General features: G+C 68.1%; 54 protein-coding genes and 1 pseudogene (2 of these 55 running past the window's edge). 40 read left to right on the plus strand and 15 right to left on the minus strand.

Annotated elements, in window-relative coordinates; genetic code table 11:
• From fusA to DX912_RS10730, 6 genes are all read left to right on the plus strand, one after another.
• Positions 1-1,995, plus strand: partial view of an elongation factor G gene (fusA, locus tag DX912_RS10705; protein ID WP_115842501.1) — the 3' portion only. Its footprint begins 48 nt before the window's first position; 1,995 of the gene's 2,043 nt are visible here — the last part of the coding sequence; its start codon lies off the left edge, out of view; the stop codon is at positions 1,993-1,995.
• A 90-nt stretch (positions 1,996-2,085) separates the two neighbouring features.
• Positions 2,086-3,333: a DUF2272 domain-containing protein gene (locus DX912_RS10710; RefSeq protein WP_181902799.1), complete on the plus strand. Its 1,248-nt coding sequence runs from the start codon at positions 2,086-2,088 to the stop codon at positions 3,331-3,333.
• A gap of 97 nt (positions 3,334-3,430) precedes the next feature.
• On the plus strand, positions 3,431-4,072 hold the full coding sequence (locus tag DX912_RS10715; RefSeq protein ID WP_115842503.1) for a LysE family translocator: 642 nt from the start codon (positions 3,431-3,433) through the stop codon (positions 4,070-4,072).
• 135 nt (positions 4,073-4,207) lie between these two features.
• On the plus strand, positions 4,208-4,774 hold the full coding sequence (locus DX912_RS10720) for a DUF1439 domain-containing protein (protein ID WP_181902800.1): 567 nt from the start codon (positions 4,208-4,210) through the stop codon (positions 4,772-4,774).
• Positions 4,775-4,778: 4 nt separating this feature from the next.
• Positions 4,779-5,462 carry a Cif family virulence factor gene (locus DX912_RS10725; RefSeq protein ID WP_115842505.1) on the plus strand — a complete coding sequence of 228 codons (684 nt, stop codon included), beginning with the start codon at positions 4,779-4,781 and terminating at the stop codon, positions 5,460-5,462.
• A 15-nt stretch (positions 5,463-5,477) separates the two neighbouring features.
• Positions 5,478-5,939, plus strand: a complete 462-nt coding sequence (locus DX912_RS10730) for a PIN domain-containing protein (protein WP_115842506.1) — start codon at positions 5,478-5,480, stop codon at positions 5,937-5,939.
• Positions 5,940-6,143: 204 nt separating this feature from the next.
• On the opposite strand, the gene DX912_RS10735 is transcribed toward DX912_RS10730, so the two are convergent.
• From DX912_RS10735 to DX912_RS10745, 3 genes and pseudogenes are all read right to left on the minus strand, one after another.
• The gene (locus tag DX912_RS10735; protein ID WP_115842507.1) at positions 6,144-8,363 is read right to left on the minus strand and encodes a DUF5916 domain-containing protein; all 2,220 of its coding nucleotides are present in this window, start codon (positions 8,361-8,363) and stop codon (positions 6,144-6,146) included.
• Positions 8,364-8,599: 236 nt separating this feature from the next.
• Positions 8,600-9,409 (minus strand): 3-hydroxybutyrate dehydrogenase, encoded by an 810-nt coding sequence (locus DX912_RS10740; protein ID WP_115842605.1) that lies wholly within the window; start codon positions 9,407-9,409, stop codon positions 8,600-8,602.
• 312 nt (positions 9,410-9,721) lie between these two features.
• A pseudogene (locus tag DX912_RS10745) lies at positions 9,722-10,183 on the minus strand (SET domain-containing protein); the annotation flags it as partial.
• A gap of 233 nt (positions 10,184-10,416) precedes the next feature.
• On the opposite strand from DX912_RS10745, the gene DX912_RS10750 reads away from it, so the two are divergent.
• The 14 genes from DX912_RS10750 (at position 10,417) to DX912_RS10815 (ending at position 24,758) form a co-directional block, all read left to right on the plus strand.
• Positions 10,417-10,863 (plus strand): SUF system Fe-S cluster assembly regulator, encoded by a 447-nt coding sequence (locus DX912_RS10750; protein WP_115842509.1) that lies wholly within the window; start codon positions 10,417-10,419, stop codon positions 10,861-10,863.
• A 15-nt stretch (positions 10,864-10,878) separates the two neighbouring features.
• Complete coding sequence (sufB, locus tag DX912_RS10755; RefSeq protein WP_115842510.1) at positions 10,879-12,342, plus strand: Fe-S cluster assembly protein SufB; 1,464 nt, start codon at positions 10,879-10,881, stop codon at positions 12,340-12,342.
• Positions 12,343-12,386: 44 nt separating this feature from the next.
• Positions 12,387-13,151: a Fe-S cluster assembly ATPase SufC gene (gene sufC, locus DX912_RS10760; protein ID WP_115842511.1), complete on the plus strand. Its 765-nt coding sequence runs from the start codon at positions 12,387-12,389 to the stop codon at positions 13,149-13,151.
• Position 13,152: 1 nt separating this feature from the next.
• Positions 13,153-14,451 carry a Fe-S cluster assembly protein SufD gene (sufD, locus tag DX912_RS10765; protein WP_115842512.1) on the plus strand — a complete coding sequence of 433 codons (1,299 nt, stop codon included), beginning with the start codon at positions 13,153-13,155 and terminating at the stop codon, positions 14,449-14,451.
• 24 nt (positions 14,452-14,475) lie between these two features.
• A complete protein-coding gene (locus DX912_RS10770; protein ID WP_115842513.1) occupies positions 14,476-15,720 on the plus strand; it encodes a cysteine desulfurase in 1,245 nt (414 codons plus the stop codon).
• An 81-nt stretch (positions 15,721-15,801) separates the two neighbouring features.
• Positions 15,802-16,335, plus strand: a complete 534-nt coding sequence (locus DX912_RS10775) for a GNAT family N-acetyltransferase (RefSeq protein ID WP_115842514.1) — start codon at positions 15,802-15,804, stop codon at positions 16,333-16,335.
• Positions 16,332-16,667 (plus strand): non-heme iron oxygenase ferredoxin subunit, encoded by a 336-nt coding sequence (locus DX912_RS10780; protein ID WP_115842515.1) that lies wholly within the window; start codon positions 16,332-16,334, stop codon positions 16,665-16,667. Before DX912_RS10775 ends, DX912_RS10780 begins: the two co-directional genes overlap by 4 nt.
• Before the next feature lie 322 nt (positions 16,668-16,989).
• Entirely contained in the window at positions 16,990-19,293 is a 2,304-nt protein-coding gene (locus tag DX912_RS10785; protein ID WP_115842516.1) for a TonB-dependent receptor, read from the plus strand.
• Between the two features lie 87 nt (positions 19,294-19,380).
• Positions 19,381-20,067 carry a Fe2+-dependent dioxygenase gene (locus DX912_RS10790; RefSeq protein ID WP_115842517.1) on the plus strand — a complete coding sequence of 229 codons (687 nt, stop codon included), beginning with the start codon at positions 19,381-19,383 and terminating at the stop codon, positions 20,065-20,067.
• Between the two features lie 10 nt (positions 20,068-20,077).
• Entirely contained in the window at positions 20,078-20,722 is a 645-nt protein-coding gene (locus DX912_RS10795; protein ID WP_115842518.1) for a PepSY-associated TM helix domain-containing protein, read from the plus strand.
• A gap of 19 nt (positions 20,723-20,741) precedes the next feature.
• Positions 20,742-21,251: a DUF2271 domain-containing protein gene (locus DX912_RS10800; RefSeq protein WP_115842519.1), complete on the plus strand. Its 510-nt coding sequence runs from the start codon at positions 20,742-20,744 to the stop codon at positions 21,249-21,251.
• A 46-nt stretch (positions 21,252-21,297) separates the two neighbouring features.
• On the plus strand, positions 21,298-22,107 hold the full coding sequence (locus DX912_RS10805; RefSeq protein WP_115842520.1) for a DUF4198 domain-containing protein: 810 nt from the start codon (positions 21,298-21,300) through the stop codon (positions 22,105-22,107).
• Between the two features lie 24 nt (positions 22,108-22,131).
• Positions 22,132-23,118 (plus strand): FAD:protein FMN transferase, encoded by a 987-nt coding sequence (locus tag DX912_RS10810; protein ID WP_115842521.1) that lies wholly within the window; start codon positions 22,132-22,134, stop codon positions 23,116-23,118.
• Complete coding sequence (locus DX912_RS10815) at positions 23,115-24,758, plus strand: flavodoxin domain-containing protein (protein WP_115842522.1); 1,644 nt, start codon at positions 23,115-23,117, stop codon at positions 24,756-24,758. The genes DX912_RS10810 and DX912_RS10815 overlap by 4 nt, the downstream gene beginning before the upstream one ends.
• A 10-nt stretch (positions 24,759-24,768) precedes the next feature.
• Here the strand turns inward: DX912_RS10815 and DX912_RS10820 are convergent, their stop codons facing one another.
• Positions 24,769-25,392: a HutD/Ves family protein gene (locus tag DX912_RS10820; RefSeq protein ID WP_115842523.1), complete on the minus strand. Its 624-nt coding sequence runs from the start codon at positions 25,390-25,392 to the stop codon at positions 24,769-24,771.
• A 169-nt stretch (positions 25,393-25,561) separates the two neighbouring features.
• Positions 25,562-25,948 carry a ComEA family DNA-binding protein gene (locus DX912_RS10825; RefSeq protein ID WP_115842606.1) on the minus strand — a complete coding sequence of 129 codons (387 nt, stop codon included), beginning with the start codon at positions 25,946-25,948 and terminating at the stop codon, positions 25,562-25,564.
• Between the two features lie 283 nt (positions 25,949-26,231).
• On the opposite strand from DX912_RS10825, the gene DX912_RS10830 reads away from it, so the two are divergent.
• Together DX912_RS10830 and DX912_RS10835 are read left to right on the plus strand one after the other, a co-directional pair.
• Positions 26,232-27,725 carry a M20 family metallopeptidase gene (locus tag DX912_RS10830; protein ID WP_115842524.1) on the plus strand — a complete coding sequence of 498 codons (1,494 nt, stop codon included), beginning with the start codon at positions 26,232-26,234 and terminating at the stop codon, positions 27,723-27,725.
• A 147-nt stretch (positions 27,726-27,872) separates the two neighbouring features.
• Positions 27,873-28,118 (plus strand): GlsB/YeaQ/YmgE family stress response membrane protein, encoded by a 246-nt coding sequence (locus DX912_RS10835; protein ID WP_115842525.1) that lies wholly within the window; start codon positions 27,873-27,875, stop codon positions 28,116-28,118.
• A 76-nt stretch (positions 28,119-28,194) separates the two neighbouring features.
• Here the strand turns inward: DX912_RS10835 and cysN are convergent, their stop codons facing one another.
• Both cysN and cysD read right to left on the minus strand, forming a co-directional pair.
• Positions 28,195-30,078, minus strand: coding sequence for a sulfate adenylyltransferase subunit CysN (gene cysN / locus DX912_RS10840; protein ID WP_115842526.1), 1,884 nt, complete (start codon positions 30,076-30,078; stop codon positions 28,195-28,197).
• Positions 30,078-30,989 carry a sulfate adenylyltransferase subunit CysD gene (gene cysD / locus DX912_RS10845; RefSeq protein WP_115842527.1) on the minus strand — a complete coding sequence of 304 codons (912 nt, stop codon included), beginning with the start codon at positions 30,987-30,989 and terminating at the stop codon, positions 30,078-30,080. Before cysD ends, cysN begins: the two co-directional genes overlap by 1 nt.
• Positions 30,990-31,174: 185 nt before the next feature.
• Here cysD and DX912_RS10850 point away from each other — a divergent pair, with 185 nt between their 5' ends.
• The 4 genes from DX912_RS10850 to DX912_RS10865 all read left to right on the plus strand — a co-directional run bounded on the left by DX912_RS10850 (position 31,175) and on the right by DX912_RS10865 (position 35,902).
• Positions 31,175-32,992, plus strand: a complete 1,818-nt coding sequence (locus DX912_RS10850) for an assimilatory sulfite reductase (NADPH) flavoprotein subunit (RefSeq protein ID WP_115842528.1) — start codon at positions 31,175-31,177, stop codon at positions 32,990-32,992.
• Positions 32,992-34,734, plus strand: a complete 1,743-nt coding sequence (gene cysI, locus DX912_RS10855) for an assimilatory sulfite reductase (NADPH) hemoprotein subunit (protein ID WP_115842529.1) — start codon at positions 32,992-32,994, stop codon at positions 34,732-34,734. The genes DX912_RS10850 and cysI overlap by 1 nt, the downstream gene beginning before the upstream one ends.
• Positions 34,731-35,465 carry a phosphoadenylyl-sulfate reductase gene (locus tag DX912_RS10860; RefSeq protein ID WP_115842530.1) on the plus strand — a complete coding sequence of 245 codons (735 nt, stop codon included), beginning with the start codon at positions 34,731-34,733 and terminating at the stop codon, positions 35,463-35,465. The genes cysI and DX912_RS10860 overlap by 4 nt, the downstream gene beginning before the upstream one ends.
• 74 nt (positions 35,466-35,539) lie before the next feature.
• A complete protein-coding gene (locus DX912_RS10865) occupies positions 35,540-35,902 on the plus strand; it encodes a hypothetical protein (protein ID WP_115842531.1) in 363 nt (120 codons plus the stop codon).
• Positions 35,903-35,943: 41 nt separating this feature from the next.
• Here the strand turns inward: DX912_RS10865 and DX912_RS10870 are convergent, their stop codons facing one another.
• Both DX912_RS10870 and DX912_RS10875 read right to left on the minus strand, forming a co-directional pair.
• Positions 35,944-36,324, minus strand: coding sequence for a tautomerase family protein (locus DX912_RS10870; protein ID WP_115842532.1), 381 nt, complete (start codon positions 36,322-36,324; stop codon positions 35,944-35,946).
• A gap of 49 nt (positions 36,325-36,373) precedes the next feature.
• The gene (locus tag DX912_RS10875; RefSeq protein ID WP_115842533.1) at positions 36,374-37,357 is read right to left on the minus strand and encodes a LysR family transcriptional regulator; all 984 of its coding nucleotides are present in this window, start codon (positions 37,355-37,357) and stop codon (positions 36,374-36,376) included.
• Positions 37,358-37,666: 309 nt separating this feature from the next.
• Between DX912_RS10875 and cysG the strand changes: the two genes are divergently transcribed.
• The 4 genes from cysG to murU all read left to right on the plus strand — a co-directional run bounded on the left by cysG (position 37,667) and on the right by murU (position 42,050).
• Complete coding sequence (gene cysG / locus DX912_RS10880; RefSeq protein WP_115842534.1) at positions 37,667-39,121, plus strand: siroheme synthase CysG; 1,455 nt, start codon at positions 37,667-37,669, stop codon at positions 39,119-39,121.
• 40 nt (positions 39,122-39,161) lie between these two features.
• A complete protein-coding gene (gene cysK, locus DX912_RS10885; RefSeq protein ID WP_115842535.1) occupies positions 39,162-40,139 on the plus strand; it encodes a cysteine synthase A in 978 nt (325 codons plus the stop codon).
• Positions 40,140-40,290: 151 nt separating this feature from the next.
• Positions 40,291-41,331, plus strand: coding sequence for an aminoglycoside phosphotransferase family protein (locus DX912_RS10890; RefSeq protein WP_115842536.1), 1,041 nt, complete (start codon positions 40,291-40,293; stop codon positions 41,329-41,331).
• A 17-nt stretch (positions 41,332-41,348) separates the two neighbouring features.
• Positions 41,349-42,050 (plus strand): N-acetylmuramate alpha-1-phosphate uridylyltransferase MurU, encoded by a 702-nt coding sequence (gene murU, locus DX912_RS10895; RefSeq protein ID WP_115842607.1) that lies wholly within the window; start codon positions 41,349-41,351, stop codon positions 42,048-42,050.
• Between the two features lie 243 nt (positions 42,051-42,293).
• Here murU and hda read toward each other — a convergent pair whose 3' ends face one another.
• From hda to DX912_RS10910, 3 genes are read right to left on the minus strand one after another with little or no spacing between them, the layout of a single operon-like run.
• Complete coding sequence (gene hda / locus DX912_RS10900; RefSeq protein ID WP_115842537.1) at positions 42,294-43,010, minus strand: DnaA regulatory inactivator Hda; 717 nt, start codon at positions 43,008-43,010, stop codon at positions 42,294-42,296.
• Positions 43,011-43,032: 22 nt separating this feature from the next.
• The gene (locus tag DX912_RS10905) at positions 43,033-44,196 is read right to left on the minus strand and encodes an AI-2E family transporter (RefSeq protein WP_115842538.1); all 1,164 of its coding nucleotides are present in this window, start codon (positions 44,194-44,196) and stop codon (positions 43,033-43,035) included.
• Between the two features lie 23 nt (positions 44,197-44,219).
• Positions 44,220-45,335: a DUF2066 domain-containing protein gene (locus DX912_RS10910; RefSeq protein ID WP_115842539.1), complete on the minus strand. Its 1,116-nt coding sequence runs from the start codon at positions 45,333-45,335 to the stop codon at positions 44,220-44,222.
• 120 nt (positions 45,336-45,455) lie between these two features.
• Here DX912_RS10910 and purM point away from each other — a divergent pair, with 120 nt between their 5' ends.
• The 4 genes from purM to DX912_RS10930 are packed head-to-tail and all read left to right on the plus strand — an operon-like array spanning position 45,456 to position 48,708.
• A complete protein-coding gene (gene purM / locus DX912_RS10915; protein WP_181902801.1) occupies positions 45,456-46,514 on the plus strand; it encodes a phosphoribosylformylglycinamidine cyclo-ligase in 1,059 nt (352 codons plus the stop codon).
• Between the two features lie 8 nt (positions 46,515-46,522).
• Positions 46,523-47,215, plus strand: coding sequence for a phosphoribosylglycinamide formyltransferase (purN, locus tag DX912_RS10920; RefSeq protein ID WP_115842540.1), 693 nt, complete (start codon positions 46,523-46,525; stop codon positions 47,213-47,215).
• A 54-nt stretch (positions 47,216-47,269) separates the two neighbouring features.
• Positions 47,270-48,007: a DUF3108 domain-containing protein gene (locus DX912_RS10925; RefSeq protein WP_115842541.1), complete on the plus strand. Its 738-nt coding sequence runs from the start codon at positions 47,270-47,272 to the stop codon at positions 48,005-48,007.
• On the plus strand, positions 48,007-48,708 hold the full coding sequence (locus DX912_RS10930) for a DUF3108 domain-containing protein (protein WP_115842542.1): 702 nt from the start codon (positions 48,007-48,009) through the stop codon (positions 48,706-48,708). The genes DX912_RS10925 and DX912_RS10930 overlap by 1 nt, the downstream gene beginning before the upstream one ends.
• Positions 48,709-48,800: 92 nt before the next feature.
• Here DX912_RS10930 and DX912_RS10935 read toward each other — a convergent pair whose 3' ends face one another.
• The 3 genes from DX912_RS10935 to DX912_RS10945 all read right to left on the minus strand — a co-directional run bounded on the left by DX912_RS10935 (position 48,801) and on the right by DX912_RS10945 (position 50,739).
• Positions 48,801-49,127 carry an EF-hand domain-containing protein gene (locus tag DX912_RS10935; protein ID WP_233433563.1) on the minus strand — a complete coding sequence of 109 codons (327 nt, stop codon included), beginning with the start codon at positions 49,125-49,127 and terminating at the stop codon, positions 48,801-48,803.
• A 6-nt stretch (positions 49,128-49,133) separates the two neighbouring features.
• Entirely contained in the window at positions 49,134-50,411 is a 1,278-nt protein-coding gene (gene murA / locus DX912_RS10940; protein WP_115842543.1) for a UDP-N-acetylglucosamine 1-carboxyvinyltransferase, read from the minus strand.
• A 91-nt stretch (positions 50,412-50,502) separates the two neighbouring features.
• Positions 50,503-50,739 (minus strand): BolA family protein, encoded by a 237-nt coding sequence (locus tag DX912_RS10945; protein ID WP_115842544.1) that lies wholly within the window; start codon positions 50,737-50,739, stop codon positions 50,503-50,505.
• Between the two features lie 201 nt (positions 50,740-50,940).
• Between DX912_RS10945 and DX912_RS10950 the strand changes: the two genes are divergently transcribed.
• From DX912_RS10950 to DX912_RS10975, 6 genes are all read left to right on the plus strand, one after another.
• Complete coding sequence (locus DX912_RS10950; RefSeq protein WP_115842610.1) at positions 50,941-51,972, plus strand: KpsF/GutQ family sugar-phosphate isomerase; 1,032 nt, start codon at positions 50,941-50,943, stop codon at positions 51,970-51,972.
• A 7-nt stretch (positions 51,973-51,979) separates the two neighbouring features.
• Positions 51,980-52,561 (plus strand): KdsC family phosphatase, encoded by a 582-nt coding sequence (locus DX912_RS10955; protein ID WP_115842545.1) that lies wholly within the window; start codon positions 51,980-51,982, stop codon positions 52,559-52,561.
• Positions 52,558-53,142: an LPS export ABC transporter periplasmic protein LptC gene (gene lptC, locus DX912_RS10960; protein WP_115842546.1), complete on the plus strand. Its 585-nt coding sequence runs from the start codon at positions 52,558-52,560 to the stop codon at positions 53,140-53,142. Before DX912_RS10955 ends, lptC begins: the two co-directional genes overlap by 4 nt.
• A complete protein-coding gene (lptA, locus tag DX912_RS10965; protein WP_181902802.1) occupies positions 53,129-53,626 on the plus strand; it encodes a lipopolysaccharide transport periplasmic protein LptA in 498 nt (165 codons plus the stop codon). The genes lptC and lptA overlap by 14 nt, the downstream gene beginning before the upstream one ends.
• The gene (gene lptB / locus DX912_RS10970) at positions 53,626-54,345 is read left to right on the plus strand and encodes an LPS export ABC transporter ATP-binding protein (protein WP_115842548.1); all 720 of its coding nucleotides are present in this window, start codon (positions 53,626-53,628) and stop codon (positions 54,343-54,345) included. Before lptA ends, lptB begins: the two co-directional genes overlap by 1 nt.
• A gap of 83 nt (positions 54,346-54,428) precedes the next feature.
• Positions 54,429-55,841: the 5' portion of an RNA polymerase factor sigma-54 gene (locus tag DX912_RS10975; RefSeq protein WP_115842549.1), read on the plus strand. Its footprint extends 18 nt past the window's final position; the window shows 1,413 of its 1,431 coding nt (coding positions 1-1,413); its start codon is at positions 54,429-54,431; its stop codon lies beyond the right edge, outside the window.

The raw sequence follows: 55,841 nt of genomic DNA on the forward strand, positions 1-55,841 counted from the left end.
CCCGGCGCCGGCAAAACCACGCTCTTCGAAGCCCTGCTGCAGGCCGGCGGCGCACTCCAGACGGCAGGCACGATCGAACGCGGCAGCACGGTGTCCGACTTCGATCCGATCGAGAAGCAACGCGGCCATTCCATCGACGCCAGCATCGCCAGCATCGACCACGCCGGCATGCACGTGAACCTCATCGACACTCCCGGCTACCCGGACTTCCGCGGCCCCGCGCTGTCGGCGCTGGGTGCGGTGGAAACGGTGGCGGTCGTCGTCGATGCCGCCGCCGGCGTGGAATACGGCACGCGCCGCATGATGGAGTACGCCCGCGGCCGCAACCTGTGCCGGGCGATCATCGTCAACAAGATCGACCACGAAGGCGCGTCGCTCGAAGGCGTACTGGCCGACCTGCGCGAGACCTTCGGCCCCGAATGCCTGCCGCTCAACCTGCCCGCAGATGGCGGCAGAAAAGTCGTCGACTGCCTGATCAACCCGCAGGGCGACAGCGACCTCGGGCCCGTGGCCGAATGGCATCAGAAGATCCTCGACCAGATCGTCGAGATCAACGAAACGGTGATGGAGCATTACCTGGACCTCGGCGAGGAAGGCCTGTCCGGAGACGAACTGCACGACGCGTTCGAGCAATGCCTGCGCGAAGGGCATCTGGTGCCGGTGCTGTTCTGCTCGGCCCGCACGGGCGCCGGCATCGGCGAACTGCTGGACGTCGCCGAACGCTGGTTTCCGAACCCCGCCGAAGCCAACGAGCCGCCGTACGAGAAAGGCCCGGAGCGCACGCGTATCCAGGCCGCGCCGGATCCGAAGGCGCACGTCATCGCCGACGTCTTCAAGATCGTCAACGATCCCTTCGTCGGCAAGCTCGGCGTGTTCCGCGTGCACCAAGGCACGGTGAAGAAGGACACGCAGTTGTTCGTCGACGACGGCAAGAAGCCGTTCAAGGTCGGCCATCTGTTCAAGCTGCGTGGCAAGGATCACGTCGAGATCGACCAGGCGATTCCCGGCGACATCGCCGCGGTGGCGAAGGTCGAGGAACTGCACTTCGACGCGGTGCTGCACGACAGCCACGACGAGGACCAGATCCACCTGTCGCCGCTGGATTTCCCGCGCCCGATGTTCGGCCTCGCGGTCGAAGCGGCGAGCAAGGGACAGGAGCAGAAACTGGCGACGGCACTGCACAAGCTGTCCGAGGAAGACCCGTGCTTCGTCGTCGAACACGAAGCCGAAACCAACGAGACCGTGATCCGCGGGCTCTCGGACCTGCACCTGCGCATCAACCTGGAGCGGCTGAAGGAACGCTACGGCGTGGAAGTGACTTCGCGTCCGCCGCGCATCGCCTATCGCGAAACCGTGAGCGGCAAGGCCGAAGGCCACCATCGCCACAAGAAGCAGACCGGCGGCGCGGGCCAGTTCGGCGAGGTATTCCTGCGCATCGAACCGCTGCCACGCGGCACCGGTTTCGAGTTCGTCGACGAGGTGAAGGGCGGCACGATACCCGGCCAGTTCATGCCGGCGGTGGAGAAAGGCGTGCGCCAGGTGCTGCAGAGCGGCGCGCTGGCGGGGTATCCGATCCAGGACGTGCGCGTGATCGTCTACGACGGGAAGCATCACCCGGTGGACAGCAAGGAAGTCGCGTTCGTCGCCGCGGGCAAGAAGGCGTTCCTCGATGCGATCGGCAAGGCGCGGCCGCAGGTGCTCGAACCCATCGTCGAGCTGGAGGTCAACGCGCCCGAGCAGCACATGGGCGATGTCAGCGGCGGCCTGGCGAGCAAGCGCGCGCGCATCAGCGGCACCGACAGCGTGCGCGGCAACGAGATCGTCGTGAAGGCGCAGGTTCCGCTGTCCGAGCTCGAGGGCTATGCGGCCGAACTGAAGTCCGTGACCGCGGGCCGCGGTCGGTATTCGCTGGATTTCAGCCACTACGAACCGGTGCCGTCGAACGTGCAGCAGAAGCTGGTCGAGGCCTACAAGCCCCGGCACGAAGAGGATTGACCCGCCCGCGGGGCCGGCACGCGCGCGACGCGATGCCGGCTTCACGCGCCTGTGGCCACTCTGTGCGCTCCGCTACGGATGAGCGCGCCCATGCGATCGACACGACACACGCTGCCGACCGTCCTGATGGTCGCCTTCGGCATGAGCCTGGCGATGTTCGCGAGCCTTCCGGCGTGGGCGCAGACGGCACGCAGCGCGAGCCGCGCGATCCCCGCCTTCCCACGTCCCTCCGGCTTTCCCGATCCCGCACTGCGCGTGATCTACTCGCGCGCCGACGAAGCGCCGCCGATGATGGTGCGCGTCGGCGAGAACCGCTTCGAGCCGCTGTATCGCCGCACGCCCGACGGCGGCTACGCGCCCGCGCGCGCGGCGGGGTATCGCATCGCCACCAGTTCGTGTCCGTCGATTCACGCGGCCGGCGATTACCGCGCCCGCATGATCGACCTGGCGACCGCCGAGTGGGCGTACTTCGGCATGCCCATCCTCGACATGGCGGTGGAACCGGCGGCGATCGTGCCGCGCGTGCCGCAGCCGTCGGGCGTGGTCGAGATCATCTCGCCCGATCGCAACGCCTCCATCGGCGATCGCGTGCTGCGCCAGGCGCCACGCCTGGGGCTGATGGAGGACGACGAGGCGGTGGCCGGCGCCATCGCCGGCTACTGGGCCGCGACCGGCAACGAGGAAGCGATGCGCGTGCAGAGCATCGTCAACTATGGCTGGCACGAGGCCGGCTGGGCGATGCCGTGGTCGGCGGCGTTCATTTCGTGGCTGGCGTGCGAAGCCGGCCTGTCGACCGACCAGTTCCGCCGCAGCGGCGGCCACATCGACTACGTGCGCGCCGCGGTGCGCGCGCGGGACGGGCAGGATCCGAACCATGCGTTCGTCGCCTACGACCTCACCGAGGCGACGCCGGACGCCGGCGACCTCCTGTGCACCTCGCGCGGGGACAGTTCGTTCGCGTCCATCGCCGACGTCCGCACCGGCAACAGCCCGTCGAACGCGCTGCACTGCGACCTGGTGGTGAAGACCGACGGCAAGAACAACCGGCTCTACGCCATCGGCGGGAACGTCAACCATGCGGTGACGCTGTCGGTGGTCGCCACCGACACGAAGGGGCGACCGCTCACCGACGCTGACGTCATCGGCGCGCACCGCTGGTTCGCGGTGCTCAAGCCGCGCGCGGGCGGCAAGGTCGCACACGACCTCGACGGCACGCCGACGGTGCAGATGCTCTACCGCGATTACGCGCGCTACGCGGGCGCGCGTCGCGGGCAGCCGCCAGTGCCGGTGCAGGCGCGCGGGGCGCGCGCGAAGCCTGCGGATGCGGCATCGCCCTGACGACGCAGGCGTCGCGACGATCCGTTGCGCCGCGCGCATCCCCGCCTGCGACCAGACGCGCGTACCCTGAGCGCCCCACTGACGTCCGCGCGCCGCCATGCACCTGTTCGACACGACGACCCTGCTCGCCTACCTCGCCGCGGCCCTCGTACTGGTGCTGCTGCCCGGGCCCGGCACGGCGTGGATCCTGGCGCAGAGTTTCGCGGGCGGGACGAAGCGCGGAATCCAGGCGGGTCTCGGCCTGGAGACGGCGACGCTGCTGCACGCGCTCGCCGCGGGTCTCGGTCTGTCGGCGCTGCTGGCGACGTCGGCGATGGCGTTCGAGTTCGTCAAATACCTCGGCGCGGCGTATCTGGTATGGCTCGGGATCAAGGCCTGGCGCAGCGGCGACGCCGGCACCGCACCCACCGATGCGGACGCGCCGAAGCCGCGCGCCTCCGGCCGCAGCGTCTACCTGCGCTCGGTCGTGACCGGCGTGCTCAATCCGAAGGTGGCGCTGTTTTTCCTCGCCTTCCTGCCGCAGTTCGTGCATCCCGAACGCGGCTGGGTGTGGCTGCAGTTCTTCGTCCTCGGCGCGCTGCTGGCCGTGATCGGCTTCTGCAACGACCTCTTCCTGAGCTTCGCCGCGGGCCGATTCGGCCGACGCCTCGCCGGCGGCGCCGGACGATGGACGCAGCGCGCGACCGGCACGCTCTTCATCGGCCTCGGCCTGCGCCTGGCGATGCAGCAACGCGGCTGATCGATCGCGCGACGTCCGCTCGTCGGGCCGTCACCCGGCGTGGACGGCGGGACGCTAGCATCGCCGCACGCCGCCGATCGAGTGGTGTTGTTCATGCGGCGCGGGTATCGTCCGGGCATCCCCGTGGAGCTTGAGATGGACCCGCGCCGCACTCTCCGATTTCCTCTCGCCGTCCTCTTCGCCCTCGCCGTCGCGCTGCTGTCCGCCTGCTCGACGGTCGGCGCGCTGCTCGGCGACGACGTGCGATTCACGCCGATGCAGCTGCAGCATTCGCTCGATCGCAATTTCCCGAAGCATTACGACAAGCTAGGCGGCCTGGTCTCACTCACGCTGATGAATCCGCGCCTGTCGATCCCCCAGGACGGCAACCGCCTGCGGCTGGATTTCGATGTGGGCTTGGGCGCATTGGGCAGCGACAGCAGCAAGGCGTCGGGCCGGTTCGCGCTCACCAGCGCGCTGCGTTTCGATCCGTCCACGCGCGGCCTGCACCTGCAGGAGCCGCGCATCGAGAACGTCGACGTACCGGCACTCGGAGGCGCGATGAACTCCAGCGCGCGCGCCATGCTCAATTCCTGGCTCGCCGAGTACGCACGCGAGGAGCCCGTGTATCGCCTCGACAACAGCCTGCTCGACCGCCTGGGTTCACGCCGCATCGGCACCACCGCCATCGAGAATGGCAACGTCGTCGTCCACCTGGATTGATGCAATGACGCAGTTCCGCTTCGCCTTTCTCCTCGCCTGCGCGGCCGCCCTGTCGGCGTGCGGCGGCGACAAGTCGCGCGCGCCCGGCGCGTCCGGCGACGACACCGAAGCGTTGCCCGCCCCGGCCGGCGCGCGCGGCAGCGTGACCGGCATGCCGGACGAGCCCGGCCCCGGCGTGGTCGGACCGCCCAAGCCCGAGGAGACTGTGGCGCTCGATGCCGAAGGCAATCCCGTGTTGCCGGCGGAAGACCCGCTCGCCGCGACGACGGCGCCGGTCGATCCGAACGCCCCGCCGACCGACATCGCGACCAACGAGCCCACCGTGGACGATGCCGTCGCCGTCATCCGCGACTACTACGCCGCAATCAACCGTCGCGATTTCGCGCAGGCGTATGCACTGTGGTCCGACGGTGGACGCTCGAGCAACCAGACGCCGGAGCAGTTCGCCGCCGGTTTCGCCGACACGACCGGCGTGTCGGTCGAGATCATGGCGCCGGGCCGCGTGGATGCCGCCGCGGGTTCGCGCTATGTGGAAGTACCGGTCGCGTTGACCGCGACGCACGCAGACGGTCGCCAGCAGCGCTTCGTCGGCGCGTACACGCTGCGCCGCGCCGTGGTCGATGGCGCCACCGCCGATCAGCGCGCGTGGCGCATCGGCACGGCCGACATCCGCGAAGTGGCGCCGTGACGCGCGCGGCGTGACATGAGCGGGTCATTCGACGATGCGCCGCCGCGCATCGTGCTGGACACCAATGTGTGCCTCGACCTGTTCGTCTTCCGCGACCCGGCGGTGTCCGCGTTGCGCGAGGCACTGGACTGCGGCGCCGTGATCGGTGCCACCAGCCAGGCATGCCGCAGCGAGTGGGAACGCGTGCTGGCGTATCCGGTGTTGCGCCTGGACGACGCCGCGCGTGCGAAGCATCTGGCCGCGTATGACGCCGCGATGCGCGTGTTCGACGACGACACGCATGGGTTCGCGCTGCCGCGCTGCGCGGATCCGGACGATCAGAAGTTCCTCGAACTCGCAGCCGCGTGCGGCGCGCGATGGCTGCTCAGCCGCGACGAGGCGCTGCTGAAGCTGGCGCGTCGGACGAAACGCGAGGGGTGGTTCGAGATTCTGACGGCGGTGCAGTGGGTGGCTGCGCGCGGACCATCAGCGCCCTAGATCGTCGTGGCCCTGCGTCGTCATCGCGGCGAAAGACGGGACCCAGGCGTTTTGACGGAAACCACACACTCGTCATTCCAGCGAAAGCTGGAATCCATCTGCTCTTTGCCTATGGGAGAGAACCAGGATGGATCCCAGCTTTCGCTGGGATGACGATGCTTTAGGTAACCACGCACAGCGTGAACCTCAATCAGAGCAACGGCCTCAAAGCTCGAACCGATAACTCAGCTTCACCAGCAGCTGCTCGTCGTCGCGTAGTTCCAGGCTGTCGCGCAGCAGGTCGCCGGGGCGCTCGGTGAACGGATCCTGCTGGTAGCCACCGCGACCGTAGACCACGTACAGGTACGACAGCGGCGCGATCTCGTAGCGATAACGCACCTGGAAGCCCAGGTTGCGCACGCTGAAATCGTTCACCACGTCGTCCGATGCGATCGACGCACCGCCCGGCTGCACGCGGTACGCCTGCTCCAGGCCCGCGTCCAGGCCGATCGCCTGCATCTTCACGCGCAGTTCCTGCTTGTTCGTGATCGTCCAGTCCAGACCGGCGTCGACCTGCAGCATGCGTTCGTTGAACTCGCCGATCAGGTTGTCTTCCTGCCACACCAGCCAGCTCGGGATGCGCTCGTAGAAGCCGCCCAGGTACACGCTGAACGCGTCGCTGATGAAGTACGTCGGCTGCACGCGCAGGTTGTAGCCGATCTTGTCGTTGCCGGCGAGGCCACCGGAGAACACTTCGGCCTCGGTATCCCACGCCCAGTCGCCCTTGCGCGGCCGTTCGTATTCGAAGTACGCGTTGAAGTTCGACGGCTTGTCGACCACGCCGTTGCCACGCGTGAGCAGGTCGTCCACGCCGGAGGTGTTGATGTTGATCTGCGCGTACTCGTAGCTGCCGTTGCGCAGGTTGCCTTCGCGGCTGATGCGCAGCTGGCGCTGCAGCCGGTCGCCGTGGTCGTTGTCGGTGCCGCTGATGCGCGCGCGCCAGTCCTTCGACGCGTAACGCGATTCCTTCGGAAGATCGGTGAAGCGGCGCATCACCTGCCAGTTGAGGTAGTTGGTGCTGTTGCGCTGCAGATAACCGAAATCGTTGATTTCCAGCTCGTTGCCGAAATGCATCGCGAGCCACTGCTGGCGCCAGCCGTGGTCCATCTCGTAGTTGACCCACATCGTCGCGCCGTTGTCGTCGGTCGTGCGTCCGTGCTCGTCGATCTGGCTGCCGATCACGCGCGTTTCCACGCTCACGCGCGCCGTCGGGCGCCAGTTGTGGTCCACGCCCATCACGGTGGCGGTGCGATCCAGGAACGGACGGTCGACGTAGGTCACCATCGCGCCGAGGTTCTGCTTGGCGAGGTCGCGCACCACGCGCACCGCGCCGAACGTGCGGCCGACCTCGTCCGCCTCGTCGGCGGCGAACACGCCGTACTTCGTCGCGCCGATGCTGCCGTTGAGCTTCACCGCCGCGGTGATGTCGCCCGCGCCGTTGCCGTCGTCGGCCGGCCCGCCCACGCGACGCGTGTACAGCAGCTGGCTGTAGTCCGACGGCGTGGTGAACTCGAAGATGCCCTGGTTCTCGGTGAAGAACGGGCGCTTGTCGCTGATGAAGGTCTCGGTGGCGTCGAAGTTGATGACGAGGTCGTCGCTTTCGACTTGGCCGAAATCCGGGTTGATCGTGCCCGACAGCTGGAACTGCCCGTTCGGCTTCCAGAAGATGTCGGCGCCGGCGTCGAAGTCGCTGTCGCCGCTGATGTTGTCGTACAGGCCCGACACGTACGGGGTGACCGCAAGCAGCGACTGGTCGTACTGCGGCATTTCCACCGGCGCGAAGTCGGACAAAAAGCGCGGCCGCGTGTAGCTCGCGCCCGGCCACGCCGAGCGCTCGCCGGTCGAGCCGATCACGCGGTCCAGGTAGATCTTCACGGTGCGCACGCCGTCCTTGCCCTCGCGCATCGGCGCGATGTACCAGGGAATCAGCATCTCGACCGACCACGACGTCTCGTCCTCGCTGACGGCATGCCGCCAGTTGCCGTCCCAGTCGTCGTTGAACTGGTTTTCGTTGGTGATCACCGCATCGGCGATGCCGTCGGTCGAGGACACCGTGAAGTTGTAGCCGGTGCGCGCGTCGCCGTCGTAATCGATCATCAGGTTGACGCGGTCGACCTGCTCCTCGAAGTCGCGCCGCACCCGCTGGCGCGTGCGCGTGTCCACCGGCTGCTGGTTGCGCATCGCGATGGCGAGGCCTTCGGGCGTCGCAAGGATCCAACCCTCGGTCGGCAGCGTCCCCGGCTCCAGCGACAACGGCTGGACCTTGCGGAAATCGGTGACGTGGCGTGCGCCCTGCCATTCGGCGGGGTCGATGCGGCCATCGATTTCCACGGCGAACACGGGCGTGGAAACGACGGCCAGGATGAGGAGCAGCGGTGCGCGCATGCGTTGGGGTCTTCGCGGTCCATGTGGCCCAGCGCGTGGTTCCGGTTGCGCGTTCGCGCATCCACCGGCGGTCCGTGCTGGAGGGGCGGCTTCGTGCCGGCTCGCGGCGTGATGCCCGGGCGAGGCGCAGACTAAGCGGCGCGGCGAACCCTACGCAGTGGCGTGAGTCATGGCAACCCTTTCGATGCGTCGCGCATCTCGGGTTGTGGAGCGCCGTCACACGACGGCGGCGTCCGCTATTGCATGTGCCAGCCGTGGCTGACCACGAAGCTCTGCCCCGTGAAGGCCGCCGTCGGGAATTCGGCGAGGAAGCGCACGGTGCGCGCGACGTCTTCCACCGTGGTGAAGATGCCGTCGACCGTGTTGCCCAGCATCACGCGGCTGACGACCTCTTCCTCGCTGATGCCCAGTTCCTTCGCCTGTTCGGGAATCTGCTTGTCCACCAGCGGCGTGCGCACGAAGCCCGGGCAGACGACATGGCTGCGAACCCCGTGCTTCGCGCCTTCCTTCGCGAGCGTGCGCGACAGGCCGAGCAGGCCGTGCTTGGCCGTCACGTAGGCGGACTTCAGCGGCGAGGCCAGGTGCGAGTGCACCGAGCCCATGTAGATGACGGTGCCGCCGCGGTGGCTGCCGTCGGTCTTCGTGCCGTACATGTGCGGCAGCACGGCCTTGGTGGTGAGGAAGGCACCGTCGAGGTGGATCGCCAGCATCTTCTTCCAGTCGGCGTAGGCGAACTGGTCGATCGGATTGACGATCTGGATGCCCGCATTCGACACGAGGATGTCCACGCCGCCGAACGCGTCATTCGCGCGCGCAACGCCGGCGTTCACGGCGGCCTCGTCGGTGACGTCCATCGCGACGCCCAGCGCCTTGCCGCCCTGCCCTTCGATCTCCGCTGCGACGGCCTGCGCGCCGGCCTCGTTCAGATCGGCGATGACCACCGCCGCGCCGGCACGGGCGAGTTCGAACGCGATTTCGCGACCGATGCCGCTGGCGGCGCCGGTGACGAGGGCGGTCTGGCCGCCGAGGGCGCGGGACTGGGACATGCGGGGCTCCTGATCGACCGGTGCGCGGGACTGCGCCAAGGGCGCGGACGCAGTGTGTCGATGCGTCGGCGGGCGCGCCATTGTTCGATGGTACGGGAGGTCGGTTCCGGGATTGCGGCGGAGCCGTTCCCGCACGCGGCCCCGGAATGCCCGGGGCGCGTGACAGCTGGATCAGGCGGCCTTGCGCACGCCCTTCTTCGCGCCGGTCTTGCTGGCGCCGGTCTTCTTCGCACCGCGCTTCGTGCCGGTGGCGGCCTTCTTCCCAGCGGTCTTCTTCGACTTCGAAGCGGCCTTCTTCGCCTTCTTCGGCGTCTTGGGCTGCAGCAGCGTGCCGGTGCAGTTGCGCGAGCCGCAGCGGCATTCCCAGATCTTCTTCAGCTCGGGCGTGTGCTTTTCCTCGAGCGTGATGCCGTAGTTGTACGACAGCTCCTGGCCCGGCTTGATGTCGCGGATCGCCTCGATGAACACGCGGTCCTTCGTGCGGTCGTCGCCGTCGGCCTCTTCCAGCACCGCCTCGCAGTTGGGCGAGCAGCTGTGGTTGATCCAGCGCGCCACGCCGCCTTCGTAGTTGGCGTCGATGACGTATTCCTCGTTCAGCGTGAAGAGGAAGGTGTGGCCCGAATCCGGGTCGCCGCTGACGTCGGCGTCGACTTCGTCATGGGTGCGGCGGCGGCCCTTGTACTCCACGATGCGTTCGCCCTTGGCGATCGGGGCGACGGCGAAAACACCGTTGCCATGGATGGCGGAACGACGGGCGACGATCTTGCGCGGCATGCGGAGGTCCGGTTGGGTGAAAGCGGCCATTCTGTACGGATCGGCGCGACATCGCCATCGCGCGCCAATCACGACGCGCCCGTCACGACGAACGCCGCGCGTCCGTCGCGAGGGACCGGACACCGCCGGAGCAGCCGCACGCACGGCAAGCCTGAATCGCCGATCCGGCACGCCCTTGGCCTCGGCCGCGGTAAAACGTACAATTCCGGTACGGATTCAACCTGCAGTCCCCCATGCTCCGCGTCACCAAGCTCACCGACTACGCCACGGTCGTCATGACCGCCCTCGCCCATGGCGACGATGCCGTGCTCAGCGCCTCCGAACTGGCCGAGCGCTCGGGCCTGGAGGCGACGACCGTCGCCAAGGTCCTGAAGCCGCTGGCCCAGGCCGGGCTGGTGGAGGGCTTCCGGGGCGCGAACGGCGGCTATCGGCTCGCCCGGCCGGCCGGCGACATCGGCCTGATCGAGATCGTGGAGGCCATGGAAGGGCCGCTGGCCATGACCGAATGCAGCGTCCACACCGGCAACTGCGGCCTGGAACAGTCCTGCGGCGTACGCGCCAACTGGCGCCGCATCAACGACGTGGTGGTGGAGGCGCTGCGCGCGGTAACGCTCGCGCAGATGCTCGCCCCGCCGCCCAACGAACCACCCCGCAGGTCCATCGACCTGCACCTGGCTTGAGAAGTAGGCAGCCCCATGGCCACCGAAATCCTGGAAAACCACCCGCTCGAGAATCGCGAGATCCATGAGCAGCTCGGCCGCAAGTACGAGGCCGGCTTCGTCACGGACATCGAATCCGACAGCCTCCCGCCCGGCCTCAACGAGGACGTGATCCGCGCGCTCTCGGCCAAGAAGAACGAGCCGGAGTGGATGACCGACTGGCGCCTGGCCGCGTACCGGCACTTCCTCACCATGCCGATGCCGCACTGGGCCAAGCTCAACATCGCGCCGATCGACCTGCAGGCGGTGAGCTACTACTCCGCGCCGAAGGCCAAGTACGCCTCGCTCGACGACGTCCCGCAGGAACTGCTCGACACCTACGAGAAACTCGGCGTGCCGCTGCACGAGCGCGCGAAGCTCGCCGGCGTCGCGGTCGATGCCGTGTTCGACTCGGTGTCCGTCGGCACCACGTTCCGCAAGGAACTGGCCGAGAAGGGCATCATCTTCTGCTCGCTGTCGGAGGCGCTGCACGACCATCCGGAGCTGGTGAAGAAGTACCTCGGCACCGTGGTCCCGACCGGCGACAACTACTTCGCCGCGCTGAACTCGGCGGTGTTCTCCGACGGCAGCTTCGTGTTCATCCCCAAGGGCGTGCGCTGCCCGATGGAACTGAGCACCTACTTCCGCATCAACGCGATGGGCACCGGCCAGTTCGAGCGCACGCTGATCATCGCCGAGGAAGGCAGCTACGTGTCCTACCTGGAAGGCTGCACCGCGCCGATGCGCGACGAGAACCAGCTGCACGCGGCGGTCGTCGAACTGGTCGCGCTGGACGATGCGGAAATCAAGTACTCCACCGTCCAGAACTGGTACCCGGGCGACGAGAACGGCGTGGGCGGCATCTACAACTTCGTGACCAAGCGCGGCGAATGCCGCGGCGCGCGCAGCAAGATCAGCTGGACGCAGGTCGAAACCGGCTCGGCGATCACGTGGAAATACCCGTCGTGCGTGCTGGTCGGCGACGACTCGGTCGGCGAGTTCTATTCGGTCGCGCTCACGCACCATCGCCAGCAGGCCGACACCGGCACCAAGATGGTCCACGTCGGCAAGCGCACCAAGAGCAAGATCGTCAGCAAGGGCATCAGCGCCGGCCGCGGCCAGAACACCTATCGCGGCCTGGTGAAGGTGCTGGGCTCCGCCGAAGGCGCGCGCAACCACACGCAGTGCGACAGCCTGCTGATCGGCAAGAAGTGCGGCGCGCACACGTTTCCTTACATCGAAGTGAAGCATCCCGGCGCGACCGTCGAGCACGAAGCGACCACCTCCAAGATCAGCGACGACCAGCTGTTCTATTGCCGCTCGCGCGGCATCTCCGAGGAAGACGCCGTGTCGATGATCGTCGACGGGTTCTGCAAGAGCGTCTTCCGCGAGCTTCCGATGGAATTCGCGGTGGAAGCCAAGAAGCTGCTGGAAGTGTCGCTGGAAGGCAGCGTCGGCTGACGCACGCTTCGAACCAAAACTCACGAATCACGAATCACGCCCCCATGCTCAAGATCGAAAACCTCCACGTCTCCGTCGCCGGCAAGGAGATCCTCAAGGGCCTCACGCTGGAACTCACGCCCGGCCAGGTGCACGCGGTGATGGGGCCCAACGGCGCCGGCAAGTCCACGCTCGGAAACGTGCTAGCCGGCCGCGAAGGCTACGAGGTCACCGCCGGCACCGTGACGTTCGAAGGCCAGGACCTGCTCGCCCTGGAGCCGGAAGAGCGCGCCGCGACCGGCGTGTTCCTCGCGTTCCAGTACCCGGTCGAGATCCCGGGCGTGAACAACACCTACTTCCTGCGCAGCGCGCTCAACGCGCAGCGCAAGGCACGTGGCGAGAGCGAACTGGATTCGATGCAGTTCCTCAAGCTCGTGCGCGAGAAGCTGGCCGTGCTGCACCTGAAGGACGAACTGCTGCATCGCGGCGTCAACGAAGGCTTCTCCGGCGGCGAGAAGAAGCGCAACGAGATCTTCCAGCTCGCGCTCCTCGAACCGAAGCTGGCGATCCTGGACGAAACCGATTCGGGCCTGGACATCGACGCGCTCAAGGCCGTCGCCGATGGCGTGAACGCGCTGCGTTCGCCGGATCGTGCTTTCCTCGTGATCACGCACTACCAGCGCCTGCTCGACTACATCAAGCCCGATGTCGTGCACGTGCTGGCCGATGGGCGCATCGTCGAGACGGGCGGTCCGGAGCTCGCGCTGGAGCTGGAACAGCACGGCTACGCGTGGGTGAAGGAACGCATCACTCCGGCGGCGAGCGCGTGACATGAGCGCCCTGCTCGATTCCTTCGCCACCGCTTTCGAATCGCTCCCATCCCGCGACGCCGCCGGGCTGGGCGAAACCCGCCGCGCCGCGCTCGATGCCGCGCTGCGCGACGGCATTCCGCACGCGCGCGTGGAAGCGTGGAAGTACACGCCGCTGCGTGCGCTGGAACGCCGCGCGTTCGCCGCGCCTTCGGTCTCGGTCGCGACGTTCGACGATGCCTTGCTGGCGGATATTCCTGCGCCGCGCATCGTTTTCGTCAACGGCCGTCTCGACGCGTCGCACAGCGACCTCTCGGGTCTGGCGTCGGGCGTGACGCTGCAACCGCTTTCGCAAGTGCTGGTCGAAGGCGAGCCGCGTGAGGCCAACTTCCTCGCGCGCCGTTTCGATCGCAGCGATGAGATCTTCGCGCGCCTCAATGCCGCCCTCGCCGACGATGGCGTCGTGCTTCGCGCAGAATCGGGCGCGCAGTCGACTCAGCCGATCCACATCGTCTTCATCGGCGCCCCCGCGCAGGCCGACCAGGCCTGGCACCTGCGCCATCTGATCGAACTTCGCGACAACGCCTCCCTGTTCGTGGTCGAACACCATCTCGCCCAGGGCGCGCACAACCATCTGGCCAATCAGCTGGCGCACGTGCACCTCGGCGCCAATGCCACGCTGCGCCACGCGCGCGTGCAGGACGAGGCGGCCGGCGCGACGCTGATGGCGCGCACCGATGCGGTGCTGGCGAAGGAGGCCGACTATCGCCGACTCGACCTCGAACTCGGCGCCGGCCTGTCGCGTCACGAACTCAACGCCGCGCTCCACGGAAACAACGCGAGCCTGCACGCGAACGGCGTGCTGCTCGCATCGGGCAAGCGTCATATCGACACGCGACTGGGCATCGATCACGTCGGCCGCGACACCGCGTGCGAACTCACGTGGCGCGGCATGGCGGCCGGCCGTTCCAAGGCCGCATTCCACGGCGGCATCCTGATCCGCGAAGGCGCCGATGGCACCAACGCACAGCTGTCGAACAAGAACCTGCTGCTGAGCGAAGGCGCCGAGATCGACACGCAGCCGGTGCTCGAAATCCACGCCGACGAAGTGCAGGCCGCGCACGGCGCGACCGTCGGCCAGCTCGACCAGACGGCGCTGTTCTACCTGCGCAGCCGCGGCCTGTCGTCCGATCAGGCGCGCGCCCTGCTCACCGCGGCGTTCTGCCGCGAAACCCTGTCGGTGTTCGAGCCCGGCGACGCGCTGCGCACGGCGCTCGAAGCCCGCCTGGACGCCGCGCTGGAACGCCTCGGCGCCGCCTGACCGGCGCGCCTGAATGGAGCACGCATGAACCTTCCCGCCACCGACTCGACGAACGCCATCGACTGGGCCCGCGTCCGCGCCGACTTCCCGCTGCTCACGCGGCAGGTGCACGGCAAACCGCTGGTCTATTTCGATTCGGCCAACACCGGGCAGAAACCCGATGCGGTGATCGATGCCGTCGACGACTTCTACCGCCGCCACAACGCCAACGTCAGCCGCGCCGTGCACGCGCTCGGCACCGAGGCGACGGAAGCGTACGAAGGCGCGCGATCGAAGCTGGCGAAGTTCCTCAACGTGCGCGGCGACGAACTGGTGCTGTGCAGCGGCACGACGTTCGCGCTCAACCTCGTCGCGTATTCGTGGGCACTGCCGCAGCTGAAGGCCGGCGACGCGATCGTGCTCACGCGCATGGAGCACCACGCCAACATCGTGCCGTGGCAGCTGGTCGCGCAGCGCACGGGCGCCGTGATCAAGGTCGCCGAGATCGACGAACGCGGCGAGCTCGACCTGGCGCAGCTGCATTCGCTGCTTACGCCCGAGGTGAAGCTGCTTTCGCTCACGCACGTGTCCAACGTGCTGGGCACCGTGAATCCGGTGCGCGAGATCTGCCGCGAAGCACGCAAGCGTGGCATCGTCACCGTCGTCGACGGCTCGCAGGCGGTGCCGCACCGCGCGGTGGACATCGCGTCCATCGGCTGCGATTTCTACGCCTTCACCGGCCACAAGATGTCGGGGCCTACCGGCACCGGCGCGCTGTGGGCGCGTCGCGAGCACCTCGCCGCGATGCCGCCGTTCATCGGCGGCGGCGAGATGATCAAGGAAGTGCGTTTCGAAGGCACCGTCTTCAACGACGCGCCGCACAAGTTCGAAGCGGGCACGCCGAACATCGCGGGCTTCGTCGGCCTCGGCGCGGCCGTCGACTATCTCTCGGGCCTGGGCATGCGCAACATCGAGGCGCGCGAGCAGGAACTGCTGGCGCACTTCAACGAAGCGCTGTCGAAGGTCGAAGGCCTGCGCATCTTCGGACAGGCGCGCGAGAAGGCCGCGGTCGTGAGCTTCCTGGTCGAAGGCGCGCACGCGCACGACCTTGCCACGCTGCTTGATCTGGAAGGCGTCGCGATCCGCTCCGGCCATCACTGCGCGCACCCGCTGATGCAGCACTTCGGCGTGCCGGCGACATGCCGCGCGTCGCTGGCGTTCTACAACACGCACGAAGAAATCGAGGCGTTCGTCGCCGCGCTGCAGAAGGTCCGCCGGCTGCTGGGGTAAACGTCGCGCATCGCGCCGGATGACACCGCCCCGATCACGCTGGAGAATGGCCGCCTGCCCCGCTCTTCACCGACCGATACCATGACCGTTCAGTCCCTGCAGTTCCGCCACGCGACCCACGCCGACATCGACGCGCTGGTCGCACTGATCGAATCGGCCTACCGCGGCGACGTCAGCAAGCAGGGCTGGACGACCGAGGCCGACATGCTCGGCGGCCGCCGCACCGGCGCGGACGACGTGCAGGCCTGTATCGACCGCCCACGCAGCGCGATCCTCATCGCCGAGCGCGAAGGCGGCGAACTGCTCGCCTGCGCGCATGTCGCCGAGGAAGACGGCGCCGGCTACTTCGGCATGTTTTCCGTGAACCCGGCCCTGCAGGGCGGCGGCATCGGCAAGCAGGTCATCGCCGAAGCCGAACGCCTCGCGCGCGAGGAATGGTCGCTGCCGTCCATGCGCATGTCGGTCATCGACATCCGCGACGAACTCATCGCCTTCTACGAACGCCGCGGCTATCGCCGCACCGGCATCAAGAAGCCGTTCCCGTACGGCGACGAGCGTTTCGGCGAGCCCAAGCGCGACGACCTGCGCTTCGAGGTGCTGGAGAAGCCGCTGTGAACGGCGCCGCCGAGCAATGGGTGTTCGTCTGCGCAACCTCGCAACTGCTGCCGGGTGAACGCACGGTGGCGTGGGATGGCGACACGGCCATCCTCGTCGTCAACTACGACGGCGATTACTACGCACTCGAAGACAAGTGCTCGCACGAGGATTTCGAGCTGTCCGCCGGCAACTTCGACGGCGACGAAGCGACGATCGAATGCGTGCTGCACGGCGCGAAGTTCGACGTGCGCGATGGTCGCCCGCTCTGCGCGCCGGCCTACGAACCGGTGCCGAAGTTCCCGGTGAAGGTCGACGACGTCGGCATCTGGACGCGCGACGATCGCGGCTGATACCGCGCGCACCAAAGCACGTTTCTTGTAGCCCGGCTAAGCCAAGCGCACCCGGGGTGAGCGCAGGTTAGCCCGGGCCCTCCGCAGACCTGCTACCGCAGCTCCGGGCGTTGGCCAGCCAGCGCTTCCCAAACCTCCGATCAGTCGATACGCCTGCCCTCGCAGGAACGCCGTCGTGCGCCCGCGCGGACGACGGCCCAGACGCCCGCGCGGCCGCCGCTCGTCCGCCCGCGTTCACTTTTCGTTGCAAATGAGAATTCATCTCATTAACATCTCACGCCGAACCGCGGCCGTGCCGCCCTGCTTTCCCCCGAGGAATCCCATGTCCAACAGGAAGTTCGTCGTCTCGCCGCTCGCCGGCGCCCTTGCGCTCGCCGTCGGGGCGCCCGCGCTGGCCGAACCCGCCGGCGAGCCCGCCAACGCGCGTGACCTGGACAAGATCGAGGTGCACGGCGAGTACGTCGAGAAGCCGTCCTCCATCAAGTACACGCAGCCGCTGCTGGACACGCCGCAAACCATCACCGTCGTCACCAAGGACGTGATGGACCAGCAGAACCTGATCGGCCTGCGCGACGTGCTGAGCACGCTGCCGGGCATCACGTTTGGTGCCGGCGAAGGCGGCGGCGGTTACGGCGACAGCATCACGCTGCGCGGCTTCAACGCCAACAGCGACATCACCACCGACGGCGTGCGCGACAGCGCGCAGTACACGCGCACCGACAACTTCAACCTGGAGTCGGTCGAACTGGTGAACGGCGCCAACTCGGTGTATTCCGGCGCGGGCTCGGTCGGCGGCAACATCAACCTGGTGAGCAAGGTCGCGCGCAGCGGCGATTCCACCGTGGTGACGGCCGGCGCCGGCACCGACAGCTTCGGCCGCATCACCCTCGACAGCAACACCGACCTGGACAACGGTTCGGCGTTCCGCATCAACGCGATGGTCCACCAGAACGACGTGCCGGGCCGCGATTACGAGAACTTCGAGCGCTGGGGCATCGCGCCGTCCGTCGCGTTCGGCCTGGACGGCGATACGCGCTTCACCGCGAGCTATTTCCACCAGAGCGACGACAACCTCCCGCAGTACGGCGTGCCGTATTTCGCCGCCTTCGGCGGTGGCTTGCCGGACGTCGATACCGAAAACTACTACGGCTACCACAACATCGACCGCCAGAAGATCGATGTCGACATGGTCACCGGCGTGTTCGAGCACGACTTCACGCCGAACACCACCCTGCGCAGCCTGGCGCGCTTCCAGCAGGTGGAGCAGCTGAGCGTCGTCGACGCGCCGCAGGGCACGTGGTGCCTGCCGGCCGGCTTCAACCCGGCGACCGGCGCACCGTGCGCGACGCCGAACACGTACCTGCCGAGCGGCCCGCGCGGCTTCAGCCGCGATACGAAGAACACGCTCGCCGTCAGCCAGACCGATGTCGTGTCGCGATTCTCGACCGGCTCGGTGAAGCACTCGCTGGTGACCGGCGTGTCGTTCTCCCGCGAGGAGTTCGACCTCGACACCGGCAACCTGTTCCGCACGCCGACCGGCGCGACGGTACCGCTGCCGCCGATGTCGGTGACCGATCCGTATTCGGTCTATACCGGCCCGATCAACTACATCCGCGGCAGCATCGCCGAAGGTTCGCTCGACAACCAGGCGATCTACGCCTTCGACACGCTCGAATTCAACGATCGCTGGATGCTGAACCTCGGTGCGCGCTACGAGCACAACGAAGGCGACACGGTCACCACGACGTTCAACACCACGGCCGGCAGCCCGCAGCTGGGCCAGCCGACGACGCGCGTGGTCGCCGAAAACTCCGACGACCTGTTCTCGTACCGCGCCGGCCTGATCTTCAAGCCGGCGGCGAACGCGAGCCTGTACCTGTCGTACTCCAACAGCAAGACGCCGTCGAAGGCCTCGGTCAACGGCTCGTGCACCGCGACCAGCACCACCGGCACGGCGAACTGCAATGTCGATCCGGAAACCGCGATCAACATCGAGGCCGGCGCGAAGTGGGACATCAACAGCCAGCTGGCGCTGACCGCGGCGGTGTTCCGCAACGAACGCGAGGAATACAAGGTCGCCGATCCGGGTAATCCGGAAAACCCGAGCGGCGAGCAGCAGCTCGACGGCACGGCGCGCGTGGACGGCATCGCGCTCGGCGCGGCGGGCCACATCACCGATGCATGGTCGATCTTCGCCAACCTCACGTGGCTGGACAGCGAAGTGATCCAGGGCGTATCGGACTACTGCAAGGCGAATCCAAGCACCGCGTGCGGCAACACGCCGGCCAATCCGGATCCGTTGGCGGGATTGCCGATCAGCGGCACGCCGGAGCGTTCGGGCAGCCTGTGGACCACGTACGATCTGAGCCAGTGGACGTTCGGCTACGGCCTGACGTACGTGGGCAACTACGACGTGTACACCGGCAACGGCGCGAACATCGCCGAGGCGAAGGGCTACACCTCGCATCGCGCGATGGTGGCCTTCGACCTCAACGAACGCCTCGCCTTCCAGCTCAACGTCAACAACCTGTTCGACAAGACGTACTACACCCGCATCCGCAACAACGGCTGGGCAACGCCGGGCGAGGCGCGGCAGGTCGTGCTGCAGGCCATCTACCGCTTCTGATCCGCGCCTCGCTATCCCGCTCCAGTGACACCCCATCCAGCCACGCGACGCCCGGTTCGCCGGGCCTGACGAAGCCGAGGATCCGACATGCTGCTCCAGGTCCCGCAAGTCCTCAGCGCCGAACAGGTCGCCCATTGCCGCGACCGCCTGCGGAATGCTGGCTGGGCCGATGGCCGCATCACCGCCGGCCACCAGTCGGCGATGACGAAGGACAACGCGCAGCTGCCGGAGAACGATCCGGTGGCGCGCGAGCTGGGCGGGCTGATCCTCGACGCGCTCGCGCGCAACACGACGTTCTTCTCGGCCGCGCTGCCGCAGCGCATCTATCCACCGCTGTTCAATCGCTACAGCGGCGGGCAGTCGTTCGGCTTCCACGTCGACAACGCGATCCGCTACGACCGCAGCCGCGGCGGCGTGGATCCGGTGCGCACCGACCTGTCGGCGACGCTGTTCCTCAGCGCGCCGGAGGAATACGACGGCGGCGAGCTGATCATCGAGGACACCTACGGCGTGCAGCGCGTGAAGCTGCAGGCGGGCGACCTGGTGCTGTATCCCGGCACGAGCCTGCACAAGGTCACGCCGGTGACGCGCGGCGAACGCGTCGCGTCTTTCTTCTGGATCCAGAGCCTGCTGCGCGAGGATGCGCAGCGCCGGTTGATGTTCGAGCTGGACGTGTCGATCCGCCACCTGACGCAGGACGTGCCGGAGCACCCCGCGCTCGTGCAGCTCACCGGCATCTATCACAACCTGCTGCGTCGCTGGGCCGAACCGTGAGCCGCGCGCCGTGAGTCCGTCATCCGCCACGCCCGACATCGCCGCGCAGCAGCAGCGCCGCGGATTCTGGCTGCGCACGCTGCATTCCTGGCACTGGATCAGCTCGGCCATCTGCCTGGTCGCGATGCTGCTGTTCTCGATCACCGGCATCACGCTGAATCACTCGGCCGCGATCGAAGCCAAACCCGAAACGCTGACGCGCAAGGTCGAAATGCCCGCTTCCGTGCTGCGTGCGCTCGGCACGCGCGAGGACGGCACCGCGCCGCTGCCCGGAACCGTCGGCGACTGGCTCAACGACGTGTTGCCCGTATCGATCGGCACGCAGCCGGCGGAGTGGTCGGCCGACGAGGTCTACCTTTCGTTGCCGCGTCCCGGCGGCGACGCGTGGTTGAGCATCGATCGCGCGAGCGGTGCGGTCGAGTACGAACGCACTACGCGCGGCGTCGTCGCCTACCTCAACGACCTGCACAAGGGCCGCAATGCCGGCGCGGCGTGGCGCTGGTTCATCGACATCTTCGCACTCGCGTGCCTGGTGTTCTGCATCACCGGTTTGTTCCTGCTGCAGATGCACGCGCGACAGCGGCGCATGACCTGGCCGTACGTCGCGCTCGGGCTCGCGCTTCCGCTGCTGATCGCCCTGCTCTTCATCCACTGACCTGACCATGAGGAAACCCATGCGCGTCCAACTGACCATCGCGCTGAGCGGACTGCTCGCACTGCCGGCGTACTCGGCGGAAATCAACGTGAACGTGCAGATCCCGCAGCTCAACGTCGCCGAATACCACCGCCCCTACGTGGCGATCTGGGTCGAAGGCGCAGACCAGAAGGCCCTGGCGAACCTCGCGGTCTGGTACCAGCAGAAGTCGACCTCCGAAGGCCACGGCACCAAGTGGCTGCCGGACCTGCGGCAGTGGTGGCGCCGCAGTGGCCGCACGCTGACGGTGCCGGTCGATGGCGTGACCGGCCCGACGCGGCCGGTCGGCACGCATGCGCTCACCTTCGGCGCGCAGCATCCCGAACTCGGCAAGCTCCCGCCCGGCGACTACACGCTGGTGGTGGAAGCCGCGCGCGAAGTTGGCGGTCGCGAACTGGTCAAGGTCCCCTTCAAGTGGGGCGGCGCGGGCAGCGGCAAGGCGCAGGGCACGAGCGAGCTTGGCCTGGTGAGCGTCACCAGCAAGCCCTGATGTCCGTCGCCACAACAGAACACATCAACGAACGCAGGAGCATGTCGTGAAGAAGACCCTCAAGTTCGCCGCGCTCGCGCTGGCCCTCGCCCTTCCCCTCGGCGCGCAGGCGCACAAGGCCTGGCTGCAGCCGTCGCAGACCGTGCTCGCCGGCAACAATCCGTGGGTGACGGTGGATGCCGCGGTGTCCAACGACCTGTTCTATTTCAACCACGTGCCGTTGAAGACCGACAACCTGACCATCACCGCGCCCGATGGGAGTACCGTCGCTGCGCAGAACACCGCCACGGGCAAGTACCGCACGGTGTTCGACGTCGAACTGAAGCAGGCCGGCACCTACCGCATCGGCGTGGTGAACAACTACGTCACCGGCAGCTGGGAAGAAGACGGCAAGCCCAAGCGCTGGCGCGGCACCGAAGCGACCTTCGCCACCGAAGTGCCGAAGAATGCGAAGAAGCTGCAGGTCGGGCAGTCGGTGAGCCGCGTGGAAACCTTCGTCACCAATGGTTCGCCGAACGAGACGGCGTTGAAGCCGAGCGGCGTCGGCCTGGAACTGGTGCCGGTGACGCATCCCAACGACCTGTTCGCGGGCGAGGAAGCGAAGTTCCGCTTCCAGATCGACGGCAAGCCGGCGGCGAACCTCGACATCGAGATCGTCCGCGGCGGCACGCGCTATCGCAATGCGCAGGACGAGCTGAAGGTGAAGACCAACGCGCAGGGCGAGTTCGCCGTGACGTGGCCGGAAGCGGGCATGTACTGGATCGAAGCCAACGCGCAGGACGACAAGACCACGGTGAAGCAGGCCAAGCAGCGCCGTCTGGGCTACGTCGCCACGCTGGAAGTGCTGCCGCAGTAATCGCGGCGCCGTCCCACCGTGAACATGCACGCGCCCGCAGCGTCCGTCACACGCGCCGTCGATGTCCTCGGCGGCTCGACGATGGGCACGACCTGGTCGGTGAAGCTCGTCTCGCCACGCAACGCCGACCTGCATGCGCTGCATTCGGGCGTCCAGTCGCGGCTGGACGACGTGGTGTCGCAGATGAGCAACTGGGAAGCGGCGTCGGACCTCAGCCGTTACAACGCGGCCGATGCCGGTTCTTGGCACGCATTGCGCGAGGAGTTTTTCGCCGTGCTCTCGTGCGCGCTCGACGTCGCCCACGCGTGCGGCGGCGCCTTCGATCCTACGGTCGGGCCGCTGGTCGACGGCTGGGGCTTCGGGCCCTCGGGCGCGACGACGGAACGCTTCTCGCCCGAGGCTGCCCGCGCGCAGGTGCAATGGCGCCGCGTGGTGCTCGATCGCAACGAACGCCGCGTGCTGCAGCCCGGCGGAACGCGGCTGGACCTGTGCGCGATAGCGAAGGGCTTCGGCGTGGACGCCGTCGCTGCGCACCTGCGTTCGTGCGGCGTCGACGCGGCGCTGGTGGAAGTGGGCGGCGAGCTGTTCGGCTTCGGACGAAAGCCCGACGGCACTCCGTGGCGCGTCATCGTGGAAGGCTGGGATGGGGATGAAGACGACGCGCGCGAACCGCACGTGCTCGCGCTCGACGGCCTTGCGGTCGCGACGTCGGGCGATCGATGGCACCGGCGCGAGCATCACGGCCGCCGCATCAGCCACACGCTCGATCCGCGCAGCGGACATCCGGTAACCAATGCGCCGGTGGCGGTGACGGTCGCCGCGGGAGATGCCATGCGCGCCGATGCCTGGGCGACTGCGCTCACGGTGCTGGGGACGCACGAGGGAATGGAAGTCGCGAAGGCGCATGGGCTGACGGCACGTTTCGTCGACGTGCGACCTTCAACGCAGGGCTTCGCGGACATCGTCGAGGAGCGGATGACGCCGGCATTCGAGGCGCTGTTGCAAGCATGAGCGCGACGCGTTCGAAAGCGGGAAGTTCGATCCGCGCGTGGCTCGGCAACGGCGTCGCGTTGGCAGCGCTGTTCGCGGCGATCGTCGCGTTCGGCTATTGGCAGACGGAATCATGGTGGGTCGCCTCGCCCCGCGCCGGCAGCTGGGTACTCGCGATGGTGGTCGCACTGGCCTTCGTCGGGTTGTGCGTGTCGACGTGGCTCGATGCGCGCGCGGATCGAGCCGCGTCTGACGTTCCCGATGCCGGTGGCGACGACGCGATGCTGCTCGCATGGGCCAGCCAGACCGGCTTCGGCCAGCAACTCGCCGAGCACACCGCGCAGGCGCTGCGCGACGCGGGAATGCCGGTGCGCGTGTTGCCACTGCATCGTGTCGATGCGGACGTGCTGCGCGCGCATCGCCGGGCGTTGTTCATCGCCAGCACCACCGGCGAAGGCGATCCGCCCGACCACGCGCTTGGCTTCACCCGTCACGTGCTCGGCCAGCCGATGACGCTCGTGGGGCTTGAGTACGCCGTGCTCGCGCTGGGCGATCGCGCCTACGACCGCTTCTGCGGCTTCGGTCGTCGCCTCGATCAATGGCTGCATCACAGCGGCGCGCAGCCGATGTTCGACCGCATCGACGTGGACGCCGGCGACGCCGGCGCGCTGCGGCATTGGCAGCATCGACTCGGTCAGCTTGCCGGTCACACCGCATTGGCCGACTGGAGCGCGCCGCGCTACCGCCCGTGGCGCTTGCAGGAACGGCGATGGCTCAATCCCGGCAGTGTCGGGGGACCGGCGTATCACGTCGCGCTGTTGCCGATGGACGCGGGCGACCTCGATTGGCAAGCCGGCGACATCGCCGAGATCGGCCCGCGACATGCTCCGCCCGAGGTGGCGTCCTGGCTGCTCACCGCAAACCAGGACGGCGACGCGACCGTCGAACACAACGGCGAAACGCTGGAATTGGCGACCCTGCTCCAGCGCTCGCGCCTTCCGGAGCCCGCAGCCATCCAAGGTCATTCCGCGCAAGCCGTGGCCAACCTGCTGGAAGCGCTGCCGCATCGCGAGTACTCCATCGCCTCCGTGCCGCAGGATGGCGCGCTGCACCTGCTCGTCCGCCAGATGCGTCATCTCGACGGGCGGCTGGGCTGCGGCAGCGGCTGGCTGACTGCGCATGCCGATGTCGGCGCGACCATCGACGTCCGCATCCGCCGCAACATCGCTTTCCATGCTCCGGAGGACGACCGGCCGATGATCCTCGTCGGCAACGGCACCGGCCTCGCTGGCTTGCGCGCGCATCTGAAGGCGCGTGCACTCGCCGGCCATCGCCGCAACTGGCTGGTTTTCGGCGAACGCCAGCGGGAACACGACTTCCACCATCGCGACGAGATCGAAGCCTGGTTCCGCCAAGGCCATCTGCAACATCTCGACCTCGCCTTCTCCCGCGACGGCGCGCAGCGCGTGTACGTGCAGGACGTGTTGCGCGAACACAGCGGACGCCTGCGCGAATGGATTGCCGACGGCGCCGCCGTTTACGTGTGCGGCAGCCTCGAAGGCATGGCGCCCGCCGTGGATGCCGTGTTGCGCGACACCGTCGGCCTCGATGCGCTGGAAGCGATGGCCGCGGACGGGCGGTACTGCCGCGACGTCTACTGACGCGTCGTCGTCAGCGCGCGCCTTCGACCGGCTCGATCCGGATCACGAGCAGTTCGCCACCGCCATCGATCATGTGGCGAAGCCGTTCGCTGCCTGCGTCGAAGAACGCCGTGTCGCCCGCCGACATCGGCGGAAGACCCGAGTCGTCCGCGAATTGCGCCTGCCCCGCGATCAGGTGCGCGACCCACGTCGTGCCCGGATCGGCGAACAGCACCATCGGTCCCACCAGTGGCCGGTGCCACAGCGCGGCACGCACCCGGTTGCGTCGCCACATCAGGTTGAAGTCGTGCGTCGGGCCATCGAGCAGTTCGCCGATCACCTTGCGTTCGCCGGCGAATCGCAGGCGATCGTGTGGCGGATGGAGTTCGTGCGACTCACCGTCGTCGAAGCGCAAACGCACGCCGTTGCCGGTGAGCAGCACGAGCTCGCGATCAATGCCGGGAAAGGCCGAGAAATCCGAATCGCGCTCGATCTCCGCGATGGAAAGCCGCCAATCCCACGGTGCGTCCGGCGCGGCATCGTCGAGACGGCCGGCGTGGATCTCGCGCGTCCAGCCCATCTGGTTGCGCCAGCGCTCGCGCCGGTATTCGTTGGCGGGCATCACCCGCGAACGGCTGTGTTGCTCGGGAACCATCCGTCACGTCCGGTAGTCGTTCGCCACAGTCTAGCGGGCGGCTTCCGTGCGGACTTCGGAACGGGTCGCAATGCTCCAGCGATCGAACCATCGGCGATCGCAGTGCCGGCCCGGCGCGACCGGCGTGCCGGATCGCGTCGATGGCGCCGGGCCGGCATGCGCCCCTCCCCTAGTGCCTGGTGGCAGCCGGCTTCGATGCGTTGGCCGCCGACGCTGCCGGTGCGGGCTTGGCTGCGGCTGCCGTAGCGGGCGCGCCGCCGCCGATCGCGATGCGGTCCTTGTTCTTCTCCACCGTCTTCAGGCCGATGCCCGGAACCTGCGCGAGCTGATCGGCGCTGCGGAACGGGCCGTTGGTCTTCCGGTAGGCGACGATCGCTTCCGCCTTGGCGGGGCCGATGTTCACCAGCACGCGATCCAGCGTGGCCGCGTCGGCGGTGTTGATGTTGACGGTCTCGGCGGCCATGGCCGTACCGGTGAGGACCAGCGACAGCAGCAGGGCCCGGACGAACATCGCGAAGGATCGGACAGCCGGGGACCTGGTTTCGAACGATTGCATGAGCATCTCCTTGGGCCCGGACGGGCCCACGACGTGGATGGTTGGATGGCCGCCGAAGCGCTGCATGGGCGGCCAACACAGTCTCCGGAGCGGGGACAGCCGGCCCTATCGGGCGATCCGCCGAAAACGGCAAGGAAACCGCCGCAACTATGCGTAGGCGCCATTTCGCTGTACGTCGGAACAATCCGCCGGCGTATCGGAAGCCTCCGGCGCTGCCTCGGGAGCCGGCCCGCCGTCACGGAGGCGTAAACTTGTCGTCCCCCGCTACGAGGCCGCATCCGCCATGGACATCAGCAAGGTCGACCGCTACGTCGGCGACAAATGGGACGACGAGATCGTTCCCCAGCTCGTCGAGTACATCAAGATTCCCAACAAGTCCCCGATGTTCGACGCCGACTGGGTCAAGCACGGCTACATGGACGATGCGGTCAAGCTGATGGAAACCTGGGCCAAGGCCCAGCCGATTCCCGGCATGAAGGTCGAGGTGGTGCGCCTGGAAGGCCGCACGCCGCTGATCTTCATCGACATCCCGGCGTCCAACGGCGGCAGCAACGACGATTGCGTGCTGCTGTACGGCCATCTGGACAAGCAGCCGGAAATGACCGGCTGGGATCCGGAATTCGGCCCGTGGAATCCGGTCATCAAGGGCGACCGCCTGTATGGCCGCGGCGGCGCCGATGACGGTTACGCGATCTTCGGCTCGCTCACCGCCGTGCTCGCGCTGCAGGAGCAGCAACTGCCGCATGCGCGCTGCGTGATCCTTATCGAAGCGTGTGAGGAGTCCGGCAGCTACGACCTGCCCGCGTACGTCGACCACCTCGCCGACCGCATCGGCAAGCCCTCGCTGGTGGTGTGCCTGGATTCGGGCTGCGGCAACTACGAGCAGCTGTGGTGCACGACCTCGCTGCGCGGCCTCGCCGGCGGCAATTTCACGGTGAAGGTGCTGGAAGAAGGCGTGCACTCGGGCGATGCGTCCGGCATCGTGCCGTCGAGCTTCCGACTGCTGCGCCAGTTGCTCTCGCGACTGGAAGACGAGAACACCGGCAAGATCCGCGTCGACGGCCTGTTCGTGGATGTTCCGGAAGAACGCCTCGCGCAGGCGCGCGAAGCGGCGAAGGTGCTCGACACGGCGATCTTCGACAAGTTCCCGTTCCTGCCCGGCATGACGCCGATGGCGTCGGATCTGGCCGAGCTCGTGCTCAACCGCACGTGGCGTCCCGCGCTGTCGGTGACCGGCGTGGACGGCATGCCGCCGCTGGCGTCGGCCGGCAACGTGCTGCGTCCGTACACCTCGGTGAAGCTGTCGCTGCGCCTGCCGCCCACGCTCGACGGCAAGAAGGCCGGCGAACTGCTGCGCGAAGTGCTGACGAAGGATCCGCCGAACGGCGCGAAGGTGACGCTGGATCTGGAGAAGTCCTCCTCCGGCTGGAACGCACCCGCGCAGTCGCCGTGGCTGACCAAAGCCATCGATTCGGCGAGCCGCGAGTTCTTCGGCAAGCCGGCGATGTACATGGGCGAAGGCGGCTCGATCCCGTTCATGGGCATGCTCGGCGAGAAGTTCCCCGGTGCGCAGTTCATGATCACCGGCGTGCTCGGCCCGCACAGCAACGCACACGGTCCGAACGAGTTCCTGCACATCCCGATGGGCAAGCGCGTGACGGCGTGCGTGTCGCGGGTGATCGCCGAACACCACCAGGCGAGCCTGCGCGGCGAGACGACCGGCGCGTCGGTCGCGCCCGACAGCGGCGATCGCCACGGCGGCCACGGCTGCTGCTGATCGCGTTATCCGGCGGCCTCAGAGAACCCTCGCTCCGGCGAGGGTTTTTTGTTTACGCGCACACCATGGCGACCGTTCGTCGGCCCGATCGCCGCCCCGTTCCGGCGCTGCTACGCTGCGCCGGCATCACCACCCAAGGAGAACGTCATGGGCAGTCTGCTCTACACGATCATCATCGGTGCGGTCATTGGTGTGCTGGCGCGGTTCTTCAAACCCGGAGCGGATCCGATGGGCTGGATCCTCACCATCCTGCTCGGCATCGTCGGCGCGTACATCGGCAGCCTGATCTACCCCGGTGGCGGCTTCATCGGCTTCGTCGTCTCGATCATCTGCGCCGTCGCGCTGTTGTTCCTTTACGAGATCGTGCGCAAGAAAACCGTGCGAACAGCCTGATACCGGTTCGTTATGCACGAAAGAAAAACCCCGGCTTTCGCCGGGGTGTTTCGTTGCGCGACCGACTATTCCTACGTCACTCCGTCAGGAAATCGATCACCCGCTGCGCGAGTCGTTCCGCATTGTCGGACACCGTGTCGAGCGACAGCTCCGCCGCTTCCGGCACTTCGTACGGCGAGTCGATGCCGGTGAAGTTTCGCAGCTGACCGGCGCGCGCCTTCGCGTAGAGGCCCTTCACGTCGCGCTTCTCGGCCACGGCGAGCGGCGTATCGATGTAGACCTCGACGAACTCGCCCGGCGCGAACAGCTCGCGCGCCATGCGGCGTTCGGCGCGGAACGGCGAGATGAAACTCACCAGCACGATCAGGCCCGCGTCGCTCATCAGCTTCGCGACTTCGGCCACGCGGCGGATGTTCTCCACGCGATCCTCGTCGGTGAAGCCAAGGTCCTTGTTGAGGCCGTGGCGCACGTTGTCGCCGTCGAGGATGAAGGTGTGGTAGCCCAATGCGTGCAGGCGCTTGTCGACGAGGTTGGCGATCGTCGACTTGCCCGAGCCCGACAGGCCCGTGAACCACAGCACGCGTGGCTTCTGCCCCTTGATGCGCGCACGCGCGGCCTTGTCGACATCCAGGTGCTGCCAGTGGATGTTGCCCGCGCGGCGCAGCGCGAACTGCAGCGTGCCGGCGGCCACCGTCGCGTTGGTCTGGCGATCGATCAGGATGAAGCCGCCGAGCGTGCGGTTGTCCGCGTAAGCCTCGAACGGCACCGGCTGGTCGAGATAGAGGTTGCAGTAGCCGACTTCGTTGAGTTCCAGGTGCTTCGCGGCCAGCGGCTCCTGCGTGTTCACGTCGGTCTTGTGCTTGATCTCCGTGACGCTGGCGCTGACGGTGCGCGTGCCGATCTTCAACCAGTACGGACGGCCCGGCAGCAGCGGCTGCTCGCCCATCCACAGCACCTGCGCGGCGAACTGGTCGGCGACCTGCGCCGGCCGATGCGCGTCGGCGATGACGTCGCCACGACTGACGTCGAGTTCGTCGCGCAGCGTCAGCGTAATCGCCTGGCCTTCGCGCGCGACAGCGAGGTCGCCATCGGCGGTGACGATGCGCGCCACGTGCGAACGACGGCCCGACGGCAATGCGACGATCTCGTCACCCGGGCGAATCTCGCCCGCCGCCACCGTACCCGCGAAGCCGCGGAAATCCTGGTTCGGCCGGTTGACCCACTGCACGGGAAGACGGAAGCCGACGTCCTGCGCCTGGCGAGACACGTCGACCGTTTCCAGGTATTCGAGCACGCTGGGGCCGCCGTACCACGCGGTGCGTTCCGAGCGCCCCATCAGGTTGTCGCCCTGCAACGCCGACAACGGAATGGCCTGCACCTGTTCGATGCCGAGCGTGGCGGCGAGCTCGCGATAACCGGCTTCGATCTCGTCGAACACCGCGCGATCGAAATCGACCAGATCCATCTTGTTTACCGCCAGCAGCACGTGGCGGATGCCCAGCAGCGACACGATGTAGCTGTGCCGGCGCGTCTGCGGCAGCAGCCCCTTGCGCGCATCGACCAGCACGACGGCGACATCGGCCGTGGACGCGCCGGTCGCCATGTTGCGCGTGTACTGCTCGTGACCCGGGCAGTCGGCGACGATGAACTTTCGCTTTTCGGTGCTGAAGAAGCGGTACGCGACATCGATGGTGATGCCCTGCTCGCGCTCGGCGGATAGTCCGTCGAGCAGCAGCGCATAGTCGATCGCCTCGCCCTGCGTGCCGTGGCGACGGCTGTCCTTCTCGAGCGCGGTCAACTGGTCGTCGAACAACGCGCGGCTTTCGTACAGCAGCCGGCCGATCAGCGTGCTCTTGCCGTCGTCGACGCTGCCGCAGGTGATGAAACGCAGTAGGCCCTTGGTTTCGTGCTGGGCGAGGTAGGCGGCGATCGTCGCGCCCGCGTCGTGTGCGCGCGTCATCAGAAATACCCTTCCTGCTTCTTCTTTTCCATCGACGCGGTCGGGTCGTGGTCGATCACGCGCCCCTGTCGTTCCGACGTCGTCGCCACCAGCATTTCGGCGATGATCTTCTCCAGCGAGTCGGCGTCGGATTCGATCGCGCCCGTCAACGGATAGCAGCCCAGTGTGCGGAAGCGCACCTGCTTGAGTTGCGGCGATTCGCCATCGCGCAGCGGCAGACGCTCGTCATCGACCATGATCAGCGCGCCGTCGCGTTCGACGACGGGGCGCTGCGCCGCGAAGTACAGCGACGGCACCGGGATCTTCTCGCGATAGATGTACAGCCAGACGTCGAGTTCGGTCCAGTTCGACAGCGGGAACACGCGCACCGATTCGCCCTTGTGGATGCGCGTGTTGTAGAGGTTCCACAACTCGGGGCGCTGGTGCTTGGGATCCCAGCGGTGCTGTTCGTTGCGGAACGAGAAGATGCGTTCCTTCGCGCGCGATTTCTCTTCGTCGCGACGCGCCCCACCAATGGCCGCGTCGTAACCGGCCGCGTCCAGCGCCTGCTTCAGCGCCTGCGTCTTCATCACGTCGGTGTGCACGGTGGCGCCATGGGTGATCGGACCGATGCCCTGCGCGATGCCTTCGGCGTTGGTGTGTACGTGCAGCTGCACGCCGGTGTCCCTGGCGCGCTGGTCCCGGAAGGCGATCATCTCGCGGAACTTCCAGCCGGTATCCACATGCAGCAGCGGAATCGGCGGGCGCGCCGGCGCGAACGCCTTCAGCAGCAGGTGCAGCAGCACCGAGCTGTCCTTGCCGATGGAATACAGCATCACCGGATGGCGGAACTCGGCCGCGACCTCGCGCAGGATGTGGATGCTTTCCGCTTCGAGGCGGTCGAGATGGCTCAGGTCCAGGGGCAACGTCATCGGATCTTGATCTTGCGAAATGGGGCGGCGGGCGCGGCGGACGCTCGCGGCAAGTTGACCACATTGTAGGAACGGCGGTGCTTCCGGCCGGAAATAAGCCACCGGCATGAGCGCATAACCCCTCATCCTTTCTGGTGGCCGCCGCCGGGACCTAGCCTGCAACGGTCCCCTTTTTCCCGTTGCCCATGTCGGCCACCCTGCCAAACGTTTCCGCCGCGCTTGCCGCCCCCCTTACCGAGGACCGGCTTGCGGCGTTGGCGCGCGTGACCGACGGACTCGACAGCAACGGCCTGTGGTGGCTTTCCGGCTACGCCGCCGGCCTCGCATCGCGCGGCACCGCCGGCGTGCAAACGGTTACAGCGCCGGTCGCCGACGCCGCGCCCGCCGGGCGGCTGACGATCGTCTACGGCAGCCAGACCGGCAACGCGAAGCGGCTGGCCGAACAGCTCGCGCGCCAGAGCGAAGCCGCCGGCCTGCCCGTTCGCCTGCTGCGTGCCGATGCTTACCCCACGCGCGAGCTCAAGGACGAACGCACGCTGTACCTGGTCATCAGCACGCAGGGCGATGGCGATCCGCCGGACGATGCCCGCGCGCTGGTCGACTTCATCGCCGGCAAGCGCGCGCCCGAACTGAAGCAGCTGCGCTACGCCGTGTTGGGCCTGGGCGATTCGAGCTACCCGCAGTTCTGCGCGATCGGCCAACGGCTGGACGCGCGGCTGGCGGAACTGGGCGCCACGCGCCTGCTGCCGCGCGCCGATGCCGACCTCGACCTGGAAACCATCGCCGAGCCGTGGGTCGCGCAGGCGCTGGCGAAGGCGAAGGAGGCGCTGAAGCCTGCTGCGCCGCTCGCGACCGTCACGCCGCTGCGTCCGTTGCAGGCAACGCCGCTGCACGGCCGCGACGCGCCCTTCGCCGCCGAACTGCTCGCGAACCAGCGCATCACCGCGCGCGGGAGCGTGAAGGACGTCCGGCACGTCGAACTGTCGCTGGAAGGCTCCGGCCTGCATTACGAGCCCGGCGACGCGCTCGGCCTGTGGCCGGTGAATCCGCCGGCGCTGGTCGAGGCGATCCTGCGCACGGGCGAACTCGACGCCGACGTCGTCGTCGAACACGGTGGCCAGCGGTTGCCGCTGCGGCAGTGGCTCGGCGAGAAGCGCGAGCTCACGAAGCTGGCGCGCCCGTTCGTCGCCAGTCACGCCGCGCAATCGCGCAGCGAGGAACTCAACGGCCTGCTCGCTCCCGACCGGCAACCCGCGCTGGCGAAGCTGCTGAACGAAGCGCAGGTGCTGGACCTGCTGCGCCGCTATCCGGCGTCGTGGAGCCCGGACGAACTCGTCGCCGCGCTGCGTCCGTTGACTCCACGCTTGTATTCCATCGCCTCCAGCCAGAAGCACGTCGGCGACGAAGTGCACCTGACCGTCGCCCACGTCGAATACGACGATGGCGACGGCCTGCGCTGGGGCGCGGCGTCGAACCATTTCGCACGCAGCGAGGAAGGCGCGCGGCTGCCGGTGTTCATCGAACACAACGAGCGTTTCCGCCTCCCGGCCGATGCGTCCCGCGACGTGATCATGATCGGCCCCGGCACCGGCGTCGCGCCGTTCCGGGCATTCGTGCAGGAACGCGCCGCCGTCGGCGCGACGGGACGCAACTGGCTGTTCTTTGGCAACCCGCATTTCCGCAGCGATTTCCTCTACCAGGTCGAATGGCAGCAGGCGCTGAAGGACGGATCGCTGCATCGCTTCGACCTGGCGTTCTCGCGCGACCAGGCGCACAAGGTCTATGTCCAGGACCGAGTGATCGAACGCGGGCGCGACCTCTTCGGCTGGCTCGAAGGCGGCGCGCACCTCTATGTCTGCGGCGACGCCACGCGCATGGCCAAGGACGTGCACGCGGCGCTGCTGTCGGTGATCGCCGAACACGGCGGCAAGTCGGCCGAAGACGCCGACGACTACCTCAACACCCTGCAGCAGCAGGGGCGCTACGCGCGGGACGTGTATTGATGAGCAGCCATTCCGTCGAGGACATCAAGCAGCAGAGCGGGCGCCTTCGCGGCACGCTGCTGGAGTCGCTCGCCAACCCGGTCACCGGTGCGCTGAACGACGACGACCAGACGCTGATCAAGTACCACGGCAGCTACCAGCAGGACGATCGCGATATCCGCGAGGAACGTCGCCTGGCCAAGCTCGAACCGGCGTACGCCTTCATGATCCGCACGCGCACGCCCGGCGGCGTAGTGACGCCGGCGCAGTGGCTCAAGCTTGACCACATCGCGACGACCTACGCCGAGCGCGGCCTGCGCATCACCACGCGGCAGGCGTTCCAGTACCACGGCGTGATCAAGACCGAGCTCAAGTCGACGATGCAGGCGATCAACGCCGCGCTGATCGACACGCTGGCGGCGTGCGGAGACGTGAACCGCAACGTAGCCGTCGCGGCGAATCCGCTGCAGTCGCAGGCGCACGCGCAGGTGTTCGCGCACGCCGCGGCGCTGTCGGAACACCTGCTGCCGAACACCCGCGCGTACTACGAAATCTGGCTCGACGAGGAGCGCGTCGCCGGCAGCGGCAGCGAGGACGAACCCGTCTACGGCCCGACCTACCTGCCGCGCAAGTTCAAGATCGGCTTCGCGGTCCCGCCATACAACGACGTGGACGTGTTCGCGCAGGATCTGGGCTTCATCGCCGTCATCGACGCGACCGGCGAACTGCTCGGCTACAACGTCAGCGTCGGCGGCGGCATGGGCGCCACGCACGGCGATCCGGAAACGTATCCGCGCCTGGGCGACGTGATCGGTTTCGTCACGCCGGAACAGCTCACGCAGGTCGCCGTCGCGGTCGTCACCGCGCAGCGCGACTTCGGCAACCGCGTGCTGCGCAAGCGTGCGCGATTGAAGTACACCATCGACGATCGCGGCCTCGACTGGTTCAAGGGCGAAGTCGAACGGCGCGCGGGTTTTGCCCTCTCCGACGCGCGACCGTTCGATTTCGTCCATAACGGCGACCGCTTCGGCTGGGTCGAAGGAGGCGACGGCCGCGCGCACCTGACGCTGCGCATCGTCGCCGGGCGCATCTGGGATCGCGACGGCCTCTCGCATCTGACCGGCCTGCGCGAGATCGCGCGCGTGCTCGATGCCGAGGCGGGCGATGCGCAGTTCCGCCTCACGCCGAACCAGAACCTCGTCATCGCCGGCATACCCGCCGCGTTGCGCGCACGCGTCGATGCGCTGGTCGCGCAATACGGCCTGGACACGCACGTCTCGGCGACGCCGCTGGTGAAGAACGCGCTGGCCTGCGTCGCACTACCGACCTGCGGCCTGGCGATGGCCGAAGCCGAGCGCTACCTTCCCGAATTCACCGACGCGGTGCAGGTCCTGCTCGACGCGCACGGCCTGCGAGAGGCACCCATCCACCTGCGCATCAGCGGCTGCCCGAACGGTTGCTCGCGTCCGTACCTGGGCGAGATCGCGCTCGTCGGCAAGGCACCTGGCCGCTACAACCTGATGCTCGGCGCCGACCACCGCGGCCAGCGCCTGAACACGATGTATCGCGAGAACGTGGCGCAGCCGCAGATCCTCGAAGCCCTCGATCCGCTCTTCGCGCGTTACGCCGGCGAGCGTCGCGACGAAGAAGGCTTCGGCGATTTCCTGGTGCGCGCCGGCATCGTCGCTCCGCCCCGATCCTCCATCGAACTCCAACTGCAGCACGCCGTCACCGAACACGCCGTCACCGAGAACGCCGCATGAGCCCGCCCGACCCCATCACCGCCGCCGAATCGCCCCGCGCACTGGCCGAACTCAATGCGTGGCTGGGCGGACTGAGCGCGTCCGAGCGCATCGCCTGGGCGCTGGAACACACCGCCGGCGAACACGCGCTGTCGTCGAGCTTCGGCGCGCAGGCGGCGGTGTCGCTGCATCTGGCGACGCAGCAGCGTGCGGACCTGCCGGTGATCCTCATCGACACGGGCTACCTGTTCCCCGAAACCTACCGCTTCATCGACCAGCTCACCGAACGCCTGCACCTCAACCTCAAGGTGTATCGCCCGCAGATCGGCATCGCGTGGATGGAAGCGCGCCTGGGCAAGCTGTGGGAGAGCGGCCTGGAAGGCATCGAACGCTACAACCGCATGCGCAAGGTCGAGCCGATGCAGCGCGCGCTCGACGACCTGGGCGTGCGCACGTGGATCGCCGGCCTTCGCCGCAGCCAGTCGCGCAGCCGCGCGGCGATCGATTTCCTGCAGTTGCGCGACGGGCGCTGGAAGCTGCACCCCATCGCCGACTGGACCGATCGCGACGTCTGGCAGTACCTGCAGCAGCACGACCTGCCCTACCACCCGCTGTGGCACCAGGGCTATGTGTCGATCGGAGACGTGCACACCACGCGCCCGCTGCAGCCCGGCATGAACGAGGAAGACACGCGCTTCTTCGGACTGAAGCGCGAGTGCGGCCTGCATTTCGACGAGCCGAACGCGGCCTGACCGGATAGCCGCCACGCGGCTTCGGGGAAGCACTCCGACCGGTTTCCGACGCGCCCGCACCCACCATCGTGTGGATGCGATACGCCGCGTTCGACTTCCTGCGCTCCGTGATCACGACCGCGCTGCTGGCGTGGTCGGTCTTCGCGATCATGCGCTGGCAGCGGCCGCTCATCGCGCGCGGCCTGGGATGGTCGTGGGTGGCGTTGGCGGGAATCCTTTCGGCCGTGCAGTGGATGGTGAATGTTGCGCTCGGCAACGCGATCTGCTGCCCGATCCTGGTCGCGCTGCTGGTGCTGATCTCGATGGTGGGGCTTGCGCCGGACGACTCGGTGCTGACGTCCGCCGCGACCGCGCAATCGCTGTGGTTCCGGCGCGCCCTCGCGTCGGCGGTGCTCGGCACGCTCGGCGGCATGGCCGTGTGGATGGCGCTGCTGTAACCGGGCGATCCACCGCACCGCGGCGGATCCGATGCGGACGCTCAGGTATGAATCAGGCGCCCGCCACCGAAGGACCAGTTCTCCCACGTGGTTTCCTTGAAGGCCACCATCACGTGTTCGGGATCGAGCCCCGCCTGCGCGAGGCGATCCATCAGTTCGGCCAGCAGCTTCTTCTTCACCTTCACGCTGCGCCCGACCGACCACAGGATCTCGATCAGCATGAAGTCGACCGTGCGTGGCGACGCGAGATCGGGATAGCTGGGATCGAAACGGAAGTCGTCGGCGTCCAGTTCGAACACGCGCTGGAACAGATCCGCCTGCGGCACGCCGCTGGAGACCAGGCTCGCGTGCACGGCATCGAGCACCTTCGTCTTGAACACGACGGGCTTGGGCTTGCGTACGGTGAGGGTGACCAGCGGCATGACGGCTCTCCCGTTTCGATGACGGTCGCGATGTTCGACGGCGTGGCCGTCAGGTGGTGATGGGCTGGCTCAGCTCGCGCCACGACGGCGCCTTCGGCCACTGCGGCTCCAGGTTGCCTTCCAGAACGCGGCGCAGGTCGCGGCGATCCAGCTGCGGCGCGATGCCGTGCAGCAGCGCGAGCGCATATTCGCGCAGCACGCGGGCACGCGGGATCACCGCCCAGGTCACGCATTCGGGCAAGGCGTCCGGTGCGGGCAAGGCCACCAGGTCTTCGTCGCGCGCGCCCACCGCCATTTCCGCCAGCACGCCGACGCCGAGGCCGGCACGCACGTAGGTCTTGATGAGGTCGGCATCGCGCGCGGTCATCGCCAGCTGTGGTTCGAGCCCGGCGTCGACGAAGGTGCGGCGCAGCGACGACTCGGCGCGCGTGGACGACTCGTAACTCACCAGCGGATGCGCGGCGAGTTCGGCCAGCGTCGGCGCGCGCTTCAGTTTGGACAGCGGATGCGTGCGCGGTACCAGCACGAGACGGCGCCAGCGATACAGCGGAACGGCGACGCCGCCCTCGGGCTCGCCGCCCGCGGTGCTGATGACCGCCAGGTCCGCTTCGCCGCGCGCGAGCAGTTCCAGCACTTCATCGCCCGCGACCGCCTGCAGGTGCATGCTCACCTGCGGGAACTCGCGCTTCACCGCGGCGATGGCCTCTGGCAGCACGAAGCGCGCCTGCGTGTGCGTCGTCGCCAGGACCAGCTGGCCGCTGTGCTGGCCGCGTTCGTTGGCGGCGTAGGCGCGGATGTTGCCGGCTTCCTCGAGGATGCGGCGCGCGTGCATCAGCACGCGTTCGCCGGCCGGCGCGACCGCTTCCAGGCTGCGGCCCTTGCGCGTGAACAACTGGAAGCCCAGCTCGTCCTCCAGCTGCTTGAGCTGCTTGGACAAACCGGGCTGCGTCGCGTGCACGCGCTCGGCGGCCAGCGTGATGTTGAGGCCGGAATCGGCGATGGCGACGAGGTAGCGGAGCTGGGTAAGGGTCATGTCGGAGCGAGTGGCGAAGGCGGCAGGTCGGGCCCGGGCGTGCGGGCGGCGGTCGGTTTCGACGTGCACCGACAACACGTGGTCCGAACGGCGGCCGCGTTCATATATCGCTCGATACGAATAAAGGGATGAACAAAAACTACCCTGCGCGGCCGGCCGTGTCCAGCGCGGGGCCGCGCTGCGCGGCCGCGCCCTCGCCGGGCCCGGCCGGGTCATTCCGAAACGGCATGACCGCAGGCGGCGGCGTCATTTCCGCACGTCGGGGTGCATGCGTAGCGTCACGGAATCCCTCCGTTTCGCTTCGATGCCATGAGCAGTCCGGTGGCCTCAGATCCGCAGGCTTCGCGCCCCCTCTTCCCCGTGTTCGCCGACCTGCATGGCCGCACCGTGCTGGTCGTTGGCGGCGGAACGGTGGCGCTGCGCAAGGCCACGGCGTTGCGCGAGGCCGGAGCGCGGGTGCGCGTGGGCGCGCCGGCACTGAACGCGGAACTGGCGGCGCTGGCCGAGCGTGGCGACATCGAACATCTGCCTGGCGAATTCGCGCCGCACTGGCTCGATGACGCGTGGCTGGCGATTGCCGCCACCGATGACGACGTCGTGAACCGCGCCGTGGCCGAGGCCGGTGAGGCGCGCCGTCTCTGGGTGAACGTGGTCGACGACGCGCAGGCGTCTACCGTGCAGATTCCGGCGCGCGTCGACCGCGGTCCGTTGCAGGTGGCGATCTCCAGCGGCGGCGCCGCGCCGATGCTCGCGCGCCACCTGCGCGAGACGCTGGAAACGCAGCTCGACGCATCGCTGGGCGAGCTGGCGAACCTGCTTGGCCGCGAACGCACGCGCATCCGCGCGCGCTTCCCGCAGCTCGGCGCACGACGCCGTTTCTTCGACCGCCTGCTGCGCGGCAAGGTGCCGGCGCTGCTGCGCAAGCGGCAGCATCTGGCCGCCGAACGCGAATTCGCGGCGCAACTGCACGCCGAAGTCCCTTCTTCGCGCGGCAGCGTCGCGCTCGTCGGCGCGGGCCCGGGCGATCCGGGCCTGCTCACGTTGCGTGCGCTGCGCGTGCTCAACGAAGCCGACGTGATCCTGCACGACCGCCTCGTCAGCGACGAGGTGATGCAACTCGTGCGACGCGACGCGCAGCGCATCGAAGTCGGCAAGCAGGCCGGCAACCACCACGCGACGCAGGCGCAGATCCACGCGCTGATGCTCGACCACGCTGGCGCCGGCAAGCGCGTCGTGCGCCTGAAGGGCGGTGATCCGTTCGTGTTCGGCCGCGGCGGCGAGGAGCTCGAAGTGCTGCGCGATGCGGGCATCGACTTCGAGGTCGTGCCCGGCATCACCGCCGCGCTCGCATGCGCCGCGTATGCCGGCGTGCCGCTCACGCATCGCGACCACGCCCAGTCGGTGCGGCTGGTCACCGCGCACTGCAAGGACTCCGACGACACGCTCGACTGGCAGGCGCTCGCGCAGGAACGCCAGACGCTCGCCGTCTACATGGGTGTCGCCGGCCTGGACCGCTTCAGCGCGCGCCTGATCGAACACGGACGTGCCGCGTCGACGCCGTTCGCCATCGTCGAGAACGGCTCGCGTGCGAACCAGCGCGTGATCGTCGGCACGCTGTCGGACCTGGCGCAGCGCGCGCGCGAACACGACGTCCAATCGCCGGCGCTGCTGATCGTGGGCGAAGTCGCCGCGCTCGCGGACACGCTGCACTGGTTCGGCGCGCCGCCGCTGCGTGGCGCGCCGGCCATCGCCGCGGCCGCCTGATTCCTGCAACACCACCCCTACATCGAAACGAGGCAACGCCATGGCCCTTTACGACAGCATCCTCGACACCATCGGCAGCACGCCCATCGTCAAGCTGCATCGCATCGCGCCGAAGCACGTGACGCTGTACGCGAAGGTCGAATCGTTCAATCCCGGCGGCTCGGTGAAGGATCGTCTCGCGCTCGCCATCGTGCTCGACGCCGAGCGCAAGGGCCTGCTCAAGCCGGGACAGACCATCGTCGAGGCGACTTCGGGCAACACCGGCATCGCGCTCGCACTCGTCGCGGCGGCGCGCGGATACCCGTTCGTCGCGGTGATGACGGAAACCTTCTCCGTTGAACGCCGCAAACTGATGCGCGCATACGGCGCGAAGGTGATCCTGACGCCCGCCGCCGAGCGCGGCACCGGCATGGTGCGCCGCGCGAAGGAACTGGCCGAGAAGCACGGCTGGTTCCTGGCGCGCCAGTTCGAGAACGAAGCCAACCCGGCCTACCACCGCAGCACGACCGGCCCGGAAATCCTGCGCGATTTCGCTGGCAAGCGGCTGGACTACTTCGTCAGCGGCTGGGGCACCGGCGGCACGATCACCGGCGCCGGCGAAGTGTTGAAGCTCGCGCGTCCGGACCTGAAGGTCATCGCCAGCGAGCCCGCCGGCGCGGCGCTGCTGTCGGGCAAGGAGTGGCAACCGCACAAGATCCAGGGCTGGACGCCGGACTTCCTCCCCGCCGTGCTCAGCCGCACCGTCGCCGACGAAGTGCTGCCGGTCGATGAAGTGCTCGCGCGCGATACCGCGCGGCGCCTTGCCGCGGAGGAAGGGCTGTTCGTCGGCATCTCGGCGGGCGCGACCGTGGCCGCGGCGCTGAAGGTCGCCGAAAGCGCGCCGGAAGGCTCGGTGCTGCTGGCCGTGCTGCCCGACACCGGCGAGCGCTACCTGTCGACCTTCCTGTTCGAGGGCGTGTCCGAAGGCTCGGACGACGAGTGGCTGGAATCGCTGGAGCGCGACGCGGTCGCCGCGTGACGGCCCGCAATGCGAACGTCGCGTGAGCGCCGCGCAAGCCGGTGCCGCGCGACGCGGGCCGTGAGCGCGGTGCATTCCACCGTGCACGGCCGGCGGGCTAACCTGTGCGTGGCGGCGATTGTGGTCGCCAGCGATCCCGCACGGAGCCTGCATGACCGTCGTACCCGGTTCGAATCCGCTTCCCACGCCCGACGCCACCGAGCGTGAAAACGCGCGCCTCGCCTGGGCGCGCGCCGCCACCGACGTCCCCGACCTCGAACTGGTGCGCGCGTCCGTCGATGCGGGCCATCGCAGTTACTGGCGCGTGCAGACCTCCGGCGGCAGTCGCATCGTCATGGATTCCCCGCCGCAGCTCGAAGACGTGCGTCCGTGGCTGCGCATGCGCGCGCTCCTGGAAAGCGGCGGCGTGCGCGTGCCGCAGGTGCTGGTGGAAGACGTCGCCAACGGCTTCCTGCTGCTGGAGGACCTCGGCGGACCGACGCTCGCGCAGACCATCGACGAGAGCAACGCCGACGCGCACTTCGACGCGGCGATCGAACAACTGCTGCGCCTGCAGGCGATCCAGCCGCCGCTGGGCACGGGCGAATTCGGTGAAGCGCTACTGCAGCGCGACGCGGGCCTGTTCGAGGACTGGTTCCTGCGCCGGCACCTGGGCCTCGAACTGACCTGCGACGACCTGGACCGCCTCGAACTCGGCCAGCGCCGCCTGATGGACAACGCGCTGCATCAGACACGCGTGCTGACGCATCGGGATTTCATGCCGCGGAACCTGATGCCGGTCGAGGGCGGCCCGGCCGTGCTGGATTTCCAGGATTGCGTATGGGGTCCGGTCGCCTACGATCCGGTGAGCCTGTTCAAGGACGCGTTCCTGAGCTGGCCGCTGGAACGCGTGGACGAGTGGCTGGCGCGTTACCACGAACGTGCGGTGCGTGCGCGCATTCCCGTGCCGCCGTTGCCGGTGTTCCAGCGCGATGCCGACTGGCTCGGCGTGCAGCGGCACCTGAAGATCCTGGGCATCTTCTCGCGCCTGCATTACCGCGACGGCAAGAGCAAATATCTGCCCGACGCGCCGCGCTTCATCCGCTACCTCGACGAAGTGCTGCCGCGTTACTCCGAACTGACGCCGTTGCGCGAAGTACTGGACGTGCGCATCCGCCCGGCGATGGAACGCGTCGCCCTGCCCTCGCCGTGACCCGCCCGGAGTTCCGCTTGAAAGCGCTGATCTTCGCCGCCGGTCTCGGTGAGCGCATGCGACCGCTGACCGACCACACGCCCAAGCCGCTGCTGCGCGCCGGCGGCAAGCGGCTCATCGAATGGCATCTGGAAAAACTCGCCGCGCTCGGCATTGCCGACATCGTGATCAACACCAGCTGGCTGGCGTCGCAGTTCCCCGAGCAACTCGGCGATGGCGAACGGTGGGGCGTGTCGATCCGCTACTCGTACGAGGGCGACCGCCCGCTGGAAACCGGCGGCGGCATGCTGCATGCGCTGCCATTGATCGGCGCGGAACCGTTCGTGCTGGTCAATGGCGACGTGTGGAGCGATTACGACTTCGCGCGTCTGCCCCGCGAGCCGGCGGGCTTCGCGCACCTGGTGATGGTCGATCGTCCGGCGCAGGCGACGCAGGGCGATTTCGCGCTCGATGCCGACGGGTTCGTGCGTGCCGATGGCGAGGATCGGCTCACCTATTCCGGCATCGGCGTGTATCGCCCGCAACTGCTGGACGACTGGCGTTCGCACAGCAGCGATGCGGGCGCGGACGAAACGCCGGCACGCTTCCGCTTGGCGCCGATCCTACGCGCGCATATGGCGCAGGGCCGCATCACCGGCGAACACCATCGCGGGCGTTGGACGGACGTTGGAACGCCGGAGCGGTTGGCGGGGCTGGAGCGGGAGCTGGCAGGCGCTTAAGTCCACGCTGTCGCTTGAGGGGCGTGGGTTTTAGCCCCTCTCCCTGCGGGAGAGGGGTTGGGGTGAGGGGTAACGAAGCCTCATGGGCGAACCATCGACGCCGCACCGCGCTGCGCTGTTGCGCTGCGCGATCCACACGTCGCGAAGATCAGATAGGTTCGAGCTTTCGCTGGAATGACGAGAGGGTGCTGACGGATCGCGGGCCTGGGTCCCGGCTTTTGCCGGCATGACGGATTTGTGCCCCTACGAACCCGACTCCCCACTCCCCAGCGTCTGCCGAAGGAACGGCACCGTCACCCGCCGCTGCGCCGCGAGGGACGCGCGGTCGAGCCGGTCCAGCAGCGCAGTGAGTCCGCCCAGATCGCGGCCCACGCGTCGCAGCAGCCAGTCGAGCGCCGTGTCTTCGAGCACGAGCCCGCGGCGCTGCGCACGCTGGCGCAGCACGTCCCGGCGGCCGTCTTCGTCCAGCGGCGCGAGCGTGATGCGCGTGCACTGTCCCAGGCGCGAACGCAGGTCCGGCAGGGTCAGCCCGGTCGCGTCGGGAATGTCGCGCGCGGCATAGACCAGCGCGCGGCCCGCGGCGCGCGCGCGGTTGTGGGCGTCGAACAACGCGACTTCGTCCTCGCGATGGCCGGCGATGGCGTCGAGGCCATCGAGCGCGATCACGTCGTTGCCTTCGAGGTATTCCAGCGCGTCGCGCAGACGCCCGGCCGCCGCCGCGAGCGGCAGGAACGCGGCGCGACGACCCGCGGCGTCGGTCGCCGCGCACGTCGCCAGCAGCAGATGCGTCTTGCCGACGCCGGCGGGGCCGGCGATGTAGGTGCTGTCGCGACGCGCATCGGCGTGGCCTTCGGCGAGCGCGCGCAGTTGTTCGATCGCGCCGGCGGGCGCGTGCACGAAGGTGTCCAGTCGCTGGTCGGGCGGATAGCGCAAGGCCAGGGGCAACTGCGGAACGCTCACTGCGGGATTACTCGCTCTTCGATCACTCGGGCTTGCGGTCGACCGGCGGCGGCAGGTGCGGATCGGCGAGCGGATCGGGCACGGCGTCCTCGGGCAAGGCATGCGTGCCGACGTAGAGACGGCTGTGGCGGTAGCGCTCCTGCGCGTACCGCAGCAGCACGTTGACCACCGCCGACACCGGGAGCGCCAGCAGCATGCCGAGGAAGCCGAACAGCTGCCCGCCCGCGAGCACGGCGAAGATCACCGCCACCGGGTGCAGGCCGATGCGATCGCCGACGAGCTTGGGCGTCAGCACGTAGCTCTCGATCACCTGGCCGATGCCGAACACCACCAGCACGCCGGCGACGTGCTGCCAGTCGCCGTACTGCACGAGCGCGGCGATCACGCCGAGCAGGATGCCGCTGGCCGGGCCGAGGTACGGCACGAAGGTCAGCAGTCCGGCGATCAGGCCGATGAGGATGCCGAGGTCGAGCCCGACGGCCCACAAGCCCAGCCCGTACATCACGCCCAGCACCAGCATCACCAGGAACTGGCCGCGCAGGAAGGCGCTGAGCACCTCGCTGGATTCGTGCGCCAGGCGGCTCACGACGTCCAGGTGGTCACGCGGGATCAGCGAGGCGACGCGTTCGACCAGCAGGTCCCAGTCGCGCAGGAAGAAGAACGTGATCACCGGCAGCAGCGCGACGTTGGCGACGATGCCGATCACGGCGAAGCCCGAGCGCGAGAGATACCCCAGCACCGTCGCCGCGATGCCGCCGGCGCGGTCCCAGTTCTCGCGCACGAGCTGGCTGAGGTGGCCGAAATCCAGCCAATCGGTGAGTTCGATGCCCAGGCGCTGTTCGACCCACGGCAGCGCGGTCACCATGAACCAGTCGCGATAGTGCGGCCACGAGGCGATCAGCGTTTCGATCTGCCGTTCAAGCAAGGGAACCAGGATCAGCAGGCCCGCCAGCACGATCAGCGCCATCGCGGTGAACACCAGCGTCACCGCGACGTTGCGCGAGCGCCCGGCGCGTTCGAGCCGGTCGACCAGCGGATCGCCGAGCCACGCCAGGATCAGCGCGAACACGAACGGCGTCAGGATCGGTGCGAGCACCCAGACCAGCCAGCACACGGCCAGCGCGAGCGCCGTCCACTGCAGGCGGCGCAGGAAGCGTGCGATGTCGTCCAGGGCTTGCGATTGCATGCGGTTCCTTGTCGGTGATGACGTCAGCGCAGGCGGTAGACCGGCGGCTGGCCTTCCAGGCCTTCCATGACATCGACCACGCCGTCGCGCGCAAGCAGGCGGTTGAAGCCCGGCATGCCGCTGACGAGGTCGAGTTCGTATTCCAGGCCCTGCGGCGTCGCGCGCACCGGCGCGAGGCGACGCACGACCGAGAGCTTCTGCAGATAGCCCGCCAGGCGGATGAAATCATCGCTGCTGTCGATGCCGGTGAAGGTCACGCGGTACACGCCCGGCTCGCCGGACGGCGCGCGCTTGGCGTAACGCTTCATCAGGGCATCGGCCGCGCCGTCGGCGCCGCCGGCCATCAGCTGGCGGGCGTCGGCGCCGGTCTGCGACCAGTTCGCCAGCACCTTGCCGGCATCGACGAAGGTCCAGTCGGCCTTCCAGCCGGCGGTGGCATCGCGGTAGAGCTTGCCGATCAGCTGCATCGGCGGGCTGTAGCGCGCCGACGCGCGTGCCACGGCGGCGCTGTCGCCGCGCCAGATCGCGCCCACGGCCGCCTGTTCGGCGGCGTTGCCGGTCGGAAGGCCGAGCTTGTAGCCCCGCTCGACCGCGCGATTCAGCGCCGGCCGGGCCGCGTTCACCTGCGGCAGGCCGACCAGGCGCGGGCCGCTGCCGTCGTCGATGGCGAGCCAGAGCACCGGCTTGGGCCGCGGCTGCGGCCAGATCGCGATGCCCAGCGTGGCGGCGAGGTCGTTGACGGCCTCCTCGTCGTACTGGATCACCAGCAGGGTGTTGAAGCTCGGCGCGCCCGTCGGGCCGACGCCCTCGTCCTGGCGGTAGTCGTACTGCTTCACGTAGATCTTCGCCTGGCGCAGCTCGTTGCCGACGCCGGGCTTGGACGACACGCTGCGGTCGCCCGACAGCTTGCCCAGCACCTGCGCCAGGCCGCGTGCGAACGCGCCGTTGCGCTCGGTCTCGCCCTGCCCGTTGACCTTCACCTCGGTGGCGTAGATGCCCTCGGCGCGGGCTCGATCGCCTTCCACGCGCTGGGCCCAGGCGCCGGAACTGGCCACCATCAAGGCGGCCGCCATCATCACGAAATGGAGCTTCCGGAGGAACGTCGTGCGCGGCGTTTCCGCGCGGATTGCCCGAACCATCGCTGTACCTGGGTGCGTCATCAGCCGAAATGGTGCCGCAGGCAGGCCCGGCCCGTCCATTCAAGCTCGTCACGACTGTTAAAATCGCCGCTTCATCTCCCGCGACCGACGAGGCCGCCCGTGTCCAGTTCCCCCTCCGCCCCCACTCCGATCACCTACCGCGACGCCGGCGTCGACATCGACGCGGGCAACCAGGTGGTCGAACGCATCAAGCCGCTGGTCAAGCGCAGCTTCCGTCCGGAGGTGATGGGCGGGCTCGGCGGGTTCGGCGCGCTGTTCGACCTGTCGGGCAAGTACAAGGAGCCGGTGCTGGTCTCGGGCACCGACGGCGTGGGCACCAAGCTCAAGCTGGCGCAGCAGTTGAACCGCCACGACACCATCGGCATCGACCTGGTGGCGATGTGCGTCAACGACGTCCTCGTCCAGGGCGCCGAGCCGCTGTTCTTCCTCGATTATTTCGCGACGGGCAAGCTGGACGTGGACACCACGGTCGCCGTGGTGGGCGGCATCGCGAAGGGCTGCGAGCTCTCCGGCTGCGCGCTGATCGGCGGCGAAACCGCCGAGATGCCCGACATGTACCCCCCGGGCGAATACGACCTCGCCGGTTTCTGCGTCGCCGCGGTGGAGAAGTCCAAGCTGCTCGACGGCGCCAAGGTGCGCGAGGGCGACGTCCTGATCGGCATCGCTTCCAGCGGCCCGCATTCGAACGGCTACTCGCTGGTGCGCAGGATCTACGACCGCGCCGGCCGCCCGGCCGACCTCGACGTCGGCGGCGTCAAGCTGATCGACGCGCTGATGGCGCCGACGCAGCTGTACGTGAAGCCGGTGCTCGAACTGCTCGGCAAGCACGACCTGCACGCCATGGCGCACATCACCGGCGGCGGCCTGACCGAAAACATCATCCGCGTGATTCCGGACGGCCTCGGCCTCGACATCGAGGCGTCGGCGATCGTGCTGCCGCCGGTGTTCGAGTGGCTGCAGCGCGAAGGCGCCGTGCCGAACGAAGAGATGTGGCGCACCTTCAATTGCGGCGTCGGCTTCGTGCTGGTCGTCGCGCCGGGCGATGCCGCGGCGGTGAACGCCGACCTCGACCGCCTGGGCCTGCGTCATCGCCCGATCGGCCAGGTCGTGAAGGCCGCCGCGGGCGCGTCGCTCGAAAGCCGCGTCCACATCGGTTGAGCGCGCACTTGAGCGCGACGCCGACGCGTCCCGACCGCATCGCGGTGCTGGTGTCGGGGCGCGGCAGCAACCTGCAGGCGATCCTCGATGCGATCGACGCCGGCACGCTGCCGGCGCACATCGTGGGCGTGTTTTCCGACAAGCCATCCGCGGCGGCGCTTGAGCGCGTCGAACCTGCATTGCGCTGGAGTGCGAGCCCGAAGGATTACGCCTCGCGAGAGGCCTTCGACGCCGCGCTCGGCGATGCGATCGAGGCCACGCAGCCGGACTGGATCGTCTGCGCCGGCTACCTGCGCATCCTGTGCGATGCGTTCGTCGAACGCTTCCAGGGACGGCTGCTCAACATCCATCCGTCCCTGCTGCCGAAGTACCCCGGCCTGCGTACGCACGCGCGCGCGATCGCCGACGGCGAGGCCGAGCATGGCGCGAGCGTGCATTTCGTGATCCCCGAACTCGATGCCGGCACCGTCGTCGCGCAGGCGCGCGTGCCGGTGCGCCCCGGGGATGATGCCGATGCGCTGGCCGCGCGCGTGCTTGAAGTCGAGCACCCGCTGCTGCTCGCGGTGCTGCGGTTGGCGGTCGCGGGCCGGCTGGCTGAACGGGGAACCACCACGACCCTGGACGGTCATGCCCTGTTTACGCCGCTCCTCCTAGATTCCGCCGGTGCCCTGCGTGCCCCCGGCGCCGACGGCCCCGTCTGACGGGCCTTCCGGGGAATCGGCATGACACGGCACCTTCCCACGTATTGGCTGTCGATGAAGCACCTCTCCCGCGTCCTTACCACCGCCCCGCTGCTCTGCCTCGTGCTGGCGTCGTTTTCCGCGCCGGCGTCGGCGCTGGAGCCGTTCGTGGCGAACTACCAGATTTTCAACGAAGGCAAGCCGCTGGGCGAAGCGACCATGCAGGTCGTGCCCGATGCAAATCCCGCGCACTGGCGCATCGATCTCGACATGCGCGGCACGAAGGGCCTGATGGGCCTGGCCAACGTCAATGCGCAGCAGAGCACGGTGTTCGATGTCGTCGGCAACGACGTCTATCGGCCGCTGAGCCAGAGCACGGTGCGCAAGGCGATCTTCGTCGGCCGCAAGATGACGGGCACCTACGACTGGAATGCGCGCACCGCGCGCTGGACGGGCGATGTGAAGAAGAAGCGCCAGGTGCCGGTGCCGCTGAAGGACGGCGACATGAGCGGGCTGCTGATCAACCTCGCGATCGTCCGCGATGCGCAGCCCGGCAAGGCGCTGCAGTACCGCTTCGTCGACAACGGTCGCGCGCGCGACCACAACTTCACCGTCGCGCAGGATCTGGAACCGGTCACCGTCGACGGCATGGGATTCAACGCGATGCGCGTGAGCCGCGTTCAGGGCTCGAACAACGACGAAACGGTAGTGTGGGTCGTGGAAGGCGTCCCCACCCCCGTGCGGATCCTGCAGCGCGAAAATGGCACGGATACTTACGACCTGCGCCTGGTCGACTACAAAGGAGCTCCCTGATGGCCCCCACAAAGGCTCGCTTCACCACCCGCCTGCTGCGCCCGTTGGCTGCAGCGGCGATCCTGGCTGCGGTCAGCGCGCCGGCGCTGGCGATCCAGCCCTTCACCGCCGATTACCAGGCCAGCTACATGGGCATGCAGGGCGCCGGCAAGATGACGCTCGTCGCCGACGGCGCCAACCGCTGGAAGTACAGCCTCTCGGTGACCAGCCCGCTGGCGAACCTGCGCCAGACGACCGTCTTTGAAGATACCGGCGGCCAGTGGCGCCCGGTGTCGGGCAACGACAGCTCGCAGGTGCTCACCAAGAAGCAGAACAAGAACGCCACCTACGACTGGTCCAAGGGCGTGGCGACGTGGACGGGCGACGTGAAGCCCGAACGCGCCGGCCCGATCAAGCTGCAGGCCGGCGACATGGACGCGCTGCTGATCAACCTGGCGATCGTGCGCGACGTGCAGGCCGGCAAGACCACGCACTACCGGATGGTCGAGGACGGCCGCGTCAAGGACCTCACCTACACCGTCGCCGGCAAGGAAGCGATCACCGTCGGCGGCCAGTCGAAGCAGGCGACGAAGGTCGTCAGCAAGCAGGGCGACAAGGAAACCATCGCGTGGGTGGTCGACGGCATGCCGGTGCCGGCGCGCATCCTCCAGCGCGACAAGGGCCAGGACGCGATCGACCTGCGGGTACAGAACGTCCGCTGATCCGCGACATCACCGACAAGCAAAAGGCCCCGCATCGCGGGGCCTTTTCGTTTCAACCGACAGGCGCGCCGTTCGAAGCGCCGGGCTGCGGCTTACTTCGACGCCGGCTGCACCACCGTCTTGCAGTCGACGCGCAGCGACTGCTCGCTTCCACGGAACGCGAACGTGCGGCATTCGCGCGCGCCTTCGGTCGTCGTGGTGACGGTGACCGCGTAGAACGACTGGAGCATCTCGCGCATGGTGACGTTGCCGTCGTTGTTCCAGTCCATGTCCTTGCGTTCGATGCCGCGCGTGGCGGCCGCACCAGTGAAGTGCAGCCAGCCGACGACGATGAGCAGCGTGACGAAGAAGCCCAGCGTCGCCATGCGGCGCGCGGTAAAGGGAGCCGACTTCTTTCGCGAGAGATCGATCAGAGCCATCGTGGATCAGCCTGCGATGCGGCGGATGTTCGCGCCGAGGCCCGACAGCTTTTCCTCGATGTTTTCGTAGCCGCGATCGAGGTGGTAGATGCGGTCGATGGTGGTCGCGCCTTCGGCGACCAGGCCCGCGAGCACCAGCGACGCCGATGCGCGAAGGTCGGTCGCCATCACCGGCGCGCCGCTGAGGCGCTGCACGCCGCGCACGATCGCCGTGTGGCCTTCCACGCGGATGTCGGCACCCAGGCGCTGCAGTTCCGACACGTGCATGAAACGGTTTTCGAAGATGGTCTCGTTGATCACGCCCACGCCTTCGGCGATGCAGTTGAGCGCCATGAACTGCGCCTGCATGTCCGTCGGGAACGCCGGATGCGGCGCGGTGGTGAGGTCGACCGACTTCGGACGACGGCCGTCCATGTCGAGCGTGATGCGATCGCCATCGACGGTGATGTCGGCGCCGGCCTGCTTGAGCTTGTCGATCACCGCGTCGAGCGTGTCCGGGCGCGCGTTGCGCACGGTCACGCGGCCGCCGGTCATCGCCGCGGCGACGAGGAAGGTGCCGGTCTCGATGCGATCGGGCAATACGTGGTGGCTTCCGCCGTGCAGGCGTTCGACGCCGTGCACGACGATGCGGCCGCTGCCGGCGTGCTCGATGTTCGCGCCGAGTGCGTTGAGGCAGTCGGCCAGGTCGACGATCTCCGGCTCCATCGCGGCGTTTTCCAGCACGCTGGTGCCTTCGGCGAGCGCGGCGGCCATCAGCACGTTCTCGGTGCCGGTGACGGTGACCATGTCGAACACGAAGCGCGCGCCTTTCAGGCGACCGTCACGGCGGGCCTTGATGTAGCCGTTCTCGACGGTGATGTCGGCGCCCAGCGCCTGCAGACCCTTGATGTGCTGGTCGACGGGACGCGAACCGATCGCGCAGCCGCCGGGCAGCGAGACTTCCGCCGCGCCGTACTTGGCCAGCAGCGGACCGAGCACGAGCACCGAGGCGCGCATCGTCTTGACCAGTTCATACGGCGCGACGTGGCTGTGGACGGTGGTCGGGTCGATCACCATGCCGCGGCCGCGGCCGAGCGTCCCCTCGTCCACCGTGATGCCGGCGCCGAGTTCTCCCAGCAGCTTGGCCGTGGTCACCACGTCGTGCAGGTTCGGCACGTTGGTGATCGATACCGGGCCATCGGCGAGCAGCGTTGCGCACAGGATCGGCAGCACGGCGTTCTTCGCGCCGGAGATCTGCACATCGCCGTTGAGCGCGGCGCCGCCTTCTACAACGATCTTTTGCATGGGGACGTGGTTCGTGATTGGTGATTCGTGATGGGGTCGCGCGCTGCGTGGATTCAAGAGGGCCGACGCATCGTCGGCCACGAACCGCCGACTACGCCTGTCCTGCCTCTTCCGGCGTCAGCGTCTTGAGCGCGAGCGCGTGGATTTCGCCGCCCATGCGGTCGCCGAGCGTGGCGTACACCAGGCGATGGCGGGCCAGCGGCAGCTTGCCGCGGAAGGCTTCGGCCACGACGGTGGCTTCGAAATGCACGCCGTCGTCGCCCTGCACGTCGGCGCGCGCGCCGGGCAGGCCCTGTTCGATCAGCTGGCGGATGGTGTCGGGATTCAAGGGACGGCCTTTGGAGTCTGGGCTTCGGGGGAATGGGCGTGGAAGCGTGCGGTTTTCGCGCGTCCTGCGCGCCGCGCATGCCGGCGGTGGCCATCGGCCTGGCGCTGTCGGGGCGCCCGTGACGGGCACTTGCCGGCGCAACCGCCTAGAATGGAGGGATTAGCCTAGCGGAAAGACCCCCGGTCCGAAATGGCGCGCCCCATGGCCAGCATTCCCGTTCCCTCTCGTTCCTCGCCCCTCCACGCGTCGACCTACGCCGACGACCCGGCCACGCTCGCCGCGAGCGGACGCCGCGTCTTCGAGATCGAAGCGCAGGCGCTGGCCGAAGTCGCCGCGCGCATCGACGGCGACTTCAGCGCCGCCTGCCGCCTGATCCTCGCCTCGCAGGGGCGGGTGGTCTGCACCGGCATGGGCAAGTCGGGGCACATCGCCCGAAAGATCGCCGCGACCCTCGCGTCCACCGGCACCCCCGCGTTCTACGTGCATCCGGGCGAAGCCGGGCACGGCGATCTGGGCATGATCACCGACGTCGACGTCGTGCTGGCGCTGTCCTACTCGGGCGAAAGCGACGAAGTGCTGATGCTGCTGCCGGTGCTCAAGCGCCAGGGCAACAAGCTCATCGCGATGACGGGCCGGCCGAACTCCTCGCTCGCGCGCGAAGCCGATGTGCACCTGGACGTGAGCGTCCACGCCGAAGCGTGCCCGCTCGCGCTGGCGCCGACCTCCAGCACCACCGCTTCGCTCGCGATGGGCGATGCGCTCGCCGTCGCGCTGCTCGACGCGCGCGGTTTCACCGCCGACGATTTCGCGCGTTCGCACCCGGCCGGTTCGCTCGGGCGCCGCCTGCTGCTGCACATCGCCGACATCATGCATTCGGGCGACAGCGTTCCGCGCGTGGGCGCCGACGCCAGCGTCAGCGAAGCGCTGGTCGAGATGAGCCGCAAGCGCCTGGGCATGACCGCGGTGGTCGACGAGAACGATCGCCTGCTCGGCCTCTACACCGACGGCGACCTTCGCCGCACGCTCGACGACGATCGGCTCGACCTGCGCAACACGCGCATCGTCGAGGTCATGACGCGTTCGCCCAAGACCATCGGCAGCGACGCGATGGCCGTGGAAGCGGCGCAACTGATGGAAGCGCACAAGATCAGCGGCCTGCTGGTCGTGGACGATGAAGGACGCGTGGTCGGCGCCCTCAACATTCATGACCTGTTGCGCGCAAGGGTGGTCTAAGAACCCCATGCCCTACAGCCACCTAAACGACTACCCCGCCGACATCCGCGAACGCGCCACGCGCGTGCGGCTCGCGTGCTTCGACGTCGACGGCACGTTGACCGACGGGCGGTTGTACTTCGATGGCGAGGGCAGCGAACTGAAGGCCTTCCACGTGCACGACGGCCAGGGCCTGACGCTGCTGGGCAAGGTCGGCATCGCCGTGGCCTTCATCACCGCACGCGGCGGCCCCATCGCGAAACGCCGCGGCGCCGACCTGGGCATCGACGAGGTACACGTGGGCGTGAAGGACAAGCTGGCGTGCGTGCAGGACATCGCCGCGCGACTGGGCATCGGCATGGAACAGGTGTCCTTCATGGGCGACGACCTCGCCGACCTGCGCGTGATGCTGCAGACCGGATTCGCGGTCGCGCCGGCCGACGCGCACCGCTGGGTCGCCGAACGCGTGCACTGGCGCACGACCGCGCGCGCCGGCCATGGCGCGGTTCGCGAATTCTGCGACCTGCTGCTCGCCGCCCAGGGCCACGCCGAACGCCTGCTGGCCGACCTGTTGCGCCTGGAAGGCGTGCGCGTGGAAGGCAACGCATGAAGTGGAGCGCGATGAACTGGCGCGCGATCGGCACGCTCGCGCTGTTGTGCGGCGCCCTGCTCAGCGGCTGGATGATGTGGCAGCAACGCGACCGCGGCACCGCGACGGGCCCCGTCGGCAAACGTCCGGACTACGTGCTGCACGACTTCCAGGCCACCGTGCTCGATGAGGGCGGGCGCGAGTCCTTCACCGTCGTGGCGCCGAAGCTGGAGCGCGATCCCGACGTGCGGACGATGCAGATCGCCACGCCCGAATTCCAGATCCCGCCGCGTGAAGGCAGCCAGGCCTCGGCGTGGACGATCAACTCCCAGAGCGGCTGGGTCAGCGAGAAGGCGGACGAGGTGCGTCTGCTCGGCGGCGTGCGCGCCCAGAGCGCGAATGCTGACGGCAAGCCGATCAAGATCGTCACCGAGGAACTGAACGTCTTCCCCGATGCACGCCGCGCCACCACGGCCTCGCAGGTAACCCTCACGCAGCCCGGCCTTATACTGAACGGCCGCGGCCTGGATGCCGACCTCGATGCCAAGCGCATCACCCTCAAGAACGATGTCAAGGCCCGATATGAACGTGCTGCCCCTTAGCGCTGTGCTGCTGGCACTGGCTCTCATGCCGGCGACGGTGTTCGCGCGCACGTCCGATCGCAACAAGCCGATGGACATCGACGCCGGCAAGAGCGACTACTCGATGGACGACAGCCGTCCGACGGTGCTCAGCGGCGGCGTGATCATCACGCAGGGCACGCTGGAGATCCGCGCCGATCAGGCCGTGATCACCTCGGCCAACGGCGATCCGGTGCGTGTGGTGTTGACCGGCTCGCCGGTCACGCTCAAGCAGGAACTCGACGACGGCAAGCAGATGGACGCCGTCGCCAAGAAGGTCGATTACGACCTGAAGACCGAGATCGTCGTCTTCACCGGCAGCGTGAACATCCGCCAGCCGTCGGGCTCGATCGCCGGCGAGCGCGTGGTCTACAACATGAGGACCGGCCAGGTGCAGGGCGGCGGCCAGGGCACGAACGATCGCGTGAAGATCCGCATCATTCCGAAGAACCAGGGGGGCGGCTGATGCTGGTCGCCCAAGGCCTGCGGAAGGCCTACCGTTCGCGCGAAGTGGTGAAGGACTTCGGCCTCACGCTCGATGCCGGCGAAGTGGTCGGCCTGCTCGGCCCCAACGGCGCCGGCAAGACCACGTGCTTCTACATGATCGTCGGCCTGGTTCCCGCCGATGCCGGGCAGATCGTGCTCGACGGCAAGGACATCACCTCGGAGCCGATGTACGCGCGCGCCAAGTACGGTGTCGGCTACCTGCCGCAGGAACCGTCGGTGTTCCGAAAGCTGTCGGTGGCCGACAACATCCGCCTGGTGCTCGAGCTTCGCGAGGACCTGGACCGCAACGGACGTGACCGCGAACTCGACAGCCTGCTCGACGAACTCCAGGTCGGCCACGTCGCCGATCAGATCGGCGCGAGCCTCTCCGGCGGCGAGCGTCGTCGTGTCGAAATCGCACGCGCATTGGCTGCGCGACCGCGCCTGATGCTGCTCGACGAACCCTTCGCCGGCGTGGACCCTATTTCGGTCGGCGAGATCCAGCGGATCGTGAGCCATCTCAAGAATCGCGGAATCGGGGTCCTGATCACGGACCACAACGTCCGCGAAACCTTGGGCATTTGCGATCGTGCGTATATCCTCAACGAAGGCGGCGTTCTGGCGCAGGGTGCACCGGATGCGTTGCTTGCGAACCCCGATGTGCGTCGCGTCTACCTGGGTGAAACCTTCCGGCTGTAAGGATGTAGTCGAAGGGTGCGGTTCCACCGCACACCCATAGCCACGCGGCCGTCGGTTCCCCCTGGTCGCGTTGGCATTGGACAATGAAACCGCGTCTTCAAGCCGCACTCGGACAACAGCTGGTGATGACACCGCAGTTGCGTCAGGCAATCCGCCTGTTGCAGCTGTCTGCGGTCGAGCTCGAGGCTGAACTGGCCGCGGCAGTCGAGAGCAATCCGCTGCTCGACTGGACCGAAACGGCCATCAGCGTCACCAACGGTTCGGCCACCAACGGTGAATCCTCGGGCGAAAGCGCCACCAACGGCGCCGAACCCGAACACCTGCCGCCGGAAGCCGAATGGAACACCGACGGCGAGCCCTGGTACGAACGCGTGGGCCCGGCCGACAGCGACGACGACACGCCGATCGCCGAACAGGTCGCCGAATCGGACACGCTGCACGATCACCTGCTCTGGCAGCTGCACCTCAGCCCGCTCTCCTCGCGCGATCGATCGATCGGCGTCGCGCTGATCGAATCCATCGATGACGACGGCTACCTGCGCGAGCCACTGGACGCGATCGCCGCCTCGCTCGAGTCCTCGCTGGAATGCAGCCAGGACGAACTCACCACCGTGCTGCACCAGATCCAGCAGTTCGACCCGGTGGGCGTAGGCGCACGCACGCTGGGCGAATGCCTCCGTTTGCAGCTCGCGCAGCTGCCGCCGGAGACGCCGGGGCGCGCATTGGCCCACCAGTTGGCCAATGGCCCGCTTGAACGCCTGCCGCGCGTCGGCGTGGCGGGATTGGCGGCCGAACTCAAGCTCGATCTGGCCGAAGCGGAAACGGCCGTGCAGTTGCTGCGCTCGCTCGATCCGCGCCCCGGCGCGCAGATCGGCGCCATCGCCAGCGACACCTACGTCGCACCCGACGTCGTGATCTGGCGCCAGCACGGCCTGTGGCGCGTGGCGCTGGCCGACGGCATGCGTCCGCGGATTTCGATCCATCGCGGCTACGAGAACATGCTGCGCCACGCGAGAGGCACCGACGCCAGCTACCTGCGCGGACACCTGCAGGAAGCGCGCTGGCTGCTCAAGAGCCTGGAAGCACGCGGCGAAACGCTCATCAAGGTGGCGCGCTGCCTGATCAAGCAGCAGGCGGCGTTCCTGGAGTTCGGCGACAGCGCGCTGCGTCCGCTGACCCTGCGCGAAGTCGCGGCCGAGGTCGGCCTGCACGAATCCACCGTCTCGCGCGCGATCGCCCGCAAGTACGCGCGCACCCCGCGCGGCACGGTGCCGCTGCGCGCGTTCTTCGCATCGGGTATCGAGACCGGTACCGGTGGCGAGGCGTCGAGCACGGCGATCCAGGCGATGATCCGCCGCCTCATCGAGGCTGAAAATCCCCGCAAGCCCCTCTCCGACGCCCGCCTGGCCGAGACCCTCAAGGCCACCGGTGTCCCGGTCGCGCGCCGCACCGTCGCAAAGTACCGCGAGGCCATGAGCATCCCGTCCTCGCAGGAC

The sequence above is a fragment of the Lysobacter soli genome, assembly GCF_003382285.1.
Classification (GTDB): domain Bacteria; phylum Pseudomonadota; class Gammaproteobacteria; order Xanthomonadales; family Xanthomonadaceae; genus Lysobacter_J; species Lysobacter_J soli.

Excerpts from the sequence above, each read along its gene's own strand:
- DX912_RS10710 (WP_181902799.1), top strand. The coding sequence starts at position 2,086 with ATGCGATCGACACGACACACGCTGCCGACCGTCCTGATGGTCGCCTTC.
- DX912_RS10715 (WP_115842503.1), top strand. The coding sequence starts at position 3,431 with ATGCACCTGTTCGACACGACGACCCTGCTCGCCTACCTCGCCGCGGCC.
- DX912_RS10720 (WP_181902800.1), top strand. The coding sequence starts at position 4,208 with ATGGACCCGCGCCGCACTCTCCGATTTCCTCTCGCCGTCCTCTTCGCC.
- DX912_RS10725 (WP_115842505.1), top strand. The coding sequence starts at position 4,779 with ATGACGCAGTTCCGCTTCGCCTTTCTCCTCGCCTGCGCGGCCGCCCTG.
- DX912_RS10730 (WP_115842506.1), top strand. The coding sequence starts at position 5,478 with ATGAGCGGGTCATTCGACGATGCGCCGCCGCGCATCGTGCTGGACACC.
- DX912_RS10735 (WP_115842507.1), bottom strand. The coding sequence starts at position 8,363 with ATGCGCGCACCGCTGCTCCTCATCCTGGCCGTCGTTTCCACGCCCGTG.
- DX912_RS10740 (WP_115842605.1), bottom strand. The coding sequence starts at position 9,409 with ATGTCCCAGTCCCGCGCCCTCGGCGGCCAGACCGCCCTCGTCACCGGC.
- DX912_RS10750 (WP_115842509.1), top strand. The coding sequence starts at position 10,417 with ATGCTCCGCGTCACCAAGCTCACCGACTACGCCACGGTCGTCATGACC.
- sufB (WP_115842510.1), top strand. The coding sequence starts at position 10,879 with ATGGCCACCGAAATCCTGGAAAACCACCCGCTCGAGAATCGCGAGATC.
- sufC (WP_115842511.1), top strand. The coding sequence starts at position 12,387 with ATGCTCAAGATCGAAAACCTCCACGTCTCCGTCGCCGGCAAGGAGATC.
- sufD (WP_115842512.1), top strand. The coding sequence starts at position 13,153 with ATGAGCGCCCTGCTCGATTCCTTCGCCACCGCTTTCGAATCGCTCCCA.
- DX912_RS10770 (WP_115842513.1), top strand. The coding sequence starts at position 14,476 with ATGAACCTTCCCGCCACCGACTCGACGAACGCCATCGACTGGGCCCGC.
- DX912_RS10775 (WP_115842514.1), top strand. The coding sequence starts at position 15,802 with ATGACCGTTCAGTCCCTGCAGTTCCGCCACGCGACCCACGCCGACATC.
- DX912_RS10785 (WP_115842516.1), top strand. The coding sequence starts at position 16,990 with ATGTCCAACAGGAAGTTCGTCGTCTCGCCGCTCGCCGGCGCCCTTGCG.
- DX912_RS10790 (WP_115842517.1), top strand. The coding sequence starts at position 19,381 with ATGCTGCTCCAGGTCCCGCAAGTCCTCAGCGCCGAACAGGTCGCCCAT.
- DX912_RS10800 (WP_115842519.1), top strand. The coding sequence starts at position 20,742 with ATGCGCGTCCAACTGACCATCGCGCTGAGCGGACTGCTCGCACTGCCG.
- DX912_RS10810 (WP_115842521.1), top strand. The coding sequence starts at position 22,132 with ATGCACGCGCCCGCAGCGTCCGTCACACGCGCCGTCGATGTCCTCGGC.
- DX912_RS10815 (WP_115842522.1), top strand. The coding sequence starts at position 23,115 with ATGAGCGCGACGCGTTCGAAAGCGGGAAGTTCGATCCGCGCGTGGCTC.
- DX912_RS10820 (WP_115842523.1), bottom strand. The coding sequence starts at position 25,392 with ATGGTTCCCGAGCAACACAGCCGTTCGCGGGTGATGCCCGCCAACGAA.
- DX912_RS10825 (WP_115842606.1), bottom strand. The coding sequence starts at position 25,948 with ATGCAATCGTTCGAAACCAGGTCCCCGGCTGTCCGATCCTTCGCGATG.
- DX912_RS10830 (WP_115842524.1), top strand. The coding sequence starts at position 26,232 with ATGGACATCAGCAAGGTCGACCGCTACGTCGGCGACAAATGGGACGAC.
- DX912_RS10835 (WP_115842525.1), top strand. The coding sequence starts at position 27,873 with ATGGGCAGTCTGCTCTACACGATCATCATCGGTGCGGTCATTGGTGTG.
- cysN (WP_115842526.1), bottom strand. The coding sequence starts at position 30,078 with ATGACGCGCGCACACGACGCGGGCGCGACGATCGCCGCCTACCTCGCC.
- cysD (WP_115842527.1), bottom strand. The coding sequence starts at position 30,989 with ATGACGTTGCCCCTGGACCTGAGCCATCTCGACCGCCTCGAAGCGGAA.
- DX912_RS10850 (WP_115842528.1), top strand. The coding sequence starts at position 31,175 with ATGTCGGCCACCCTGCCAAACGTTTCCGCCGCGCTTGCCGCCCCCCTT.
- cysI (WP_115842529.1), top strand. The coding sequence starts at position 32,992 with ATGAGCAGCCATTCCGTCGAGGACATCAAGCAGCAGAGCGGGCGCCTT.
- DX912_RS10860 (WP_115842530.1), top strand. The coding sequence starts at position 34,731 with ATGAGCCCGCCCGACCCCATCACCGCCGCCGAATCGCCCCGCGCACTG.
- DX912_RS10865 (WP_115842531.1), top strand. The coding sequence starts at position 35,540 with ATGCGATACGCCGCGTTCGACTTCCTGCGCTCCGTGATCACGACCGCG.
- DX912_RS10870 (WP_115842532.1), bottom strand. The coding sequence starts at position 36,324 with ATGCCGCTGGTCACCCTCACCGTACGCAAGCCCAAGCCCGTCGTGTTC.
- DX912_RS10875 (WP_115842533.1), bottom strand. The coding sequence starts at position 37,357 with ATGACCCTTACCCAGCTCCGCTACCTCGTCGCCATCGCCGATTCCGGC.
- cysG (WP_115842534.1), top strand. The coding sequence starts at position 37,667 with ATGAGCAGTCCGGTGGCCTCAGATCCGCAGGCTTCGCGCCCCCTCTTC.
- cysK (WP_115842535.1), top strand. The coding sequence starts at position 39,162 with ATGGCCCTTTACGACAGCATCCTCGACACCATCGGCAGCACGCCCATC.
- DX912_RS10890 (WP_115842536.1), top strand. The coding sequence starts at position 40,291 with ATGACCGTCGTACCCGGTTCGAATCCGCTTCCCACGCCCGACGCCACC.
- DX912_RS10905 (WP_115842538.1), bottom strand. The coding sequence starts at position 44,196 with ATGCAATCGCAAGCCCTGGACGACATCGCACGCTTCCTGCGCCGCCTG.
- DX912_RS10910 (WP_115842539.1), bottom strand. The coding sequence starts at position 45,335 with ATGGTTCGGGCAATCCGCGCGGAAACGCCGCGCACGACGTTCCTCCGG.
- DX912_RS10925 (WP_115842541.1), top strand. The coding sequence starts at position 47,270 with ATGAAGCACCTCTCCCGCGTCCTTACCACCGCCCCGCTGCTCTGCCTC.
- DX912_RS10930 (WP_115842542.1), top strand. The coding sequence starts at position 48,007 with ATGGCCCCCACAAAGGCTCGCTTCACCACCCGCCTGCTGCGCCCGTTG.
- DX912_RS10935 (WP_233433563.1), bottom strand. The coding sequence starts at position 49,127 with ATGGCTCTGATCGATCTCTCGCGAAAGAAGTCGGCTCCCTTTACCGCG.
- murA (WP_115842543.1), bottom strand. The coding sequence starts at position 50,411 with ATGCAAAAGATCGTTGTAGAAGGCGGCGCCGCGCTCAACGGCGATGTG.
- DX912_RS10950 (WP_115842610.1), top strand. The coding sequence starts at position 50,941 with ATGGCCAGCATTCCCGTTCCCTCTCGTTCCTCGCCCCTCCACGCGTCG.
- DX912_RS10955 (WP_115842545.1), top strand. The coding sequence starts at position 51,980 with ATGCCCTACAGCCACCTAAACGACTACCCCGCCGACATCCGCGAACGC.
- lptC (WP_115842546.1), top strand. The coding sequence starts at position 52,558 with ATGAAGTGGAGCGCGATGAACTGGCGCGCGATCGGCACGCTCGCGCTG.
- lptB (WP_115842548.1), top strand. The coding sequence starts at position 53,626 with ATGCTGGTCGCCCAAGGCCTGCGGAAGGCCTACCGTTCGCGCGAAGTG.